This window comes from Candidatus Ruminimicrobiellum ovillum (assembly GCF_002392975.1).
GTDB lineage: Bacteria > Elusimicrobiota > Endomicrobiia > Endomicrobiales > Endomicrobiaceae > Ruminimicrobiellum > Ruminimicrobiellum ovillum.
This window is the reverse complement of record NZ_DGIC01000010.1, coordinates 49803-107473: the sequence shown is the minus strand read 5'-3', so window position 1 is coordinate 107473 and position 57671 is coordinate 49803. Positions and strand designations below refer to the sequence as shown.

Genomic DNA, 57671 nt, shown 5'->3' with positions numbered 1-57671 from the left:
GATTTTCTTTGGACTCGGATTTGGAACCGAGAAAGGCATACAACAAATGTAATCTTTTTCTGTTTGAAAACAATATTCAAACAAACTTTAAAAGCGACAAAAAAATGTATGTTGTTGCCAGCAAATTTACTTTGATATATGAATATACATTGGATTCCACGGAAGTTGCATTTTTTGTTTATGAAGCAGATGATAATAAATCTAAAATAGATGTGGTTTCAAACAATTCAAGACTTGCCAAATTTGTATATGATAAGTTAGTTGTTTATATGCAAAAATAATTAAATCTTTTCGATTGTAATTTCTTTATCTTTCAATAATTCAACAATTTTTTTTATAATTTCTGTTCTGGGTAACAGATTGTTTTGTTTATAAAACAAGTGTTGCCCGTTATCTGCCGTTCCTACAACAAAATTTATTTCATTTTCTTTTATTATCAGTTTTGCAATTTCAATTGCCGATATGTTATCGGAATTATTACCGGACAATATTTTATAACATTCATTTAAAGTTATAACACCTTCGTTTGCGAAATCTATTCCGTTAATAAAATATTGGGGGGACTGAGTTGCGGAATTTATTTTAATTTTTGGCTCTATGTTAAGTTCTCTGCAATACATTTTCATTGTTGAAGAACCTAAAATAATTTTATAACCGATACTGTTTGCAAAGTTTTTGCATACAGTATTATCATCTTTTTTGTTTTTTGGTAATCCGGTTAAAATGTTTAACATTTTTTTATTATACAAAATAATACATAAATAAAAATAACCTGACACATTTGCCGTATCAGGTTATTTTCTTTATTTAAAAGAAATTATTTCAAATTCTTTTCTATTTCTTTTGCTACTTTTTCTGGTGTAGCTTGTTCTATTACCGTAGAACCTACACTTACTACAGGTCCTCTTGAACATCTTTCAAAACAGAAAGAAGCTTTAACTTCAACTTTATCTGAAATCTTCTTTGATTCAACAAAATCAAGTATGGATTTTAATATTTTTTGAGAACCTCTCAACATACAACCTGTTCCGAAACAAACATTTACATTAATACTGTTTGCATCAGTTGCAGCTTGAATTAAGAAAGGTTTTTCTGTTATTCTTCTTCTGTTTGTGTGGAAAGTATGCAATATTTCGTGAGCTTTTTCACCGCCGACTGCACCCAAAATTTCTTTGTAAACCTGTTGAACATAAGGGTTATCTTGCGGTTTGTGAAGTTCAAGAACACTATCGTTTTCATAGAGACATTTTGTTCTCTTGTTTCTTACTTCAAGTTTGTCATATACAGGTTGTCCTGCTCCGCCGATACATCCGCCGGGGCAAGCCATAACTTCGATTAAATCATATTCTTTTTCTTTGTTCTTAATTTGTTTTATGACTTTTCTTGCATTACCTAATCCGTAAACAACAGCAAGTCTTAAATCTTTATCACCGACTTTCAAGTTAGCTTCTCTTATACCTTCTTCGCCTCTGATAAATGCAAATTCGTCTGTATCGTTGGAATTTTCTTTGGATAATACGTTTCTTAATACAGCTTCCGCAACACCGCCGGAATTACCGAATATAACACCGCCGCCGGTCTTAAATCCTAACGGCATATCAAATGCAGATTGTTCAAGGTTTGCAAAAGAAAGTCCCGATTCTTCTATCATTCTTGCAAGTTCTTGTGTTGTTAAAACTATATCCGTATCGGGAATGCCGTCTTTTGAAAGTTCCGGTCTTGTAGCTTCAAACTTCTTTGCCGTACAAGGCATAACCGAAACTACTACCAAATCTTCTCTCTTTATTCCATACATTTTAGGCAACATTTCTTTTGCGAGTGAACCGAACATTCCTTGAGGAGACATACAACTTGAAAGGTTCTTTATCATATCAGGATAATACTGTTCCGTGAATTTTATCCATGCAGGACAGCATGATGTAAATTGCGGTAACTTTTCACCTTTTGTAAATCTTTCAACAAATTCGTTTGCTTCTTCAACGATTGTTAAATCTGCAGCAAAAGAAATATCAAATACTTTGAAAAATCCCATGTTTTTTAGTGCAGTTACCATTTTACCTGCAGCTTCCGTTCCCGATTCCTTTGCTATACCGAAAGCTTCACCGATTGCAGCTCTTACCGCGGGAGCAATTGCTACTATAACTTTCTTATCTTTATTTCCTAAAGCATTCCAAACTCTTGTTACATCGGATTTTATCGTTAATGCACCGGTAGGACATACTCTTGTGCATTGACCGCAATAAATACATTCCGAAGATGCAAGACTCTTTCCAAAACTCGGACTTACTGTTGCATGTGAACCTCTGAATGAAAAATCTATTGCACCTACTGTTTGAATTTCTTCGCAGAATCTTACACAATCACCGCAGAGAACACATTTGTTTGGATCTCTGACTAATGATGGTGTTGAAAAATCTTTAGGTGTATCTTTTACTATTTTTTTGTATCTTATTGATTGTATTCCCAATCTTCTTGCAAGAGTTTGAAGTTGACAACTTTCGCTCTTATGGCAGGAAGTACATTCTCTGTCGTGGTTTGCAAGTAACAATTCAACGATTATTTTTCTTAACTCTCTTATTTCGTTACTGTTTGTTACAACTACCATACCGTCTTCTGCAGGAGTTGAACATGCAGGAACAAGACCTCTTTTTTCTACATTTACCAAACACAATCTGCATGCACCGTAAGTGCTAAGTTCTGAATGATAACAAAATGTAGGTAATTCTATATTTGCTTTTCTTATAACTTCCAAAAGATTTTTCTCTTTATCAAAAGAAACTTTTTTACCGTTAATAGTTAATGTTTTTTCCATATATTATCCTCTCTTCACAGCACCAAATTTACATGTTGCAACACAAGCACCGCATTTTACACATAAGCTTTGGTCTATAGAATGTTTTTGTTTTACAGCACCTTTAATAGCTCCTACAGGGCACTTTCTTGCACAAGCCGTACAACCGATACATTTTGTTTGATCGATTGTGATTTGTGTTAAGCTTGAACATACTCCCGCAGGACATCTCTTTTCTTTAACGTGTGCATCATATTCGTCTCTGAAATATTTCAAAGTAGATAATACCGGATTTGGTGCCGTTTTACCTAAAGCACAAAGGGAACCTACTCTAACGGCATTTGCCAACTGTTCAAGTAAAGGAATTGTTTTTTCGTCGGCTCTGCCTTCTGTTATATCTTCAAGCATCATCAACATTTGTTTTGTTCCTTCTCTGCAAAGAACACATTTACCGCAAGATTCACTTTGTGTAAATTGCATGAAGAATTTTGCCGTGTTTACCATACAAGTTGTTTGGTTCATAACAACAAGTCCGCCCGAACCTACCATTGCACCTGCTTTTCTTAATGAATCGAAATCCAATGGCAAATCAAGATGTTCTCTTGTTAAGCAAGCACCGGAAGGTCCGCCGATTTGAACAGCTTTAAATGCATCTTCTGAAACATTGCCTTTATCATCGGTAACTCCGCCTGCTATATCAAACAAGATTTCTCTTAATGTTGTTCCGAAAGGAACTTCTATAAGACCTGTGTTTTTAACATAACCGGTAATAGCAAATGTTTTTGTTCCGGTAGATGTGGGAACACCGATCTTCTTATAATAATCCGCACCGTCTCTTATTACCAAAGGAACGGTGGATAATGTTTCAACGTTGTTAATTACTGTAGGTTTCCCGTATAAACCGTGTTGTGCGGGGAACGGAGGTTTTGGATTTGGCATACCTCTTTTACCTTCAACGGAAGCGATTAATGCTGTTTCTTCACCGCATACAAATGCTCCCGCACCTTCCATAACATGAAGTGTAAAACTGAAATCGGAACCGAAAAGATTTTTGCCTAATACTCCGATTTCTTCTGCTTTTTTAATAGCGTTTTTCATTCTTTCTACAGCCAAATGATATTCTGTTCTGACGTAAACATAACCTTCATCGGCACCTATAGCTTTTGCGGCTATAATCATACCTTCTATAACACTGTGAGGATTTCCTTCAAGAACACTTCTGTCCATAAATGCTCCCGGATCTCCTTCATCTCCATTACATATAACATATTTTTTAGGACCGGGTTGAACTCTTGTAAGTTCCCATTTTCTGCCTGTAGGAAAACCCGCTCCGCCTCTGCCTCTGAGCCCGGAATCCAACATTTCTTTACAAATCTGCTCGGGTGTCATTTCCAAACAAGCTTTTTTTGCTGAAGCATATCCGCCTTTACTTATATATTCTTCAATATCTTCCGCACCTATGAAACCGCAATTTTTAAGAACATATCTTTTTTGTTTTGCATAGAAAGGAATTTCGGCATGACCTTTATAAAATTTATCATTAATTTTGTAGCATAATCTTTCAACAACTTCATCTTTAATAATACTTTTTTCGATAATTTCTTTTACATCTTCAACTTTAACTTTTGTGTAAAGAATATCGTCTTCACCTTTTATAACGGAAACCAAAGGTCCCATTTGACAAAAACCCTGACAACCGCTTTTTGAAACGAGTGTTCCTTTACTTTCATCGTTTAACTCTATACAAAGTTCAACATTCATTTCTTTTGCCAATCTTAAAAACTCGGCATAAACTTTTAAGGAACCGTTTGCTACACAACCGGTACCTGCACAGATTATTATTCTTTTGGAAATCTGTTTAAATGCTTTTTGTACTTTAGCGGAAATTTTATCTAAATCTACAGACATTATTTTTCCTCCTGTTTAATCATATCGTCAATAATTTTTGTTACTTTTTCAGGTGTAACCTGGCCGTAAACTTCGTTATCTATAACCATTGCAGGAGCAAGACCGCAAGCACCTAAACAAGATACTGTTTCCAACGTGAACAACATATCTTTTGTTGTGTTTTCGGCTGCCGTAAGATTAAGTTTTGCTCTTATTGCATCAATAATTGTCGTAGATCTTTTAACGTGGCATGCCGTTCCGTCGCAAACTTTTATTATGTGTTTGCCTTTTGCTTTTAAAGTGAAATGTGCAAAAAATGTTGCAACTCCGTAAACTCTTGCAGGGGATATATCCAATGCAGAAGCTATGAATGTCAAAATTTCTTCAGGAAGATAATTGTATACTTCCTGTACTGCCTGCAAAATTGGGATTAATCTTGCTTTGTCTCTGCCGTTTTCGTCAAGAATTTGGCAGACTTTGTCAAATTTCCCTTGATTTTCCATGTAAGTTCTCCTTGTTATGTTAACAACTGTTACTTAATTATTTTAAATTCTTTATTTTTTGAGACAAAACCGCTAAACTTGAAGCCAAATTTTCATGTTGAACGACAACATCTTTCGGAACATTTATTTTTATAGGTGCAAAATTCCAAATAGCTTTTATTCCTACTCTTACCATTCTGTCCGCCAACTCTTGTGCAACTGCCGAAGGAACCGTAAGAATTCCTATTTTTATTTGCATTCTGCTTATTATATCTTCAAGTTTATCTATACTGAAAACTTTTTTGTAATTTATAAATTTATCAACTCTTTCCGGATTATTATCAAAAGCGGCAATTATATCCAATCCGTATTCTTTAAAACCGTGATAACCCAAAAGAGCATATCCTAAATGTCCGGCACCGATTAAAACAGCCTCATTTTTAGTATAAAATCCCAAAAATTTTTCTATTGCCGATATTAACTTCTTAAGGTTGTAACCTCTTTTGGGTTTACCTTCGATTTTGGTGGCTTCTATATCTTTTCTCACTTGTATAGTATTAAATCCAAGGATCTTTGCTATTTGTGCCGATGAAATTTCTTTAACACCTTCGCTTTCCAACTCTTTCAAATAATGATGATAAAAAGGAAATCTTCTTAAAGTTGCTTCCGAAATTTCCTTCTTATTATATACAACACTTTTTTTCTTCATTTGTTTATATGTTTTTAATGAAAAATTTTATTTATCTGTTCGTGCTTTTAATCGGATATAGCTTATTATGGATAAAATTTTATCTATTTAAAAATAGTAAGTCAATGAATTTAGATTAGTAAAACTTTTATATGTTTTTCTAATATTTTCAGCGGTTTTTGTACAAATAAAAAAACAAGAAACGATATTAAATATGTTTCTTGTTTTATATGGTTATTTATGCTTTTTATTTTGCTTTTTTATAATATTCCAAAGCTTCCGGCATATGTTCCTGCAAATCTTTAATTCTTTTTTCATCGGAAGGATGAGTAGACAAAAAGTCTGAAAGTCCGCCTTGAGAACCCGAAGATGCAAATACCATTCTTTGCCAGAATTTTATAGCTTCGTTAGGGTCGTATCCGGCTTTTGCCATTAAAAGCAGTCCCATGTAATCCGCTTCGGATTCATGTTTTCTGCTGTAAGGTAAAATAATACCTACGTTTCCGGCAACATTTACACCCAACATTATTAATTCTTTATTAGGATTATTTGAAAGTGTCGCTCCTCCTATGGCAAGTCCGTATTGAAGTAAAGTGTTTTGTGCCGATCTTTCCGCACCGTGTCTTGCTATGGCATGTGCTATTTCGTGAGCCATAACGGTTGCAAGTCCCGCTTCATTTTGAGTATAAGGTAAAATTCCCGTATATACCGCAACTTTACCTCCGGACAAGCACCATGCATTAGCTTCGTTGCTTTCCAATAAATTAAATTCCCAATCGTAATCACAGTCTGAAACCGCGGCTATTTTTTGACCTACTTTTTTTACAAGTGCCGTATTTGTTTTATCCGTAGATATTTTTGCTTCAGACAAATATTGACCGTAACTTGTTGCACCTGCGGCAATTTCTTCCGCTTCGTCACTTAAAAGAAGTTGATATCTTCCCGTCATCGGAACGGATGTACAACCTGCAACCAAAAGTAATAAAGCCGATAATAAGAAATATTGTTTTTTCATAATGATAACTTTCTCCAAGAATTTTTAAAATCAATAAATATTTTTATTTTTTTATTTCCTTATATAATTTATCTAAATTAATAAATCTTTCGTCTTTTATGTTTTCAAGCCAATAATTTTTTATATTTTCGGAAACGTTTAATTTGCTGTTACCCCAAGCAAATTGTTCAAACATTGCTTGTTCGTCCCAGTTTGCATTAATATAACAAAGTGCTTTTATATCTTTACTTTGTATGAATTTAAACAATATCCTGTACCATTTTATTTTGTCCACTTCGGTTGCATTTGTTCCTATTGTGGGAGAACATTCCGCAAGCATAAGCGGTTTGTTGTGGGCTTTTGTAAATTGTATCATAGGAAACCACTGCGGATTTGCAAAATAAGATATTGCACACCAATCAACATATTCGTCTCCCGGATACCATTGCTCTATTCCTTTTGGAGCATACGAAGCATACGAATGCCAAACATAAGCAACATTTTTTACTTTTTGTTCGTCAAACTTTTCTACTATATATCTAAATGCTTGTTTGTAAAGTTCCGGATCATAATTATTTTCCGGAAAATCAAATTCGTAACCTATTCTTAAAAATACCGGAACGTTAGCTTTTGTTATCCATTCGCCTAATTTTTTTATGTTGTCATCTAAAGAACCGTCAATAACGGAATCTAATGAACCAACCAAAAATAAACCTATTTGAAGAGCTGCTTTTTTATAATTATTCAATATGAAATTTCCGGACATTTTGCCTGTTCCGTATTCAACATCTTCATCTAATGCTTCCAAATTTTGTAAAGATGTATAAATCATAAAACCTGCGGGAACTTTTCCGTTTATTTTTACAAATTCTTCACTGTCTGTATTGTTCTGACCGCAAAAAAGTAATGTATGGCTATCGGAAGGAACAAACTTTCCCGTAAGCCCTTCTTTTCTTTGAGCAAAAGCAAACGTTGTTACTAACAATAAACAAAATACTATACCGCAAAACTTCTTCATAAATCCTCCAAACTGTAAAACACTTGACAAACCTCACATTTTGTGCTATATTAGCACTCAGTAATAAAGAGTGCTAATTAAAAACAGTTAGCATAAAGGAGGTAGACAAAATGAATATATCAAAATTTACAATAAAATCGCAAGAGGCACTTGCGGATACACAGGATATCGCGGTACAGTACGGCAACCAGGAAATATCCGCAGAACATCTTTTGTATGCTTTGCTTAACCAGGAGCAAGGTATAGTAGGTACTATTATAAGTAAGTTGTCCGCAGTGGAACAAAATTTAAAACCGTTAATAGAAAACGATGTTTTAAAACTTATTGAAGCTAAACCGAAAGTTCAAGGAGCAACACCTTACTTATCAAGTGATTTAAACAAAATCTTAACCGTTTCGGAAAAAATAGCTAAAGATTTGAAAGATGAGTATGTTTCCACGGAACATATATTTCTTTCTATTATAAGTTTTCCGGACTTACAGGTAACAAAGATTTTGAATAAGTATGGAATAACTCAAGATAAAGTGCTAAAAGCTTTGGTGGATATAAGAGGTTCCAACAGGGTTACCGACCAAAACCCGGAAGATAAGTACCAGGCTTTGGAAAAGTACGGTAAAGATTTAACCGCACTTGCCAAAAAAGGGAAACTTGATCCTGTTATAGGCAGAGATGAAGAAATAAGAAGAAGTATTCAGGTTTTGTCCAGAAGAACAAAAAATAATCCTGTTTTAATAGGTGAACCCGGTGTAGGTAAAACTGCTATAGTCGAAGGCCTTGCACAAAGAATAGTTTCCGGAGATGTTCCCGAAACATTAAAAGATAAAAAAGTTATAGAACTCGATTTGGGCTCTTTAATTGCGGGTGCAAAATTCAGGGGCGAATTTGAAGACAGATTAAAAGCCGTTTTAAAAGAAATTCAGGCGGCACAAGGTAAAATAATACTTTTTATAGATGAAATTCATACTATCGTAGGTGCCGGTGCAACGGAAGGTGCAATGGATGCAGGTAACATGTTAAAACCGTTACTTGCAAGAGGTGAACTGAAACTTATCGGAGCAACTACACTTGATGAGTATAGAAAGTATATTGAAAAAGATAAAGCTTTGGAAAGAAGATTTCAAACCGTTTATACCGGCGAACCTTCGGTTGAAGACACAATCGCAATATTAAGAGGTATAAAAGAAAAATATGAAGTTCATCACGGTGTAAAAATAAAAGATTCCGCATTGGTTGCAGCGGCAACTTTAAGTTCAAGATATATTACCGACAGATTTTTACCGGATAAAGCTATAGATTTGGTGGATGAAGCTGCAAGTAAGTTGAGAATGGAAATAGATTCTATGCCTGTAGAACTTGATACTGTTGAAAGAAAAATAAGACAACTTGAAATAGAAAAACAGGCGGTAAAAAAAGATTCCGACCCTGCAGCAAAAGAAAGACTTGCTTCGATAGAATCCGAAATTGAAAAATTAAAAAATTCGTCCAACGAAATGAAAGTTCATTGGCAAAAAGAAAAAGAAACTATTTCGTCTATAAGAAAATTAAAAAAGGAAATAGAACAATTAAAAACAGACGAACAAAAAGCGGAAAGAAGCGGGGATTTGAACCTTGTTGCAGAAATTCGTTACGGTAAAATTCCTAAAGTTCAAACCGAATTAGGCAGTGAAAACAAAAAACTTGCCGTATTACAGAAAGATAAAAAAATGTTAAAAGAAGAAGTTGATGAAGACGATATAGCAACGGTTGTAGGTAAATGGACAGGTATTCCCGTATCAAAAATGATGGAAGGGGAAACACAAAAACTTCTTAAAATGGAAGAAAGGTTACACGAAAGAGTTATCGGCCAAAACGATGCCGTGGAAGCTATTGCTAATGCCGTTCGTCGTTCAAGATCCGGAATCTCGGATCCCAACAAACCTATGGGCTCGTTTATGTTTTTAGGCCCTACAGGTGTAGGTAAAACAGAACTTGCAAAAGCTTTGGCAGACTTTTTGTTCGACGATGAAAGAAACATTGTAAGAATTGATATGAGCGAATATATGGAAAAACATTCCGTATCAAAACTTATCGGTGCACCTCCGGGATATGTGGGTTTTGAAGACGGAGGTCAACTTACCGAAGCAGTCAGAAGAAGACCGTATTCCGTAGTATTGTTTGATGAAATAGAAAAAGCTCATCCGGATGTATTTAACATAATGTTGCAATTGTTGGATGACGGAAGACTTACAGACAGTAAAGGCAGAACCGTAGATTTCAAAAATACCGTTATTATTATGACATCTAACGTCGGTTCACAATACATTCAAGACAGTATCAATTTCGATAAAGATAAAATCGGTTTTGATAAAGATAAAAAGAAAAAAGAGCCTGTTAAAGAAAACTTTGATTACGAACAAATTAAAAAGAAAATAGACAGTGAATTGCATTTATACTTTAAACCTGAATTTTTAAACAGAATAGACGATATAATAATATTCAGAAGACTTGAAAAACAGGATATCGGCAAGATTATAGATATTCAATTAAAAACCATATTAAAAAGATTGGCGGATAAAAAAATATCTATAGAGCTCAGCGATAAAGCAAAAGATTTTCTTGCGGATAAAGGTTATGAACCTGCATTCGGTGCAAGACCTTTAAAAAGAGCACTGCAAACTTATTTGTTGAACCCGTTATCTACGGAACTTATTGCAGGAAAGTTTGGTGAAGGGGATAAAATCAAAATAGATTTGGACAAAGATAAATTGAAATTTAGTAAATAAATTTCTATAGCGACCGAAATATTTTAGCTACAACTTTGAAACGCAAGAGTTTATGTACCCCCTTACGGGTATGTACACCGCACTCTTGCGTTTCTTTGTTTCGCTAAAAATCTTTCTAGTCGCGTCAAGCATTGCAATATTTTGCAATTCTTGAAACGTATGCATTTGCGAGTTCCTTCATTCTAACCTAAAATCTTAAGGCCTTTAACAGCAAACGACCAATCTATAAAAAAACACCGCAATTCTAAAATACTTCAGTTCGTCTCAAACTATTCGTTCTTTTTTTAACAACGAACTGCAAAAATCTTAAAAATTTTAAAATGATTCAAATAAAATATTGTATAATATCAAATAGTAAATATTAACATAAACTAAACAACAAAATGAACGGAAAAATGGGAATTAAACTTTTTATAGACAGACAGACAGACAGACAGACAGATACTCTTACGTTAGTGGCAGTTTTTCATCATACAATTTCTATTTTTGTCATCTCGTACTTGATACGGGATCTCGCAGTTTAATAAACAGGAGTGTAAATTAACACGACCTGTTTTTTTATTTTGTTCTTTTTTTTGTCATTCCGTGCTTGACACGGAATCTCGTAGTTAGTTCTTTTAAAAATTCTCATTTACAAGCAAAAAAAACATTCAAACTCATAGACGGCTTTAATCATGCTTGTAAACGAAAATTTTAAAAGTGTTATTCCGAAATTACTAATTACTAATTTCTAATTAATAATTGAATAAAATTTACGAAGTAAATTTTTATAAAAGGAGGCAGTAAATGAAAAAAGTAGTTTTGGCAGTATTGTTGGCGGTAGCAATGGTAGTACCTGCATTTGCAGCAGAAAAAGGTGACATGGAAATAGTAGGTAAGTTAGGATTAAATTTAACACCGAAAGTTGATGCAAGCGGTAGTTTTGTGGATAAAGGAGGCTTTAGTCCTACCAGGGAAGGCGATAGTGATACAAATATGTCTGTTTTGGTAGGTGCTGAATTTTTTTACTACCTTAACAAAACAGTTGCTTTAGGTTTTGGTATAAATAATAACTTTAATGCCGATTTGAGAGATACAGAAGGTCATGGCATTGATTGCAAAGGTGAAGTAGGTTTTACAAATTTTTATTTTGCCGTAAAGCCGAAAATAGAGGTGGAATCCGAAATATTTAACAGTGTATATTTTTTAGGTCAAATAGGTTACGGATTATTTAGATTTGATGGTCATAGACACGGAGAATCTGATGGCAACGGACTTTATTGGGGAATCGGTGCAGGAACGGAAATTTACAAAAATTTTATAGTTGAATTGTTATATTCATTTAATTATGGATCTATTAAAGATAAATTCGGTTATGGAGACACAGCAGACTTAACATATAAAACACTTACATTAAATGTAGGTTATAAATTTGCAATATAATTTATAATAAAAACGATTAAAGCACGGGAAGAAATTTTCTTCCTGTGCTTCTTTGTTTTTCCCGTTTGCTAATTGCTAATTAATAATTGCCGTTCCGTCGTTGTCGTTTCCATACATCAATACCTCCATACATCCATACCTCCAATTCTTTGCCGTTCCGTCGTTGCCGTTTCCATACCTCCAAAAGCGCTTTGCATTTTTAAATAAAAATTGTATAATACAAAAGTAAGTATGTTTTGTTAAAGGTCGTGGTTTGCACACTGTTATATTTTTAGATATAATTTTACTTTAAATTTATTTAGGATTAGTTTATGATTTCATTTTTATATTCCGCATCCGTTCAGGGAATAGATGCTTGTTTAATAGATGTTGAAATAGATATTTCGTCGGGACTTCCCGTATTTTCAATAGTAGGTCTTCCCGATACTTCCGTAAAAGAATCAAGAGACAGGGTTGTTTCTGCAATAAAAAATTCCGGATTTGATTTTCCTACAAAAAAAATTACGGTAAACCTTGCACCGGCAGACATAAAAAAAGAGGGCGGCGCATTTGATTTGCCGATATCGCTTGGAATACTTGCATCAAGCGGAATAATTGAAAAAAAATCATTACAAAACTTTTGTGCCATAGGCGAACTTTCACTTGACGGTAAATTAAGACCCGTAAAAGGTATTTTGCCGATAGTTTTAAGTTTGCATAAGTTCGGCATAACACAAGTTATTGTCCCCGAAAAAAATAAAAACGAAGCTTGTGTTGCAAAAGATATAGAAATATATCCGTTTACGGATTTAAAAGATGTAATACAATTTTTAAAAAAAGAAACCGTTGTAGAACCATACAAACAAGACAGTATTTCTTTCCAAAACGGTTCAACAAAAACATCGATAGATTTTTCCGATATTAAAGGTCAGCTCTTTGCAAAACGAGCTGCTGAAGTTGCTTGTGCCGGCGGCCATAACATGATTATGGTAGGACCTCCGGGTTCAGGTAAAACGATGATAGCAAAAAGAATTCCTACAATACTTCCTTCAATGAGTTTTGAAGAGTCCGTGGAAACAACAAAAATATGGTCTGTATCAGGTCTTGTTCCTGCAGGCGAAAGTTTAATTACCGATAGGCCTTTCAGAAGTCCGCATCACACAACATCGTCTGTTGCTTTAATAGGCGGAGGTTCGTATCCTAAACCGGGCGAAGTAAGTTTGGCTCATAACGGAGTATTGTTTTTGGATGAATTAACGGAATTCAGAAGAGATGTTTTGGAAGTTTTAAGGCAACCTTTGGAAGATAAAATCGTTACGGTATCAAGAGCAAAAAACACGTTATCTTTTCCTGCATCGTTTATGTTGATAGCTTCAATGAATCCTTGTCCGTGCGGAAATTACGGTAGTGATAAAGAGTGTACTTGTAATCCGTATCAGGTTAAAAGATACAGATCAAAAATATCGGGTCCTTTGATGGATAGAATTGATATTCAGGTGGAAGTTCCGGCATTAAAAATAGATGAAATAACTTCAACACAAACGGTTACAAACGAAACTTCGCAACAGATTAAAGAAAGAGTAATAAAAGCAAGAAATATACAGTATGAAAGATTTAAAGGTAAAAACATTTATTGCAATGCACAAATGGGGCCGAAAGAAATAAAGAAGTATTGTGTGTTGGAAGAAAAAGCGGGACTTATGTTACACAATGCCATAGAAAAGTTGGGCTTTTCGGCAAGAGCATATGATAGAATATTAAAAGTTGCAAGAACCATTGCCGATTTGGCGGGCAGCCAAATAATACAGCAAAACCATATAGCCGAAGCAATAAAGTACAGAAATCTTGATAAATATAATTAGAGAACAAAAATGTCTTGGAGTACCGATAACAGATTTGCATATAATTTATTTGTTGAAAAACATAAAGTAATATTGATAATTCTTATCGTTTGCTTTGTTGTTTTATCAATGAAACTTTTTTATATGCAAATAATAAGAGGAAATTATTACAGAAATATATCCGAACATCAAAGAATAAATACGGCTCACGAAAGAGCTTTCAGAGGACTGATTTACGATACCAACGAAAAAGTTCTTGTAAACAATGTTACCAACTATGTTGCACTTTTTTATCCTTTTGAACAACAATACGAACCTACCGAAGAAAGCATAGAAAAGTTAAGCAAGATTTTGCAAAAAGATATAAAATCTTCAATCGAAAAAAGTTGGAGATACGGCAGAGTAATAAAACTTGCCGACAATTTAACAATAGATGAAGTGTTCAAAATACAGGAAAACAAACTTTTCTTACCGGGAATAACGGTAGTGGAAGAACCTAAAAGAGTTTGCCACGATTCAGTGGAAAATGCACATATTATAGGTTATGTTAATGAATTAAGACTTGAAGAACTCGACAATATGGATAACACCGAACTTAAAGTGGGAGACATTATAGGCAGGTGCGGAATAGAACAATCTTACGATAAATATTTAAGAGGAAAAGACGGCGGATATTCTTTTGAAGTTAATGCCAGAGGACAACATCAAAAAACGTTTGATTATGAAGCACCCGTTATAGGAAACAGTTTATATTTAACGGTAGATACGGAACTGCAAAAAACGGCTTATCAGGCATTAAAAAATTCTTCGTCGGGTAAAGGTGCCGCGGTTGCAATAGATGTAAAAACGGGTGCAATAAAAGCTTTTGTTTCCTGTCCGAGTTACGATTTGAATAAAGTATCGTCCGCAAAAGATTACAGACGATATTTGAAGAACAAAAATTTACCTTTTTTCAACAGATGTATTCAAGCTTTGTATCCTCCCGGCTCAACATTTAAAATTGTTACTTTTATAGCGGCACTCGAACACTTACATTTCGATCCTTATACAAAAGAAGATTGTACCGGAAAGTTTGAACTCGGCGACAGATTTTATGCATGCTCTTCAAGAGCCGGACACAGAAAACTTAATCTTATATCCGCCATGGCTTATTCATGCAATGTTTATTTTTATATTTTAGGCCTTGATTTAGGTGTCAGAGTTATCGATGAGTATGCCAAAATGTTCAGGTTGGGTGAAAAAACAGGTATAGATATTTATTCCGAAAAAAAAGGTTTTGTTCCTACACCGGAATGGAAAAAATCTAAAATGAAAATGCCGTGGCTTAAAGGAGATACCGTTATTTTATCCATAGGACAGGGAGCATTGTGGGTTACCCCGTTACAAATGGCAAATTTGATGGCAACGGTTGCAAATAAAGGTGTTTCTTATAAACCTTACCTTGTTGAAGAAATAAAAGATTCAATAACAAAAAAAACAGTTTATAAACATAAACCCGAAGAAAACGAAAAAATAGAATTAAATTCTAACACATGGAAACAATTGCATAAGGCGCTTGAAGCCGCGGTAGATTACGGAACCGCAAAAAGAACAAAGTTTAAAGATATAACCGTAGCTGCAAAAACGGGAACGGCCGAAAATCCGCAAGGCGAAGATCATGCTTGGGTGGTTGCTTATGCTCCCGCCGATGACCCTAAACTTGCGCTTGCCGTTATTGTTGAAAACGGCGGATTCGGAGGCAGTGTTTCTGTCCCTGTGGCAAGAGAAATTTTTAAAAAATATTTTAATATTACGGAAGAATATGACGAAGAGTTAATTAACGGGAACAAAAATGACACACACTAAATCAATATTTTCTAAAATTATCAAAAATATAGATATAACTTTTTATATAGCGATACTGTATCTGTTATTTATCGGTATTACGGCAATATATTCGGCAAGCTCCAATTTGGATAATCCTACAAAATATATAACTACACAATTTATAGCTTTAAGTATAGGTGCCGCAGGAATGCTTTTTCTTGCCGGGTTCAGTTATCAGTATTATAAACATTTCGGTAAGCTTATATATATTTTATCTTGTGTTTTGCTTGTTTCGGTATTGATATTCGGAACACAACATAAAGGAACAAAAGGTTGGTTCGATTTACCTTTCTTCTCGTTTCAACCTGTTGAAATAACAAAAATAATGTTGATTCTTTCTCTTGCCGCATTTATAGATAAACACTGGAACGAAATATCCAAACTTTCGATTTTTGTTAAAACGTTAGGTCTTACATTGGGACATTTTATACTGATAATGTTGCAACCGGACTTTTCTTCAACATTATCTTATTTTCCCGTAACACTTGTTTTGTTGTATGTCGCAGGTGCAAGACTTACACATCTTTTTGCTGTTATTTTGTATGGCTCGCTTGCTGTTTTTATACCGTTACTTGTAACATTTTTTAAGTTACAGCCGGAACTTTTGGAAACAAATAAACTGATAAACTTTTTTGTAACCGCCTCAACAAATTGGCATAAGGCCGCTATAATTTTGGGTGTAATAATTTTGATTATAATTTTAATAAAATGGTTTTTGAATAAGTTAAGAATACCTATCGGATGGGCATATCCCGTAATCTTTTTATCAATAATTTTGGCAGGCTCTTTTTCGTCCATAGCTGTAAACAAATATTTAAAAGAATATCAAAGAAAAAGACTTATAGTATTTTTAAAGCCGGAAATAGATTCAAGAGGCGCCGGATACAATATTATACAATCTAAAATCGCTATCGGCTCCGGAAAGTTTTCAGGTAAAAAATTCTTTAAAGGAACACAAACACAGCTCGGCTTTTTACCTGAACAAAGAACGGACTTTATTTTTTCCGTTATAGGTGAAGAAGGCGGATATGTTCTTGCACAACTTACAATCCTTTTTTACTTTTTGTTTATATGGCGAGCTTTGGTTGTTGCCAAACAAGCAAGAGACCGGTTCGGTTCTCTTGTTGCAATGGGTATAGCTACAATGTTTGCTTTTTATGCGATAATCAATTTAGGTATGGTTATGGGTTTAATGCCTGTTACGGGGCTTCCGTTACTTCTTTTATCTTACGGCGGTTCGAGCATGCTTTCATCCATGTTTGCCATAGGAATTCTTATTTCAATTCATATCAGAAGATTCTACTAATGTAAAATTTATAATTTCGGTAGAAAATTGCAAAGTAAATTTTTGATAAAATAACAAAAAGCAGGAAGTCTTTTCCTTCCTGCTTTTTACATTCATTGTACATTGTAAATTGTACATTATAAATTATTTTTTAACCGGCGGTTTCGGAACGATTTTATTATTGGATTTATGTTGATAAACTTGATATAATTACCTAGATGCAGCACAAAAGCAAACTTTTTATTATCTTATTTGTTTTAAATTTTTTCCTGCTTTCAAATATTTTTGCAAAAGAAACAATCAAAACCATTAGTTCGGATATTGATAATCAATATAAGAATAATCTTCGCCGATTTGAAATAGAAAATAGAACTAAAGCTTTTAAAAAAACGGAAGACACTTTTGAACCGAAGGGAACACAAACAGAACAGGGAAACTTACCGAAAAAAAATTTTTCAAATATTACGGTTGAATATAATAAAACCATTCCGTATATTTCAAAAAATAAAATAAATAAAATCATTAAAACATATAAAAATCTTCCTATAGGAATAAAAGAGATAAAAGAAATACAACATAATTTACAAAAACTTTTCATTGATAAAGGATATGTTTTTACAAAAGTTTACATAAATGCCGAATTATTGAAACAAAACATATTGGCTTTCATAATAGATGAAGGACACATAGAAAAAATACAATTCAAACACTCAAGCAATAAAGAATATTATAAACTTTCAAATGCTTTACACGGTTTTTCTTTTTTCCCGTTTAACAAAAACAGTTCCTTAAATATAAAAGATTTGGATCAGGGAACGGAACAACTTTCAAGATTATTTTCTTCCAATGCAAAGCTTAATATTATTCCTACACAAAAAGACGGTTATTATCTTATAGAAGTAATAAACGATATAACAAACAGGTTTAATTTATCTTTAGGTATAGATAATGCCGGTTTTGACAATACCGGCATTTACAGAGCAAATACTTCTTTTAGTTGCGATGATATTTTAATGTTAAACGATAACATGAGCTTTACCTACACAAAAAATTTCAACTATAATAAAGAAGCTGAAGATAATTACAGTTATTTTGCTTATTTAAGTATTCCGATAGGATTTTTTACCCTGTCGGCTTCTTACTTTAACAGTAATTATTTTATTCCTCCGGGTACAACTACCGGCTCTTATAAATCCGACGGCAGTACAAAAAATTATAATTTTTCAATTGAAACCGTAATATCAAGACACAAAAACCATAAATTTTCTGTAGGAAGTTCTTTAAGTTTAAAAGAATCGGAAAATTTTATTAACGGAAACAAAGTAGATGTTTCGGGACACAAACTTTCGGTTGCGGATATTTTTCTTGTAGGAATATATTATTTTGAAAATTCAATGTTGTACTCAAAACTTTCATATATAAAAGGATTAGACTGTTTTGATGCCGTAAAAAACTATGACGATATCTATTTAATGCCGAAAGGTCAGTTTTCTGCTCTGTCTTTATATACACAATATGCACAATCTTTTAAAATTCCCGTATTGAACTTATCTTCAAATTATTCCGCAAACTGTTCTTTACAGTACAGCCCGGATATTCTATATTCAACCGAACAAGTTTCAATCGGTGGACAAACTTCCGTTCGCGGATTTAAAGAAACAAATGTCAGCGGAGACAGCGGCGGATACATTCAAAACGATTTAAATATACACTTGTCGGAAATTTTTAAAAGAGACGGTTTTTTAAAAATATTGCTTAATACCAAACTGGATGTTTTTATGGACTACGGATATGTTCATCACAGTGCAAACAAAAAAAATTATCAAATGGCAGGAACCGGAGCGGGATTATCTTACAGAATAAAATATTTTGATATTTCCGGATATTGGAGCACAAATATATATAACACAACAAACTTGCAGGAAGAAAAAAACATTTTTTATTTTTCGGCAAATGCAAGAATTTATTTTTAAGTTTATGAAAAAAATTTTATTGATATTATCTTTAATTATTTTTTTATCTTTTTCATACATATTTGCAAACTCTTTTCCATACGAAGGAGACTTATCCGTAGGGACGGACATTACGGACAAATATTACAATTCCTACATGGATTTGCTTCTTCCCGTTTACGGAAACGAAACCTCTTTTTTATTTTTGTCGCCGAAAATGAATATGATGGGAAAATCTTTTTTGGAAAGTTCGTCAAACGGTAACAGTATAGGTATAGGTTACAGAAAATATCACGAAAATTTGTTTAATATGCAGGCAATTACGGGCATAAATGTTTATTACGATAATATCCGCACAAAAAACGGTAACAACTTTCAACAATTAGGTGCCGGACTTGAAGTTTTTACGGATAGTTTTGATTTTAAAATAAACGGTTATTTCCCTTTTTCATATACGGAAAAATTTTTAAAGAAATCTTTTGATTTGTTTGAAGAACATAAAATCGCCGCAACCGATTATTATGAATCCGCATTATGCGGGTTTGATACGGAAATAGGAATAAAACTCCCCATAACCGACAAACTCGGCATATTTCATATTTTCGGCGGATATTATATGTTCAATGCAAACAAGCTAAAAAAAGATTTGAAAGGTTTAAAAGCAACTTTTGAATATAAACCGATAAACCTATTAAAATTGAGTTTTACATTATTTGAAAATGAAAATTTACAAGAAACAAACTGGATGACAAACTTTTCTTTAAACATTCCGTTCAATTTTAAAAAACTCGTTCAAGCAAAAAACCCGTTAAATTTAAACAAAAGAAGTTCTTCTTTAAAACAAAGAATAGGCGAAACAGTTACAAGAGACACAATAAAAATTGTTTATCCGAAGATAGAACATTCTAACGAAATTTTAAAATTTGACGAAACAAACGACTGTTATTTTATTGTAACATCGGTAAACGGTAACGGCAACGGAACTTTTGAAGACCCGGCAAACCTCCAAGATGCATTAACTCTTGCAAAAGCTGTTACCGGAAACAATTGTATTCTTCTCTTTTTAGGAGGAAAATACGATATTCCTTCAACCTTGAACTTAAACGATTTCAATGCCGATAATATTTTAATTTCAGGCAAACAAGAAATAGAATATATGGGAGCAGACCTGTCAAAAATAACTAACGTTAACCCGATTCTTCATTCAACAAACGAAACAATATTCAGTATAGATAATTCTCAAAACGAAAGATTTGTAATTTCTTCAATGGAATTTTTACCGAAAACGGAAAACGGCAATAATGCCGTTGAAATAAAAAATATGGAAAAAACTTTTTCTTTACAAAACAACAGTTTCAAAAATTTTGAGTCTGCCGTTAATATTACAAACTCATCTTCAAATACTGTTGTATATAATAATATTTTTGAAAACAATTATACTGCCGTTAATTTGAAAAACACTTCTGCCGTAGTAACCGAAAACATATTTTCAAAAAACACAACAAATGCAATAAATGTTTATGACAGTGATGATGTTACAATATATTCAAATTTAATAAAAAATAATCTTTACGGTATAACCGTCAACTTATCTGCAAACACGCAAATTGTATATAATGAACTTTCAAACAACACTTTTGCCGTAAACTCATCAAGTTCAACTTATTCTTATATATCAAGTAATATAATGTATAAAAACGAAGAGGATGCTATCATTTCAAACTTTGATACGGAAAACACAATAACGGAAAACATATTGACAGAAAATAATAATGGTATAAATATAATAAACGGAAATAAAAACTTAATACTTGGTAACCGAATAACAAATAACAAAACAAACGGTATTTATGCAAAAAATATTGATTCTTGTCATATATCAAAAAACAATATCGGCAATAATATGGAAACAGGTATATTTTTGGAAGATTCTGTTTATACCGAAATATCTACAAATACCGTTTCGTATAATAAAACAGGAATTTCTTTAAACAAAGGTAACGATATTTGTGTTTCCGGTAATACCGCAATTTCCGGAGAAACCGCAATTTATGCTACAAACGTTTCAACATTAACCGTTGTTTTAAATACAATTTCATCTTCAACTGTTTGTGCAATGAATTTATCAAATATGGAAATAGGTTTAATAAAATCCAACTCCGTATCAAATATAACAGGAACAGCCGGATTATCCGCAAACAATTTAACGGATTTTTCTTTTGAAAACAACAATTTTTTCCAAAATTCGGGTAACGGATTAAATATAACGAACTCACAAGATATTTTCTTGGTTAACAATATGTTCAGTTATACTAACGGTAACGGCTTATCATTAGGAAATACAACTAATATATCTCTGTTTTACAATATATTCAACAACAATAATGCCGTTAGTACCGTTTTCGGATTATATTTTAAAAATGACATTAATTTTACATCTTCTTCCGGTAACAATATTTTTTATAACTCAAACTATTCGGGAGACAACGAAGCGGTTCAAGAATACGAGCAAAATGTTAAACCTAACGACATTTTTTATTAAACAACATGAAAAATATTGAAAAAAAGGCTATAATTAGTATATGTTTAGAAGGGTATTAAGTATAACTATAAGTATTGCATTAATTTGCTTACAAAGCAATACTTTACTATCCGAAATATTGCCACCTAATAGTAGTGTAACAAACAGACCTACGATAAATACATATCAAACTACACTTGGGACGGTTCCTGTTATAAATATAGTAAAACCGAATAATACCGGCTTATCACACAATAAATACAATAAATTCAATATAGATAAACAAGGAGCGGTACTAAACAATTCACAAAAAAATGCTTACAGCCAAATAATAGGGGAAACAATAAGTGCCAACCCGAACTTAACAACAACAGCAAAAGTAATATTAAATGAAGTGTTAACCGCAAGAAGCAACATCTTCGGAACACTTGAAATACTTGGACAGAAAGCCGATATAATAATAGCAAATGCTTACGGGATAAGTGTAAACGGAGGAAATTTTATAAATGCAGGGAAAGTAAGTTTGATAACGGGAACACCTATGGAAAACAACTTAAACAAATATACCATGGGAACTGGCAACCTTGAAATAGGGCAAGAAGGATTAATAAACAGCGAAGATATAAATTTGGTATCTTCTCAAATGGAAATATCCGGAGCAGTAACTGCCAAAGAGTTACAAATAGTAACCGGAAACAACGAGTACGACATAGAACAAAACAAAATAAATTCTCAAGGTAACGAAGAAGTAACGGCAATAGATATAAGTGCAAGTATGTATGCCGACAAAATAAAAATAATTAGCAGTAAACAAGACAACAAAATAGAAATCAAAAAAAATGCAAACTTAATAAGTAATGTAGAAGACATAGAAATAGATGCACAAGGAAACATCAATATAAAAGGGACATTGCAATCAAACAAAGATATAAAACTTAACGGAGAAACAATAACCAATAACGGTAAAATAAATGCCCAAAATAATATAACAATAGAAGCAGATGTTTTGGAAAATAAATACTTAACGGACAACCTGGAATACACAAAAGAAACCGTCATTACAAATGCCGAAGCACCAAAAATATTTGTGAGCGAAGTATTAAAAGAATATGAAAAAATAAAAGAAATAAGTTACGGTAAAACAGCAGAAATAGAAGCCGGTAACAAACTCAGTATAAACAGCAACGAGTTAAAAAATATCGGTGGTACAATAAAAGCAGACAAAATAGAAATAAACTCAAATAAAATAATAAACGAAATATTGATTGATACGGCAAAAATACCGGTATTATACACATACGATGTATATAAATGGACTTTGACTCCAATATACGACAAAACATACTCAACAGAAAAAGAAGAAGAAATATTGTTACAAAAACAAGCCGAAATAATAGGAAACGATATAAAAATTACCGGTACCGAACTATCCAACACAAGTAGCAAAATACAGGCAACGGGAACAATTGATATTAATGTACAAAAACAGACAAACAAAGCGGCAGACAACATAGATTATACAACCGAAGAAGCTATTGAAAAAATAAAAAAAGAAACGGATGAAAAAATAAAAGTAGGCAGTTTAAGATTAATATCTTATGAAGAAGCAAAGATAAATCATAGTTTGTTGCCCGGTGAAATTATCGGTAAAGAAATAAATTTACAAGCAGAAGAAATAATAAACGACAGTTCCATAATACAAGCAGAACAAAAGTTAACCGTTGCGGGAACGAACTTAACAAACACATCTACTATTTTTGAAGATTTTTTAGATAAAAAATATCAATATATCTTTTCTGCTAATGCATCAACCCCATATCTTTTTTCAAGTAATACCGCAGGGAAAATATCGGGAAACGAAATAGAAATAAACTTAAACGGAACATTAAAACAGGAAAACTACGATAATGACAAGTTTTTAATAAGAGCATATGATGAAGAAACCGACAAAAAAGTAATAAGCAATATATCAGGAACAAAAGTAAATATAACCGCACAAGGAATAGAAAATTCAGGAAAATTTGAAAGTTCAAACGAGTTAAACATAAAAACCGAACAGGATTTTATAAACAATAACGGAATAATAATAGCAAAAAACATAGATATTGTTGCAGGACATGATTTTATTAACAATATTTCACTGGTAACATACGAAAATAAGTTATCATCTTTGTTCTTATCTGCAAAAATAAAAGAATCAAAAATAGATACATCCGGAATAATAGTATCAACACAAGATAATTTAAACATAAAAGCCGGTAACGATATAATAATAAAAGGTTTAACTTTAATATCAAACAAAGATATAAATTTGGAAGCAAAAAACAATTTAAATTTGTTATCCCAAGAATATGAAAACTCGTACATCAGCGGAAGTTATAAAGATATATATAACGGAACAATAATCGGTTCGGTTTTGGCATATGGCAATTTAAAAATAAAAGGTAAAAACGAACTTATACAACATAATATTTTTTCAAACAAAAAAACAGAAATAGAAGCCGAAGAAGATATAGAAATAAGAAATTCACAAACGAAGAAATATTTGGAAAAGATAGTAAGAAACAGCGGAGGAACATTCGGAACAAGCAGTACGGACATATACAGGAAAAAAACAATAGAAAACATAAAAACAAAACTTGAAGCAGGTGAAGATATAACAATAAAAGCAGGAAACAAAATTACTTTACAAGGTACGAACATAACAAGTGACGGAACAATAAACTTAATATCCGAAAAGGACGACATAAACATAGTTGGAGTATTGGATTATGAAGCAACCGAACATTCAAAGAAAGAAAGCGGGACATTAGGTTTAACAGGAATGTCAAAAACTGATATAAAAGAAAAAATGACATTGAACGAAAGTGTATTGAATGCAAAAGGCGGTATAAACATATCTGGCGGTAACGATACAAACATATTCGGTTCAAACATGTATAGTGATAGAGATACAATAATACAAGCATTAAACTATATAAATATCGGTTCAATTAAAGAACAAAATTACAGTTATTATCGTAAAGAAACAAAAGATTTTAATTTCGTTGAGTCCATAACGGATTTATATTCAAGTATACTCTCAACTCCGTTTAAATTCTGTTCCGAAATGGCAACAGAGGGAAAATATACATTTTTTGAAGCCAGCTACGATATAGAAGAAAACAAGAAAGGAAAAACAAAAGTAACAAACAAGGCAAGCAACATAGAAAGTAAAGAAAAATTAACTTTAAAATCCGGTAAAGAAGCAACCATATTAGCAAGTAACATAACGGCAAACGAAATTGAAAATGATACTTCAAAAACAAATGTAATAAGTGAGCAGGATAAGGAAACGGTTATTACCGAAAAGAAGGAAACAAGATTAAAAGTTGGATTTGAAATATCAAATGCTTATGTGAATGCATATAAAGCGGTAGATAATGTGGTAAAAGCAGCCGAAGCCCAAGCAAGAGCTGAAGAAGAGCTTTCAAGAATAGAAGAGTTGCACAAACAAGGTAAAGCAAGTGATAAAGCATTAAAACAGGCAAAAGATAATGTAGCAATAGCAAGGGCAAACATAGTATTTTTAACGGCAATGGCAGCGGGCTCTGCGGCAGGAGCAGCAGCCAGTTACGAAACCCTTGGTTTCGGGGTAGGCGGAACTGCAACCTATGAAACGAAAGAAACGAAAACTACACAAGAAACAATAACAAATATTGCCTCAAACTTGATAGCAAACAAAAACATACTTATAAATACCGGCGAATATAACCAAATAGGATCAAATTTATTTAGTTTATCCGGCGACATATTTATAAATGCAAACAATGCAAATATTTCGGCAAGCAAAGATACTTTTAATTTAACAACGGAAAGTAAAAGTTATACTATGTCGGCAACCTACGGGACAAACGGAGGTTACGGTTCGGTAGGATACAATCAATCAAGCCAGGAACAGTATGCCGAAAAGCATAACAATTCACAAATACAAGCAGGCGGAAAGGTAGAAATAAACACAACCAACAACACAACACTTAAAGGAGCAAATGTTAAAGGAAAAGATGTTTCAATTACCGCTGAAAATCTTACAATAGAAAGTTTACAGGATAAAAGTAACACAACCGGTTCAAGTTTCGGGGCAAATATCGGAGCAGGAGTATCAAAAGGCGGAGCAAGCGGTACGGTAGGTTTTGAAAGCGGAAGTATTGATAACAAAAGTGCATGGGTAAACAACCAAAGCAGTATAATAGGACAAAATGAAGTAAACATAAAAGTAAAAGATACAACCGATGTTAAAGGAGCGGTAATAGCAAGTGAAACGGATAATTTAACCTTAGATACCGGTAAACTAAAATACAGCGACATAAAAGATTACGACACACAAAACAGTTCAAACATCGGTTTTACGGTATCAGCGGGGCAGTACGATAACGAATCAATTTTAAGAACGGGTAACGAACATGATACATTAACAACGAAAGTAACCTTAAAAGACCAAGGACAAGAAAAGGAACAAATTACAAAAGCAACAATCGGTAACGGAAAAATAATCGTTGGCGGGCAGGAACAAACCGAAGAAGACCTACAAGGATTAAACAGGGATGTAAATAACAGCCAAACAATAACCAAAGACCAAATCACAGCAGCATTGGATGCGGAACTTAATGTTGATGTTAAACTTTTAGTAAGTTTGGTAGATGCAATATATAATGGTGACCCAAGCAAAATATCGGTAGTGAAAGATTTTAACAAAGCAAAAAAAAGTATAAACGAAATAAAACAAAAGATACAGGAAAAACTTACCGAGAAAAGAAGAACGGAAATAGAAAAGAATATAAAGAAAATAAAGTTCAGCAAAGATAAAGAAAAACAAAAAGAAATAGAAAACAAATTATTATTAGATGAAGAAATACAAAAGCTACAAGCGGCAAACGATAACAAAAAGATATTAAAAGAATATTTAAAGAAGAATAAATTAAGTAACGAAGTAAAAGAACAAATAGAAAAAATAGGAGCGACAGGCGAATATTCTTATGGAATAAATGGTGAAGGAAAGCTATATGCAGTAAAAACAAGCGAAGCGGATAGTGCAAGAAATAATATATTTTTATCAACGGATTATTTGTATAACGATATAACAACGAATGAGAAATTTTTAAGTATATTTTTGCCCGGAAGTTACGAAGAAATATACGCAGGCACGATGAGAGAAGCAAGTAAATCAATGGCAGAGATATTACTTGAAACAAGTCCACAATTAAGGAATATAAGTAACGATACAAACCAAATAGTAAAAGATACCGGCAATTTAATATTGGAAATGGCAAAAAGCAGTGGAGACAAACAAACATATAAAACGGCATTAAAAGCAATAAAGGAAATACCCAACAACATCAAAGAAACATACACTGCAACAACAAAAGCAAGTAATGTAGAAAATTTACAACAAATAGGATATAGCATCGGTGACAGGGTTTACGATTACAAAGAAAACCCAATGCTTTTTGTAAAAGATTCTGCAAGAATAATAACAAGTTATGACATGTACGAAGCAGGATTTAACAATGATAATATGTTCTATGCCACAGGGTTAATAGTTGGTGGACTTGCCTTAGATATTGCAGGGGCTCCTATAAAGGCAGGAAAAGGGATTGTTAAAACGGCAAAAGCAACAGAAAAGATTGCTAATGCAACAAAAGAATTAAAAATTGCTGAGAATTTAGCAAAAGATTCTTCAAAATATTTAGGGAAGGATGTTGCAAATAATCAATTAGCAATAAGAGGAGTAACTTTTGAAGGAACTATTTATAGGAATATTGGAAACAATTATAATCCTTTATCTATAGATGTTCACAATATCAATAGACCTTATAGATATTCTCCTGAAGGAATACCTGGATTATATTTTGCGAGTTCTGAAAGGATAGTTAAATCTGAACTTGCAAATTATGATGTATTCGACATAACAAGGAAAAGAACAACATATTCATACTCAGTCAAACTAACAAATATGCTTGATGTGACAAATTCTACAACAAGATTACAATTGGGTGTTAACTTAAATGATATTATAGGAAATTCTTATGAAACTACCCATAAGATTGGAAATTATGCATATACAAATGGATATAACGGAATTATTGCTCCATCGGCAAGAGGAGATGGTGGTGTTAATATAATTTTATTTAATACAGAGGAGTTGGGATATGCAGGAAACAAAATCAAATAATCAAAATGAAACAAATTTAATAGATATTTTAGTAAAAGAATATAAGGACGAAACTTGGGAAAAAATTGCAAACTCTATCAAAAAGACAAAACTTAAAATAGAAGGTATTCCTCAAGATATAATTGATGTATTAGTTTTTACATTAGACTCAGAAATTGAAGCTTCTGAATGGCTAAAAAGAAACTTGACTGCTTTTGATGGAAAAACAGCTAAAGATTTATTATCTACAGAAAAAGGAACTAAAGCATTAAAACAATTTATTTTAAGAATACCTATGTAATAAATGCAAAAACTTTTATCAACACTATTAACAATAATCTTTTTTCAAACAAGCATTTTTGCTTTTCCTGTTTCTTTTCCGTTTTTGTGTTTTCCAAATACAACAACAAAAGCAACAATCGGTAACGGAAAAATAATCGTTGGCGGGCAAGAACAAACCGAAGAAGACCTACAAGGATTAAACAGGGATGTAAATAACAGCCAAACAATAACCAAAGACCAAATAACAGCAGCATTGGATGCGGAACTTAATGTTGATATTAAACTTTTAGCAAGTTTGGCAGATGCAATATATAATGGCGACCCAAGCAAAATATCGGTAGTGAAAGATTTTAACAAAGCCAAAGAAAAGATAAACGAAATTAAACAAAAGATACAGGAAAAACTTACCGAGAAAAGAAGAACGGAAATAGAAAAGAATATAAAGAAAATAAAGTTCAGCAAAGATAAAGAAAAACAAAAAGAAATAGAAACAAAATTACTATTAGATGAAGAAATTCAAAAGCTACAAGCTGCAAATGATAACAAAAAGATATTAAAAGAATATTTAAAGAAGAATAAATTAAGTAACGAAGTAACAGAACAAATAGAAAAGATAGGAGCGACAGGCGAATATTATTTTGAAATAAATAGTGAAGGAAAGCTATATGCAGTAAAAACAAGCGAAGCGGATAGTGCAAGAAATAATATATTTTTATCAACGGATTATTTGTATAACGATATAACAACGAATGAGAAATTTTTAAGTATATTTTTGCCCGGAAGTTACGAAGAAATATACGCAGGCACGATGAGAGAAGCAAGTAAATCAATGGCAGAGATATTACTTGAAACAAGTCCGCAATTAAGAAATATAAGTAACGATACAACTCAAATAGTAAAAGATACCGGCAATTTAATATTGGAAATGGCAAAAAGCAGTGGAGACAAACAAACATATAAAACGGCATTAAAAGCAATAAAGGAAATACCCAACAACATCAAAGAAACATACTATGCAACGGTAAATGCAAGTAATGTAGAAAATTTACAACAAATAGGATATAGCATTGGCGACAGAGCTTACGATTACAAAGAAAACCCTATGCTTTTTGTAAAAGATTCTGCAAGAATAATAACAAGTTATGACATGTACGAAGCAGGATTTAACAATGATAATATGTTCTATGCCACAGGGTTAATACTTGGTGGACTTGCTTTAGATATTGCAGGTGCTCCGATTAAGGCAGGGAAAGGAATTGTTAAAACGGCAAAAGCAACAGAAAAGATTGCTAATGCCGGGAAAGGAATGACAAAGGAATTTAAATATTCAGCTTTGGGAGTAATGAACGAAGCTGAAGGAGTAAGATATACAAATTGGAATTTTGATAAAATATATAAATTATCGCTGCATAATACAAATTCAAATTATATGACATTAGGCAAATATATGGATGGAACAATGTCTTCTAATTCATATATAGCAAGAGCAAAATTAACAGGAGATACATATTTTGATTTAGGAACAAATTGGAATGAAATAAAAAAATCTTATGGATTAACAGATGCAGGAATGTTTAACAAATTCAACACAAGAGCATTAGATTATGCTGTTTCTGAAAATAAAGTAATAAGATTTACACATGATCCTAGAGCATATGAAAACTCTGCTTTGTTTGACGAATGGAACTATTTAAAACAAAAACATGGTTTTGAAGACATAATTTTTAAAGGAGATTATTGGTATGCAAGATAAAACAGTTGATGAGATGATAAAGATTATAAAAGATGCTTTGAAAAGGCATTTTGGAAATAAAATATCAAATGATTTTGGTATAGAAATAATAAACGAAGATATAAACCATAGAGAGTTTACACTTTCTTTAAATGCTTACAGATATTATTGGGTTAGAATCGGATGCAGTCAATGTCACATAGGTGCTTGTATATTATATTCTCAAAACACACCTGTTTTTTTAGACCTCTCTCAGAAATATTGGGAAGATGATTTTGATATAGATTTATTCATGGAAGAAATGAAAAAAGAAATAGAGTTAAGAATTCCGGATAAATACTTAAAAGCTAAAGGTTGGCTATAGTTTATCATTAATGCAAAAACTACTATCAACATTACTAACAATAATATTTTTTCAAACAAGCATTTTTGCTTTTCCTGTTTCTTTTCCGTTTTTGTGTTTTCCAAATACAACAACAAAAGCAACAATCGGTAACGGAAAAATAATCGTTGGCGGGCAAGAACAAACCGAAGAAGACCTACAAGGATTAAACAGGGATGTAAATAACAGCCAAACAATAACCAAAGACCAAATCACAGCAGCATTGGATGCGGAACTTAATGTTGATATTACATTTTTAGTAAGTTTGGCAGATGCAATATATAATGGTGACCCTAACAAACTTTCTTTAGTAAAAGATTATAACAAAGCAAAAAAAAGTATAAACGAAATAAAACAAAAGATACAGGAAAAACTTACTGAGAAAAGAAGAACGGAATTAGAAAAGAATATAAAGAAAATAAAATTCAGCAAAGATAAAGAAAAGCAAAAAGAAATAGAAAACAAATTATTATTAGATGAAGAAATACAAAAGCTACAAGCGGCAAATGATAACAAAAAGATATTAAAAGAATATTTAAAGAAGAATAAAATAAGTAACGAAGTAACAGAAAAATTAGAAAAAATAGGAGCGACAGGCGAATATTCTTATGGAATAAATGGTGAAGGAAAGCTATATGCAGTAAAAACAAGCGAAGCGGATAGTGCAAGAAATAATATATTTTTATCAACGGATTATTTGTATAACGATATAACAACGAATGAGAAATTTTTAAGTATATTTTTGCCCGGAAGTTACGAAGAAATATACGCAGGCACAATGAGAGAAGCAAGTAAATCAATGGCAGAGATATTACTTGAAACAAGTCCGCAATTAAGGAATATAAGTGACGATACAACTCAAATAGTAAAAGATACCGGCAATTTAATATTGGAAATGGCAAAAAGCAGTGGAGACAAACAAACATATAAAACGGCATTAAAAGCAATAAAGGAAATACCTAACAGCTTAAAAGAAACATACTATGCAACAACAAATGTAAGCAATGTAGAAAATTTACAAAGCTTAGGATATAACATCGGGGACAGGGTTTACGACTACAAAGAAAACCCAATGCTTTTTGTAAAAGATTCTGCAAGAATAATAACAAGTTATGACATGTACGAAGCAGGATTTAACAATGATAATATGTTTTATGGTTCTGCATTGGTGCTTGGTGGACTTGCTTTGGATATTGCAGGTGCTCCGATAAAAGCAGGGAAAGGGTTTGTTAAAACGGCAAAAGCAACAGAAAAGATTGCTAATGCAACAAAAGAATTAAAAGTCGCTGAAAATTTAGCAAAGGATTCTTCAAAATATTTAAGAAATGATGCCACAGAAACAGCATTAGTATATGGTAGCGAAAAAGGATTTACAACAATAGGTGAAAGTGTAAAATTTTCAATTTTAGGAAAAACAGCAACTCAAAAAGAAATATCAAATTATTTAATTATTAATAATTTAAATAAAGAGAATCTCTTTAGATATATATCAAAAGAAGAATTTGCTTTTATTAAAGAAAACAATTTAATATCTAGTTTTAGTGGTGAAAATTATTTTACAAATAAATATTATAGCAATGCTATTGATGCTCAACAAAAATTGGCATTACCAACAACACCTGATTTTGGCATAAACTTTAAAATTATAAACAATCCTAATATAACAAAACAATATAATATTGTCGAACCTAAATTTTCTATGCCTGGAGGGGGTATAGAATTTATGAGTCAAGATAAAATAGAAATTAAAATTATTGATTCTTTTGAATTAAAGAAGCAATAAATTGAGAGATTAAAATGGATAAAAAACTTATTTTATGTGTTGGAGAACCATGGAATTTTAAAAGTTCTAATGGTACAAATGAAATTGAAGGAGAAGTCATTTATGAAATTTCTCCAACAGCTGTAATTTTTAAATCTTTTAAAAATCAAATTTTTGGAAATAGAGAGGGAAATTTATTTCTTTGTTCTGCACGATATAAAGGAGATATTATAGTCCATAAACATAATAATACTGAAAATAAATATTTAGGAACTGTTGGAGTGGGAATATTAAAAGATACAAATTATATGAATAAATCTTATGAGGTTTTAGAAAAAAATAGCACATATGTATTAATAGGAAACTTTAAATATATTTAATGCTTTCTTTTTAAAAAATATTTTAATTTAAAATATTTTTTCTATTATTTGTTAAATGAGAAAACTTTTATCAATATTATTAACAATAATATTTTTCCAAACAAGCATTTTTGCTTTTCCTGTTTCTTTTCCGTTTTTGTGTTTTCCAAATACAACAACAAAAGCAACAATCGGTAACGGAAAAATAATCGTTGGCGGGCAGGAACAAACCGAAGAAACACTTTCCGATTTAAACAGGGATGTTCCCAAATCACAAGAATTAACCAAAGACCAAATCACAGCAGCATTGGATGCGGAACTTAATGTTGATATTACATTTTTAGTAAGTTTGGCAGATGCAATATATAATGGTGACCCTAACAAACTTTCTTTAGTAAAAGATTATAACAAAGCAAAAAAAAGTATAAACGAAATAAAACAAAAGATACAGGAAATATTAAAAAATTAGATGATAGGATAATGTTGGAATTTTGTGAAAAGTAGCATTGATTTCTTTTGGAATTTTGTGAAAAACGCTTGTTGATTTTGTGAGAATTTTGTGATATACTTATTAAAAATAACACTTTAACAGGTGGTAAATATGGAACTTTTAAAAAGAAAAATAGATAATTTTCTTATACAATGGAAACAAGATACAGACAGATTGCCTTTAATAGTTAAAGGTGCAAGGCAAATCGGTAAAACAGAATCTATAAGAAACTTTGCAAATAAAAATTATAAAAAAGTAATAGAAATAAATTTTGTTATACAAAAACAATTTAAGGATATTTTTGATGATGGTTTTGAAGTTAATACAATAATAAAAAATATTTCTTTTAAGAATCCTAATTTAGAATTTATTCCTAACGAAACATTAATATTTTTTGATGAAATGCAGGAATGCATTAATTGTGCAACAAGTTTAAAATTTTTTAAACAAGACGGCAGGTTTGATGTTATATGTTCCGGCTCATTAATGGGAATAAATTATAACGAAATAGAATCTAACAGTGTAGGTTATAAACAAGATTATCAAATGTATTCTATGGACTTTGAAGAATTTTTATGGGCAAAAGGATATAAAAAATCTCAAATAGAAGATATGTTTGAAAAAATGATAAAGCTTGTTCCTTTATCAAAAATAGAATTGGATGTAATGTTTGAAAATTTTAATGAATATATGACAGTCGGCGGAATGCCTGCAATTGTTAATACTTTTGTGAAAAATAAAAATTATAGCGGTATTTTAAATTTGCAAAAACAAATACTTTTGGATTACGAAGAAGATATAACTAAATATGCGGGTGGACTTGATAAAGGTAAAATATTGAATGTATATAGAAAAATACCGGTATTTCTTGGTGAAGATAATAAAAAATTTAAAATATCTCAAATTTCAAAAGGTGCAAGGTCAAGAGAATATGTCGGTGTAGTTGATTGGCTTAGCAATGCAGGAATAATAAATATTTGTTACTGTATGCAACAATTAAATTTGCCGTTAAAGGGTAACTATAATCCCGATAATTTTAAAATATATTTTTCAGATACAAGCTTACTTATTGCTTCATTAGATGATGAAGCACAAGACGATTTACGACAAAATAAAAATTTTAATACTTATAAAGGTGCAATATACGAAAATATTATCGGTGATATGTTAGTTAAAGAAGGTTACTCATTGTATTTTTATAAAAATGAAAAAGGAACTATAGAAATGGATTTCTTAGTTAGAGATAAATCTTCTTTAATTCCTGTTGAAGTTAAAGCAATTGATGGCTCAACAAATTCTTTAAATAATCTTATAGAAAAAGAACAATATACAGATATAAAATATGGTATAAAATTAGGCAGAAAAAATATCGGCTTTAATAATAAATTTTATACATTTCCATATTTTTTAGCATTTTTATTAAAGAGATTTTTAAAAGAAAAATAAGTCGGTTCAAAATAAATTTGGTTTTTAACAGGCGAAATTATAAAAATATTACATAATAATAATCGTGGGGCATTCGAGAAATAAAAGATATGACAAAACAATGTATTAATAATGGTTTGTATAAAAAGTTTATTGGGTATTTTAAAAAATTAGATGATAGAATAATGCCGGTTACAGACAATAAATGAGAATATTTTTATCCACACTATTAACAATACTATTTTTTCAAACAAGCATTTTTGCTTTCTCTTTTTGTTTTTTACATTCATTGTACATTGTAAATTATTTTTTAATCGGTGGTTTCGGAATAATTCTTGATATCGGATTTATCGGCCTTGGTATTACTCCGGGTCTTCTTATAGGGTTTATCGGAATTCTCGGTAACACTCTGTTAGGTAACTTCTTTTCTATGTTTTCCAACTTTTTGTTTATGCTGTCCAATGTGTTAAAAAAATTGTCTGCCAAACTTATCTTTTCGCTTACAACGGAAACTTTATTATAAAATTCTTCGATTTTTGTTAACTGTTTTTCTATATCGAGTTTTTCCAATTCTTCAAATTTTTGTTGCATCTTTTCAAAGTTGGCAATATTCTTTTTTACACCTTGAATTGTAGTGTTTATTGAATCTACCGTTTTCCTTATATTTTCCAACGGTTCAACCGACTTTTTGGCAGTTTCAACTTTTTGTAATATAGCAACAATTTGTTCATAATTGTTCTTCAACTCAACAGTTTTTTTGTTTAGTTCGTTAATGGTTTCTATGGTTAAATTAAGTTCTTCAAACCTGTTAAGAGCTTGAGAAATTTCCGCAGCATATTTTTTAAGTTCGTTTACTTTGTTTATAAAATCACTCATCGGTTAACTCCTTTACTATTTTTGTTGTTGAATTTTCTATTTTTGTGTATATGTTTTTTAGTTCATAAATTTTGTAGTCGAAATATTTGTCTATTTCCTGTTTTGCAAAATCATATTTATCGTAAAGTTGTTCGATGTTTAATTTTTTTGCAAACAAAACTTTTTCAAAATCTTCAAAATTGTTCTGATACAAACTCATAATAGAATATAGCTCAAAATTATAATCTTTTTCATAATATTTTTTTGCAAGGCCGTATTGTTTATAAGAAAACAATAAATCTGCTTTTTCGTTATAGTTCATGTTCGGTTCCAACAAAAATTTGTTGCAAATTTCTATCATGCTTTTTGTTTCATCAATATTATATTTTGTTACTTTTTCAAAATGTTCTTTTGCTTTTTCAAATTCTTCGTTGTTAAAAAAGTTCAATGCTTTCAAATAATATCTTTCGTCGGTCGCTTCATTCAAACTTAACGAAATTTCGTTTATGTTGTTTATGGTATCGATTAAAGTATATTTAATTTCGTATTTATTCATTTTCGAAACAATATCGTTTATCAGTTCAATATCGTTTTTTTCTTCCAATAAATAAATGTTGTGTTCTCCTCTTGTGATGGCAACATAAAACTGGTTAAAATAAAAGTCATAATTTCTGTCTTTTTTCCAATCATAATTATAAAAATTTTGGAATATTGAAAAATAGTCCGACAACACATTGTAAGTTATAATGTTGGGATATTCTCTGCCTTTAATTTCCGATACGGTAAAAATGTTTGCAAGGTGCGGAAACTCTTTTTTCAGCGACTCTTTTTTTTGTTCGTCGGAAACTATTATTGCAACATCAAGGTCTTTGTTCTCAAGTCCGTTAAAAAGTATTTTTTTGTTGCTGTCGCTGTATTTTATTATTCCGAACTTTCCCGCATTATTGTTTCTTGTAATTTCGGGCACTTTATCTTCGTGGTGCCTTGCAGGCAACTTTTCGTCTCTTATTTCGTTAACCAAATTTATAAGTTTTGTTATGTCGGTGGAATTTCTGAAATTTTCGTTTAATCTTGTTTTAAATGCTTTTACCGCGTTATCGTTAAACAATTTTTCAAGTCGACCGATTTTAAAAAATGTCGGGTTTATTACCTGGTTCGGATCACCTGTAAAAATAAGACCTTTCTTGTCGGACAATAAGAAAAGCATGTAAATTTGAACTTCGGTTAAATCTTGAATTTCGTCAACTATAATGTAATCGTATTTTATGTTTTTTGTTTCTATGGTAGTGCAAAGATCGAATGCAATATCGTTCATGTCGAACATGTTTCTGTTTTGCAACCATTTATTATATTCCAATGTAAGGTTATACAATGTTTCTCTGTCTTCTTTGTTGAATGCTTTATAATCGTCCGGAATTTTTTCGTCACTGTTAATATAAGAATTTTTATTGATAATATTGTTTATTAGTCCGTTTTGTTTTTTTAGTTTTCTGTCCCAATTAACATACATAGAACCTTTCAATATTCCGCAAATTTCACTGTAAATTAAATTTTTATTTTCTCTTATAAACTTTTGATATTTTTTGTTTCTTGTATCCAAAAATTCTTTTTCAAAACGGGCGGCACTTTGAATAATGTTTGTATCTAAAATTTTTTTGTTTTCGTATTTATTTTCAAGCAATAAACAAAGATCTTTAAAAATTTTTATGTCTACGGATGAATCGTTAACCTTTTCTTCGACAAAATTTCTTAACCCTTCCGAATATGTAACATAAAGAATCTTTTTTTCGTTGTTATATTTTTTTTGCAACTCTTTTATTACTTGAATAGAAATAACAGTTTTACCGCTGCCTGCAATTCCCGAAAGAATGCTTGGAAGTTTAAGTTGCATATCTTTACTGTGCAACGAAAAATTTTGTTTTATGGTTAACACTTCCTGTCTGTTTAAATCTTTAAAAGTTGTTTGTGTATCTTCAACAATTGTGTCAACCTGTTTATCGTTTGTATCAATGAAATCTTGTTGAATATAGTTGTTCTTATCCAGGAAAAAAGCTTTATCTTGTTGTTGGTCATGCTTTGCTATAAAAAATAAAAGCAGTGTATTATAAATGTCTTGATTGGAATAATATTGATTAAAACAGTAATCGTTTTGTAAAGGATAATCGGAAAGCATCATACAAATAATTCTGTCGCTGCCCAAATCTATCGCACCGACTTTATTTGTTCCTTTAAACTTTTTGAATCCGAAACTGTTGAAAGCGTAAAGTTCGTTAACCGAAACCTGTTGAAGTTTTTGTATTAACGAGTTAAATCTGTCGATATCGTTATACTTTTTTAATTGTTTTTCCAGTTTGGTTGTAATAAATATGTTCATTCGGTTACCTGAATATTTATAATTAAACATTATATTAAATATTATCGGTTTTTTTAATAATTTGATATACTTATAAAAAATATTTTAATTAAAGAAGGAAAAAATAAAAATGAAAAAGTATTATATTACAACACCGATTTATTATGTTAACGACAGACCTCATATAGGTCATGCTTATACTACAATAGCCGCAGATATCGCTGCCCGTTGGAAAAGACTTCAAAATAACGAAGTTTATTTTTTAACCGGAACGGATGAACACGGTGCAAAAATTTGTCAGTCCGCACAAGCTAAAGGAGTTACACCGAAACAACTTTGTGATGAAATGAGCGGATACTTTCAAGAGGCCTGGAAACTTTTAAATATATCTAACGACGGTTTTATAAGAACGACAGACAAATTTCACGAAGAAACAGTTCAAATGATAATGCAAAAACTTTACGATAAAGGTCTTATATACAAAAAACAATATGAAGGTTTATATTGTGTAGGTTGCGAAAAGTTTATTGCGGAAAAAGATTTGGACGAAAACGGTTGTTGCCCGGATCACAAGAAAAAACCCGTGGTTCAATCCGAAGAAAATTATTTTTTCAAACTTTCACAATTTAACGAACAACTTATAGACATGATAGAAAATCCCGCAAATCCTAACCATATAGATGTTTTACCGGAACAAAGAAGAAACGAAATATTGGGAAAATTAAGATTGGGGCTTGAAGATATAAGTATTTCGAGAGCCGCTCTTGATTGGGGTATTCCGTTACCTTTCGATAACAGTCAAACTGTATATGTTTGGGTGGATGCTTTAATCAACTATGTTTCTGCTATCGGATACAAAGATAACAAAGAAATGTTTTCTAAATACTGGCCTGCGGATATACATTTAATGGCAAAAGATATTTTGTGGTTCCACAGTGTAATTTGGCCTGCACTTTTAATGGGTGCGGATATTCCGGTACACAAAAGAGTTTATGCTCACGGATTTTTTACAATTAACGGAGACAAAATGTCTAAAACGTTGGGAAATGTTATTACACCTGCTCAACTTGTAGAAAAGTTCGGTGTGGATCCTGCAAGATATTTGGCGGTATCTTTAATACCGTTCGGTCCCGACGGCGACATTTCCATGGAAGCGCTTACAAAAAAATATAATGTTGATTTGGCAAACAATTTGGGTAACCTTGTTTCAAGAACAAACAAAATGGCGGAAAAATATTTTGAAGGTAAAGTTCCTAAAACCGATATTGAAGATAACTTAACAAAAGAAGTAGCAAAAATTTTAAATAACGGTTACGGACTGTCAATCGAAAATATGCAGTTCCATAAAGCATCGGAAACTTTACAGCAGGCAATAACATTAATTAACCAGCAAATAGAACAGGATGCTCCTTGGAAACTTGCAAAAACAGATACTAAAAAACTTGCGGATTGCATGTATTGCTATTTTCAGGCAACGGATTTAATAGCATTACATTTAATACCGTTTATGCCTACACTTTCCGAAAAGATTTGGCAATTAAACGGCGGAAACGGTAACATTATTGATGTTGCAAAAAAATATTTTGAAGATAAAGTGTTACCGAAAGAAGGTTTTTCACCGAGCGATACGAAACTCGGGAAATTCGAAATTCTGTTCCCGAGAATACAAACAGAAAATGTATAATTTATAATGTACAATGAACAATGTACATAAATAAAAATAAAAGGAGAAAAAAAGAAAAAATGAAAAAAAGTTTGTTGGCATTGCTTTTGGCGGTAGCACTTGCAGCACCTGTTTTTGCAGCAGAAAAGAACATGTGGGTAGGCGGAAGTTTCGGTTATGCATCCGTTAATAATGATTTATATGATGGAGCTATCACTACATCTTCAACAGCATGGTCTGTTGAACCGGAATTTGGTTGGACCATAGTTGACAGATGGGATATCGGTTTGGACTTTGAATATTCTTCTGGAAGAGTTACTCAATTTTATGGTTTAGATATCGGTAAAACATTGTCTCCTTCCCTACCGTTCTCAGGATTTTTCTCTGCTGATGCTAAAACAACGGCAATAGCACCTTTTGTAAGATATTATTTAGCAAAGATAGCAGGTGTCGATATTATTTTGAAAGGTTCTTTTTTCTATGCAAAAACAGATCTTGATGTTATAGAAAATGGTGATGTACCTACCATAGGAGTTACCGGTTATGGAATTAGTATTGCACCTATAATTTCTTACAGTATAAACGAAACATGGTCAATCGGTGCTAAACTTAACTTTGCTGAACTTACTTTTGTTCATGTAGATGTGGATGAAGATTTTATAAAGGTTAAAGCAGATGAATTCGGTTTTAATTTGAACAACGGTTCTTTAATAAGTGTAGGTATAGTATACCACTTCTAATACCACAATTAGAATATATAAAAGAGCAGAGATTTTTTTCTCTGCTCTTTTTTTTGTCATTAAACCTTTCAACTATTCACCCATTCACCTCTTCACCTGCCTTTCCGTCGTTGTCGTTTCCATCCCTCCATCCTTCTATACCTCCATACCTCAAAAATGGTATAATATTAAACCATAAAATAATAATCGGAGAAAAAAGATGTTAATAGATTCTCATGCACATACTACCGATGCACATTTTGATGCCGACAGACAAGAAGTGTTAAACAGAGCATTCAGCAGCGGACTAAAATATATTTTGGAAGTAGGTTGCGAACCGCCGTTATGGGATAAGGTAGCCGAACTTTCCAAACAGGAAAAAATTTATTCCATGTTCGGTTTACATCCTCAAGATGCAGACAAATTTAACGAAGAGTTATTTAATAAATTAAAATCTTTGTTAAGTGACAAAAAATGTGTTGCTGTCGGTGAAATCGGTCTTGATTATCATTACGAAGGTTACGATAAACAGTTACAAAAAGAACTTTTTGTTAAACAAATAAATTTGGCACTTGAAATAAATAAACCTATATGTGTACATTGCAGAGATGCTTACGATGATATGGTGGAAATATTTAAAACATTTAAACAGTTGCCTAAGGGTGTAATACATTGTTTTTCTGGCAGTTACGAACAGGCAAAAGTTGTTGTTGATATGGGCTTTTTAATCGGTATAGACGGACCGTGCACTTATCCGAAAAGCAATAAACTAAAAAGAGTTATAGAAAATGTTTCGTTAGACAAAATTTTGGTTGAAACCGATTGTCCGTATCTTGCACCGCAACTTTACAGGGGAACAAGAAACGAACCTTCTTATGTAGTTGAAGTTGCAAAAAAAATAGCGGAAGTAAAATGTGTTCCGTTTGAAGATGTTTGTAATATAACGACAAACAACACAATAAAGTTGTATAATTTAGAAAATAGTTGAAAGGGTGAAGGGGTTAAAGGTTGAAAGGTTTGTTGTAAAAATCGCGGAGCGATTTTTAAGGAGTTTAGTATGGCACAGTATTCTTATGTATATGCAAATAATTTGTATCTTAATATAACCAATCGTTGTATGATGGCATGTCCTTACTGCATAAAACACAAATGGGCAGGAAAATTCAGGGGAAATTCTTTAAGATTGGATAAAGAACCTACTGTTGAACAGGTAATAGAATCTATAGGCGACCCCACAAAATACGGTGAAATAATATTTTGCGGTTACGGGGATGCTCTAATAAGGTTACCGGAAGTTATAGAAATATCCAAATGGTTAAAAAGTAAAAATGTAACCGTAAGAATAAACACTGCCGGTCTTGCCAACAGATATTACGGTAAAAACATATTACCGCAACTTAAAGGTTTAATAGATGTTATTTCAATAAGTCTTAACGGTTCAAACCCGCAGGAACATAACAAAATAAATAATCCTATGTTTAAAGAAGAATCGTTTAACGAAATTTTAAAGTTTGCGCAAGCCGCAAAAGAATATATTCCTACCGTAGTTGTTACGGCGGTGGAACTTCCCGGGCTTGATGTATCGAAAGTTAAAGAAGTAGTAAAACCGTTAGGGGTACACTTTAGAGTAAGACCGTATTTAGACGAGTATGAAGAATATTGAGATAAAAAAGTTTGTCAGACTTTTATATATTCCGATAATAATTTTATTAATAACTTTTATATTAAATACAAACTCTGTACTATCTAAAAAAAGTTGTATTATGGTTGACGGTAAAATCATACCGATACAGTACGACAAAAATAAAATATTAAAAGATATTTTACAGGATAACAACATAGTATTAGGTGAAAACGATATTGTATATTCTCCTTTGGATAAACCTGTAAAACCGAACTCAAAAATAAAAATAGTAAGAGTGAACAAAGTAAAATCGAAAACGGCAAGCAAAACGGATTTCAGACCTACATGGCACAAAATATACAATTCTAACTTAAGAAAAGTTGAGTTGCAAAAAGGTATAGTAAAATATACCGATTCGGACATAACACAAGTTTTTCACGACTCGAAACTGGAAAGTATTGTATACGATAAACAGTTGTCATATTCAATAAGTTTTTACAGATTGTTGTTGTTGGATAAAAATAATAACATAGAAAAAATATACGATTTATCCAAAGCCAAAAGAATGAAAATGGTGGCAACGGCATATTATCCGGGAGATCCTTTAGCCTGGAAAGACGGAACAATAACTTTTTTGGGACAAAAAATGCAAAGAGGTATAGTTGCCGTTGATCCGAAAGTTATACCGTTAAGAACAAGACTGTATATTTCCGGTTACGGTTACGGATACGCAGGTGATACTGGTTCTGCGATAAAAGGTGACAGAATAGATTTGGGCGTAAATAATGCCGAAGAAGAAAAGTCGTGGATGTTTAGAGAAGTTACGGTATATATTCTTGAAAAATCCAATACTTGGTAAGGTGAAAAAATGATAAAAGATATGATATTGTTCGGTAAAATTTTGTATGAACAAGGGCTAAACCATTCTCATTCCGGTAACATAAGTATAAGAGACGGTAATGAAATACTGATAAAAAGGCACGGTGCGATGTTGGGCTATCTTACAAAAAAAGATATTGTCAGAATAAATTTAAACAATGACAAAAAAGATAAACTTGCATCGCTTGAAGCTAAAGTTCACAGAGCAATATATTTGAAAAATTCCGAAATTAAAGCTATTGCTCACGGTCACACAATATATGCTACGGTGTTATCGTTGCATAATAAAGTTATAAAACCTATAGACAGCGAAGGTCGGCTTTATTTACCGCAAATTCCCGTACTTGATTGTAAAGAAACTATAGGTTCGGATGAAGTGGCAAAAAAGATTCCCGAACTTATATCAAAATACAAATGTGCAATTATAAAAGGGCACGGTGCTTTTGCCGCAGGTAAAAATTTGGAACAGGCAAGCATGTATCTTTCCGTAATAGAAAATGCATCGAAAATTTTATATTTGAGTAAAGTATATAAACAATTCAGCCGATAAAATTAACATTATGAAAAGTATGTAAAATTTTATATAATGCATATTGAAAATATTTGGTAAAGTGCGATTAAAATGCAGATAACATTAAAACCCGTAAAATCTTCGACAAAAGTATTTAAATATTTAGAAAAAAAAGGCTTGATTTCCGTACTGAAACCTACGGATAAAGCTCTTAAAACAAGAACAAAAACAGGAACGGTTGATATATTATATACATCAAATAAAAGGTTCGGTTCGCACAGATTGATGTGTATAGGTAAAAGAACAAAAAAAGTTCAACTGTGTTACCATTTTGATAACGAAGATTTTATATTTATAAATCCGGGAAATATTGATTATCAAAAACTTTATTTGGTATTTGCTTTAGATAAAATAGATGTTTTCAGTAAAAAATTGTCTAAAAATTTGTTAAGCAGTAAAGATTTTGTTGCCGTTGAAATTGTTTATAATGATCCGAATTTAAGTTTTTTTACAATGTTGAAAAAGACAGTTCATTGTGAAGTTGTAAAGGATGAAGACAAACAACATCCGGTATTTTTTGTTACCGAATCTTCTGACTTAAAAAATAACAAAATTAAACATAAAGATTTAACTATAACGGTGGGAGATTAAAATGCAGGAAATGTTAGTTAATTTATTAGTGCCTATAATAACGGGTATTGTGTATTTCGTTATGGCAATTGAAGTTATAAGAGTAAGCAGAATAAGAAAGTTTATGTTCGGTGAAATAGGATACCAAAAATTGTTTGCCGCATTTGTAATGTTCGGTATATATTTTATTACAAGACCGTTACAAAATATTATAGGTCCGCACCCTTGGCCGATGATTATAAATTCTGCAAGACAATTCTTTATTATGGGAATAATCGCACCTTCGATTTTTGTAGGAATTTTGCATTGGGTTCCGGGAAAAAGCGGTGCGCCGAAATCTTCTGTTGTTGCAGCTTACGGAATAGGAATTTTGATGGGTATAATGTTTGCTCTTATAAATTCAATTGCGGTTGACGGTTCAAAAATTATTGCAACTGTTGGAAATATTCATTTGTACGATGCAACATGGTTTTCCGGTGATTCCAAAATACAGTTGATAATGGTTCACCTTATTTGTCAGTTGGTTTCTCCTGTAGGACTTATTCTTCTTGCCGCCGCATTTGTAAGGCACAGAAGACACAACTACATGTTAGGACACATTTACACTAAAATGAAAACGAAATGGAGATACCTTGAAACAGGTCTTATAATATTGCCCGGATCGTTTTTGTTATCTGGCTTTTTTGCAATGTTCGGAAGATATTACACTTATTTGTGGTGTATATATTTTGTCGGAGCAATTATAGCGGGTTTTTTTGTATTGTACAGCATAAAGTTGGCACCGAGAGAAAAACCTGCCGACCTTATATAAATAAAATCATAAAGTGATTTTATTTATGTTGAATAGGTGAAAGGGTTAAAGGGTGAAAGGCTTGTTGTAAAAATTAGATTTTTGCAAAGCAAAAATACATTAAACTATTCACCCATTCACCGGAGCGAAGCTCGTTCAACCTTTCAACTAAAAATTATAAAATAATTTTTATAAATTGGAGTATAGCATGTCATATTTAGTTTTAGCAAGAAAATTTAGGCCTACGACTTTTGATGAAGTTATCGGTCAGGACCATATATCACAAACTTTAAAAAATGCAATTAAAGAAGATAAAGTTGCTCATGCTTATTTATTCAGCGGTCCCAGAGGTACGGGTAAAACAACTATGGCAAGAATTTTTGCCAAAGCTCTTAACTGTAAAGAAGGTCCTACCCCGGAACCGTGCGGAAAATGTCAAAATTGTATTGAAATAGCAAAGAACCAAAGTATAGATGTTATGGAAATAGATGCCGCATCAAATACGGGCGTAGATAATATAAGAGAAATAAGAGAAAATGTTAAGTTCGGTGCGACATCTTCGAAATATAAAATTTATATTATAGACGAAGTTCACCAGCTGTCTACAGGTGCATTTAATGCCTTACTTAAAACATTGGAAGAACCGCCTGAACATGTAATTTTTATTTTGGCTACAACGGAGCAACATAAAGTTCCTATAACAATTCTTTCAAGATGCCAAAAGTACAGATTCAGACTTTTATCTACAAACGAAATAGCAAAAGCAATAAAAAATATTGCTCAAAAAGATAACTTTGAAATCGAAGATGAAGCACTTAAAATAATAATAAATGCTTCCGGTGGTTCAATGAGAGATGCTTTAAGTTTGTTAGATCAGGCAATATCTGCAACTACCGGTAAAATAACCGAAGAATATATAAGAAATTTGATAGGACTTTTGCCGAAAGAAATAATATCCAAAACAATAGACTATATTGCACAAAACGATGTTGAATCGATAATGAAAATATGTAAACAGGTTTATGAAGACGGTTATAATGTTTTACAATTTGCAAGGGATTTAAGAGATCATTTAAGGCAACTTATGATATTTTCCGTAAACCCTGATCTTTCCGATGTTTCAACGGAAGATAAAAAATTGTACGACAGACAAAAAGTGTTGTTTCCGATATCAAGATTTATAAGAATGGGTAACTTAATATCCAAAGCTTTGGAAGAAATGAAATGGCACGATCAACCCAGAATGTTGTTGGAACTTTATCTTTTAAAAATGGCGGAACCGTACTACAATGTTGCCGAACTTATCAGCAAAATAAACGAGTTAGGTAAACACAATCTTGCAAGTATGCCTGAACTAAAAGAAGTGAAAGTTGAAAAAATTGTTACAAATAATGAAATATCACAACCTGCTGCAATAAACGAGCCGGTTGAAGAAGATACTGTTGTAACAATGGCGGACTCTTTTGACTACGATTTAATGGGATTATGGAAAGAAATAGTTGCCGAATTTTCAAGGAAACATCCTATGTCTGCCCAAACTTTAAAAGATGCTACGGTTAAAGAATTAAATGCAAACACATTTCAAATTGCAGTTCCGAGTCCTTTATCTTTAAATATGATAAAAATGCATCAGGAAACTATACAAAAACTTATGACAAGAAAAAGCGGAAGAGAAATAAAAGTTTCTATGGTGCTTGATGAAATTGCACAAAAAGGCGGAGTTATAAAAGAAGATATAAAAATCGAAACCGAAGAAGAACAACCGGCACGGGAAAAATTTGTTGTAGTTGAAGATTTTAAAGAAACGGCAAAAACCGCCGTTCCTTCAAAAATAGAAAGTATCGCAAAAAAGTTCGGCGGAATTGCAGTAAAAAAAGCTAAAGACAGCGCCAAATCGGGCGATAACGAAAAATCTGACGGAAGTTCCGATACGGAAACGGAAGAATAATAAATGAACAGACCTCAAACAGTTGAAAAAATGATAGAAGTTGTAAAAAAATTGCCCGGCGTAGGCCCGAAAATGGCTGAAAGGTTATGTTATCACATATTAAAAATGTCCGATGTGGAAGCAAAATCTTTTGTTGAGGCAATACAAAATGCAAGGCAAAAGGTTAAAGTATGCTCTATATGTTACAATTTAAGCGAATCCGATCCTTGCCCGATATGTTCCGATAATACAAGGAATAAAGAACTTTTATGTGTTGTTGAAAGTCCGCAGGATTTAATAGCCGTAAGTAAAGTAAAAAACGAAGATTATAACGGATTGTATTTCGTGTTGGGCGGTGCATTATCTCCGCTTGATGCCATAGGTCCCAAAGATATAAGAATTAACCAACTTATTACCAGATTAAAACAAGACAGTATAAAAGAAGTTATACTTGCCACGGATATGGATTCCAAGGGGGAAACAACTGCGGTTTATCTTGCCCAGTTAATAAAACCGTTGGGTATAAAAGTTTCAAGGCTCGGTTACGGTATGCCTGTAGGCGGCGATATCGAATATGCCGATGAAGTTACCATTTCAAAAGCTATTGCCGGCCGAAAAGAAATGTAAGTAAAAAACTAAAAAAGTTATACTAATCTAAATTCATTGACATATAATTTATAAACAGATAAAATTTTATCTATAAAAATTGTCGAAATTGTGCAGTTTGCCGATAAGAGAGTTTTATATATGAAAATGGTATAAAATTCTTCTTATCAGTGTTCTTTTTTGTATATAAAATCGCAAACAAAATATTAAATTTCGCAAAAGGAGTAGAAGATGTCAAAGATGATTGAAGTTCGTTGGCATGGTAGAGGCGGACAAGGTGCAAAAACCGCAGCTCTATTATTTGCACAAGCTGTTTTATCAACCGGAAAGTATATCCAAGCTTTTCCGGAATACGGTCCTGAAAGAATGGGTGCACCTGTTCAATCTTTCAACAGAGTTAGTGATGAACCTATTACAGTTCATTGCTCTGTTACGGAACCGAACTATGTTGTTATTTTGGATCCTTCATTGATAGAAGCCGTAGATGTTACCGAAGGTGTGGGAACACAAGGTAAAGTTATTGTTAATACCTCTTTTTCAGCAGAAGAAATGGCAAAAAAACTCGGTATTGCAAAAGAGCAGGTTTATGTTGTAGATGCATCAAAAATTTCAAATGAAACAATAGGTCAAAACAGACCTAATACTCCGATGTTAGGTGCTTTGGTAAAAGTTATCGGCACACTCGATATCGAAGGTGTTTTGAAAGATACAAGAGCAAAACTCGAAGTTAAATTCAGAAGCAAACCAGAAGTTATTGACGGAAACATTACTTCAATACAAAGAGCATATGACGAAGTAAAAAATTCATAATTTGTAAAAAAACAGATTCAAATATATGGAGAATAAAATGAAAAACGAAGAAAAAAAACCTACAGCTGCAGAACTTCCTGCAGGTGGAATAGTAGAAGCTGGAACAGCAGCTCAGTTTAAAACAGGTCCTTGGAGATCCATTAAGCCTGTATGGAGCAAAGAAAAATGTAAAGCTTGTATGATTTGCTGGATATATTGCCCGGATGCATCAATACAAGTAGCAGACGGTAAAGTTACCGGTATAGATTATGACCATTGCAAAGGTTGCGGTATTTGTTCTAAAGAATGTAAGTTCGGCGCAATAACAATGGAAGCGGAAAAGAAATAATTTAAAGAAAATTTTAAAGGGGTAAATAATAATGGTAAAGCCAATATTTTCTAAAGGAAAAATAGTTGCCAAAACTGGTAACGAAATGATGGCAGAAGCTATGAGACAAATAGCTCCTGATGTTGTTGCTGCTTATCCTATAACGCCGGCAACAGAAATAGTTCAAATATTTTCACAATTTGTAGCAGACGGTAAAGTTCCTACGGAATTTGTTGCGGTGGAAAGTGAACATTCCGCAATGTCAGCAACAATTGCAGCATCTGTTGCAGGTGCAAGAGCAATGACGGGAACATCATCACAAGGTTTTGCTTTAATGTGGGAAATGCTTTATATCGCAGCAGGTTTAAGACTTCCTATCGTTATGGCAGAAGTTAACAGAGCATTGTCTGCTCCTATTAACATTCACGGTGATCAATCGGATACAATGGGTGCAAGAGATGCAGGTTGGATACAAATTTATTCGGAAGATCCTCAAGAAGCTTATGATAATATGATTCAATCGGTAAGAATCGCAGAAACCGCAAAGTTACCTACAATGGTAACAACAGACGGATTCATTATTTCTCACTGTATGGCAGCTGCGGAAGTATATCCTGATGAAGACGTAAAAGAATTTGTAGGTACATATAAACCTGAAAGATATTTGTTGGATTATAAGAGACCTTTCACATTGGGTTCAATCGAAATGCAGGATTATTATTTCGAACACAGATATCAGTTGGCACAAGCACAAAGAGATGCCAAGAAGATTATTCTTGATGTAGCAAAAGATTTCAAAAACAAATTCGGCAGAGAATACGGATTTTATGAAAAATATAAAATGGACGATGCTGAAGTTGCTATCGTTACAATCGGTTCCGCGGCAGGAACAACAAAAGCAGTTATTAACGAATTAAGAGAAAAGGGAATAAAAGCAGGTCTTATAAAAATAAGAATTTTCAGACCTTTCCCTGCAGACGAAATTGCAAAAGATTTAGCTAATGTTAAAGCATTGGCAGTGTTGGACAGAGCAGATTCTTGCTCAGGCACATTTGCACCGGTATATTCAGATGTTGTAGCAGCTATGTATGCTAACGGCGTAACCGGTCCTAAAACAGAAAACTATGTATACGGTTTGGGCGGAAGAGAAATCGATATGACCCACATTGCAGATGTTTTCAAACATTTGGACGAAGTTGCAAAAGGTAAAGCTCAAGCTTCAAAAACAGTTGAATATATTAATGTAAGAATAAAATAATAAATTAGGAGAATATAAAAATGGCAAATTTAAAAGAATTAAGTAAAAATGCCGAAAGAGTTACAGGCGGTCACAGACTTTGTGCCGGTTGTGGTGCAGGTGTTGTTGCAAGACAAACTCTTATAGCAGCTGAAAATATGCCTGTTGTTGTTGTAAGTGCAACGGGTTGTTTGGAAGTTTCAACTTCAGTATTTCCTTACACAGCTTGGAAAACTCCGTTTTTCCACAGTGCATTCGAAAACTCCGCAGCTACATGTTCCGGAGTAGAAGCAGCATACAAAAGTTTAATAAGACAAGGCAAAATAAAAGATGAACCTATCAGATTTATAGCATTCGGCGGTGACGGCGGAACCTATGATATCGGTTTACAATCATTGTCGGGAGCTATGGAAAGAGGTCACAGAATGCTTTATGTTTGCTATAACAACGAAGCATACATGAACACAGGTATTCAAAGAAGCAGTGCTACACCTCAAGGTGCAAGTGCAACTACATCACCTGTAGGTAAAGTTAAACAAGGTAAAGAACAACCTAAAAAAGATTTGACTGCAATAATTGCAGCTCACAATGTTCCTTATGCAGCACAAGCTATAATCGGTGATTTCAACGATTATATTACAAAAGTTCAAAAAGCTTTGAACACAGACGGTCCTACATTTATCAATGTATTAACACCTTGCAGACTCGGTTGGGGATGCAAACCTGAAGATTCAATGGAAATGGTAAGACTTGCTGTTGATACATGCATTTGGCCTGTTTATGAAGTAGTAAACGGTAAATACAAAATGACAAAGAAACCAAGAGGCGGAAAGAAACTTCCTGTTGGCGAATTCTTCAAATATCAGTCAAGATTCAAACATTTGTTAAAACCTCAAAATGCTGAATTGTTGGCTAATATTCAAGCAGATGTTGATGCAAAGTGGGAGAAGATTTGCAACCTCTGCGGCGAAGAAGTTATAAAATAAATAAGGCTACAATATAACAAAAAAACTGCATATTTTTGATTACACTTTTGTGTTTTAAAATCTTATGTACCGCTTCGCTAATGTACACCGCAATTTTAAAACACTTCAGTTCACCGACAAACTATGCAGTTTTTTTATGCCCTTATATTTTATTGGTAAAGTTAAAAATATATTTTTGAAATGCAAGAGTTTATGTGCTATTCACGCACATGGCGCTCTTGCATTTCTTCATTTCATCTCAAAATCTAAACTATTTTCCTGCCCTTACATTTTATTGGTAAATTTAAAAATATGATATAAAATCTACATATTGCCTAAAAATTTATTTCATAAATTTTTAAAAGGTATAATCTTCAGTCGGCAAATATTTCGTTATAGCTTAAAATTTTAAAATCCTTTGATTGCTAAGAATAATGTATAAAAATATTTTGTCATTGCGAGCCGACTTGTCGGTGTGGCAATCCATCCGTTTTGTCATCCCGCACTTGATGCGGGATCTCGTTGTTTGTTGTCATTCCGGACTCCGATCCGGAATCTATAAAAAATTGTGCCGCAGGCACTCCGAAAACTTTTCACCCTTTCACCCATTCACCTCTTCACCTGTCTTTCCGTCGTTGTCGTTTCCATACCTCTATACATCCATTCCTCCATCTCTCCATCCCTCCATTTTTCCGTCGTTGACAATAAACACAATAAATAATAAAATAAATAAACATCGTGGTAAAACAAAAAAAGGAGGCAGTAAATGAAAAAGTTGTTAGCAGTAGTATTGTTGGCAGCAGCAATGGTAGCACCTGCATTTGCAGCAAAAGGAGATATGTCCGTAAATGCAAAGTTGGGTTTGGGAGTAAACAATAATGTTTTTGCAGATATTAGTGCAATTGGTGGACCTGGTTTTGATTACAAATTTGATATGGAAATGCCGGTTTCGTTAGGCGCAGAATTTTTTTACGGATTAATGGACAACTTGTCTGTAGGTTTAGGTGTAAATTATGGTCTTGATTCAAAATCAAAAAGTAAAGATTTTATGCCTTTGAAAGTTGGAACAACAAACATTTATGCAGCAATAAAACCCGAGGCAAAAATAGATTCAAATATTTTCTCAAGCATATATTTAATCGGTCAAATCGGTTTGGCTATGGGAAGAGCAGAAATTGATGCTTCCGGTGCACCGTCATTAGATATTAAGAGCGGCTTATATTTAGGTTTCGGTATAGGAACAACGATAATGGATTGTATAATTGTAGAACTTGTATGTTCATCTGCTAACTTAACATTGGAAAAAGGTTCTATGTTCCCCCCTGTAGATATGGATGTACAATATACTGCAACAACAATTAATGTAGGTTACAAATTTGCATTGTAAGCAGTTTGTGGCTTGTAGTTTAATATAAATTTTATGAAACAAAATTTTACCGAAAACTATAAACTGTAAGCTCTAAGCTATAAGCAAAAAATTATGAAATAATTTTTTATATAAGGAGAAAAAAATAATGAAAAAAAGTTTATTGGCTTTAATATTAGCAGTAGCACTTGTAGCACCTGTATTTGCACAAAAAGGAGATAAATCCATAAATGCAAAATTAGGTTTAGGTGTAAATAATGATTTAAGTACAAGTTATGATGATATGCCGGATGGTATGGGAATGAGCATCAAAACGGAAATACCTGCCATTTCTTTAGGAGCAGAATTCTTTTACGGATTAATGGACAATTTGTCTGTAGGTGCAGGTATAAGTTACGGCCTTAAAGCAAATGCTAAAGAGATAGAAGGTGAAAAGCCTGAAATTGGAGTAACAAATTTTTATGTAGCGGTAAAACCTGAAGCAAAAATAGAATCTGATATTTTTACAAGCATATATTTAATAGGACAAATCGGAGGAAGCAGTGTATCTATGGAAGCAGCAGGCGAGTCCAGAACTGCTGATATGGGTATATATTTAGGTTTCGGTGCAGGAACAATAATAAAAGATAATTTTATAGTTGAATTATTAATATCTTCATCTAACGGCAGTGTGAGTGAAGACGGAATGTCAGGAGATATACAATATACTGCAACGACTATTAACATTGGTTATAAATTCGCTCTATAATAAACAAACAGAAATATTTTAGTTACAACTTCAAATTCCCGAGCTTCATGTACCGTTTCACTTTCGTACACTACAGCTCGGGAATTTTTTGTTTCACTCACAAATATTTTTTTTCTCTCTCTCTATCCTTACATTTTGTTAGTAAAGTTAAAATTTTAAAAAGCAGTTGTTTGTCATTGCGAGGCAACTTGTTGCCGTGGCAATCCATCCGTTTTGTCATCCCGCACTTGATGCGGGATCTCGTTGTTTATTGTCATTCCGGACTCCGATCCGGAATCTATAAAAAATAAAAAATCTTTATAACTTCTAATCATCCAATCTTCTAAATTCGTTGTTCCGTCGTTGACAATAAACATGTAAAATATATAGAATAAAACAAAGTTGTAGTAACTTTAAAAAAGGAGGCAGTAAATGAGAAAGTTGTTAGCAGTAGTATTGTTGGCAGCAGCAATGGTAGCACCTGCATTTGCAGCAGAAAAAGGCAGTATGGAAATTGACGGAAAATTGGGAGTTCTTTTTAGCCCTACAATTAACGGTGAAGCAAGTTTTATGGGAGAAACTAGGGATCAAGATGTTGATTTAAAATCCACAGTTTCTTTGGGAGCAGATTTCTTCTATTATGTTGATCCTCAAATTGCATTAGGTTTCGGTTTGGAATATGTTATTCCAAGTGAAGTGGATGAAGATGGAGCAGTCGGATCTTCAAAAGTAGGAACAACAAATCTTTTTGTTCAGGCAAAATATGATATTGCCTTGAATAATGATGTGTTCAACAATATTTATCCTATAGCTCAAGTAGGTTACGGTATAAATAGTGTAGATATTGATACTGATGAAGGTTCTATAGATACAAAGAACGGATTATATTGGGGAATAGGTTTGGGAACAACAATAAAAGAAAACTTTTTAGTTGAATTATTCTATTCTTTCACTTATGGAAAATGGGAACCTGAAGGAGCTCCTTTTACAATTGATACAACATATAAAGCTCTTAAATTGAAAGTAGGTTATAAATTTAGTATTTAATTCATTACAATAAAAAACAATTAAAGCACAGGAAGAATTTTTCTTTCTGTGCTTCTTTTTTTTGTTTTAGCGAAGCGACTTTATCTTTTGAATTATAACTTTGTATTTGGCTCAATCGAGTACCAATCGCTATACGTACACTTCATTTGCCAAATACTTCGTTCTAATTCAAAATATTGAAAGTCTTTGAACACCAAGAATAAGGTACAAAAATATTTTGTCATTGCGAGCCGACTTGTCGGTGTGGCAATCCATCCGTTTTGTCATCCCGCACTTGATGCGGGATCTCGTTGTTTGTTGTCATTCCGGACTCCGATCCGGAATCTATAAAAAATTGTGCCGCAGGCACTCCGAAATTGCTAATTACTAATTTCTAATTACTAATTGTTTTAATAATAATGTATAATTTAAGAAATAATTTCAAGGAAATACAAAATGTTAAAATTTAATTTTGAAGAACAATTAAAAAATACAATAAACAATTTTGCAAAATCTAAAGGAATAGAAGAACAAATATCTTTTGTTGTGGAAATTCCTCCTAAAAATATCAATGCGGACTTGGCTTTGAATGCTGCAATGATAATTGCAAAAAAAGTAAGAACAAATCCGAGAATTATAGCAACAGAACTTATAGAAATTATTTCCAAAGAATTTTCCGGCACAATAAAATTTGCCGAAATAGCAGGTGCAGGTTTTATAAATTTACATTTTACCGACGAATTTTTACAGCAGGAACTAAACAAAATATTATCTAAAAAACAAGATTATGCAAAACAGGAAAATGTAAACAAAGATAAAATTATGGTGGAGTTCGTTTCGGCCAACCCTACAGGCCCTTTACATATCGGTCACGGAAGAGGTGCCGCAATAGGTGATTCCCTTTCAAGAATATTAAAACATTTGGGCTACAATGTCGTTAAAGAATATTATCTTAACGATGTAGGTAACCAAATGAATGTTTTGGGCGAATCCACAAAAACAAGATACAGACAACTTAAAGGCGAAGATATACCGTTTTTGGAAGACGGGTATAAAGGTGAATATATAAAAGATATAGCTCAAGATTTAATAAACGAAGGTAAAAAGTTTGAAGAAATAGATTTTAAAAAAGAGTCTCATACAAGAATATTGGAAACAATAAAAAAAGATTTGGAACAGTTCAGGGTAAATTTCGACAGTTGGTTTTCCGAATCTAAAATCGCTTCCGATAAAGATGAAAACGGTAAAACACAAGTAGATAATGTTTGCCAATACTTAAAAGAAAAAGGTGATGCTTTCGAACAAGACGGAGCATTGTGGTTAAAATCCACTTTGTACGGAGACGATAAAGACAGGGTTTTAAGAAGAACCGATGGAAGATACACTTATTTGGCATCCGATGTTGCATATCATAAAAACAAATACGAAAGAGAATTTGCTCAGGTTATAAATTTGTGGGGAGCGGATCATCACGGATATGTTGCAAGAATTATGGCGGCAATTCAAATGCTCGGTCAGAAAAAAGAGGCATTAAAAGTTATACTTTATCAGCTTGTAAGTTTGGTCAGGAACGGACAACCTGTTGCAATGTCTACAAGAAGCGGTGAATTTATAACACTTAAAGATGTCTTGGACGAAGTAGGAACGGATGCCTGCAGATTTTTCTTTTTGTTAAGAGCACCGGACTCACAACTTGAGTTTGATTTGGAACTTGCAAAAAAACAAACAAGCGAAAACCCCGTATTTTATGTTCAATATGTTAATGCAAGATGCCAATCTATTTTAAAAGATTATAAAGAAGATTCTTCAACCGCAAATTTAAGTTTGTTAAGCACAAAAGAAGAAAAAGATTTAATAAAAAAATTGATATCTTTCGAAGATACATTGCTTATATGCGACAAAACAAAAAGTCCGCACCATTTAACCACATACTTAATAGAAACTGCAGATATTTATCACAGATTCTATGAAAAGTGCAGAGTGTTGGGCGAAGATAAAGAACTTGAAAAAGCAAGAATACAACTGTTAAAAGCGGTATCGATTATAATTACTGTAGGGCTTGATTTGCTCGGTGTATCCGCACCGAATAAGATGTAAAAATTGCCGAATGCAATTTAGAAGAATAGAAGATTTGAAGTGAATAGGGAGAAAAAACATGAAAATAAAAAATGTATTAGCATTTTCGGTAGCGGTAGTGTTATTTTTTAGTATGTCCGTTTATGCAAAGAAGGCTCCTGAAGTTCAAACGATAAACAGAAATCCTATATTAAACAAATATCAAACCGATAAAAAAGTTCAAGAAGTAATATGTATAACTCCCGTAGAAAATACTAATGCAATTTTAAAAATGTATATAAAAGATAAAACCCAAGACAGCGGCTGGGACCTTATTTTAGCAACGGATGCTTTTATAGGAAAAAGAGGGTTAGGTAAAGAAAAAGAAGGGGATTTAAAGACTCCTATCGGAGAGTTTAACCCTACATTTGCTTTCGGTAAAAAAATGAATCCGGGAACAACTTTGAAATATATTGATATAACTAACGATATGTATGCATGTGACGAAGATTGTAAATATTATAACCAAATTATAGATGCAAGAAAAGCAAAACACGAATGTAAAGGTGAACACTTAATGGATTATATTCCTCAATATAATTATGCATTATGTATAGATTTTAATCCTAAAAATGTTTTTCCTAACGGTTCAAATATTTTTATTCATGTAAAAGGAAACAAAGATTATACCGCAGGTTGCATAGCCGTTGATGAAGAAAGCATGATGAAAATTCTTCAGAATACAACAAAGAAAACAAAGATAGTTATTTACGAATACGAACATCAATTCGGAGATTAAAATTTATTTTCCCACGCAGAATTTTGAAAATACGGTATGCAAAATATCTTCTTTTGCATCAATACCTAAAATTTCGTTTAAAGAATTTAATGCATTTTGTGTTTCAAAAGAAACGATTTCATCACTGTCACCTTTATTAATAAGTTCCAAAATTTTGTTTAAATGCTCCTGAACTTTACAAATCAGGTTGTATTGCCTTGTGTTTAGCAATACATTAGTGTTTTCTTCAATATCCGTTAAATTCATTAACTCAAAAATTTTGTTTAAGATAGTTTCTATAGGAGTTTTTGTTACCGTTGAAAAGTTTATAACCGTGTTTATGTTTGCAACTTTTTTAAGTTCGGTTAAAGAAATTTTTTGTTGTAAATCGGATTTATTTAAAACGACAATAGTTTTAGCTTGTTTGTCTTTTAATAAATTCGCGATTTGTTTATCGTTATCATCAAAGTCTATACTTGAATCTGTAATCCACAAAATTATGTCCGCAACTTCTATTGAAGATTTCGATCTTTCCTGTCCGATTTTTTCTATAGTGTTTGTTGTATGATATCTTATTCCGGCAGTATCTATAATCGTAATGGAAATTCCGTTATATTCTACCGTTTCTTCTATAGTATCAGTGGTTGTTCCGGCAATATCGGTAACTATTGCTCTTTGATATCCCAATATTGAATTAAGTATTGAAGATTTACCTGCATTGGGTTTTCCTACAATTGCGATTTTTATACCATTTGTTATAAGTTTACTTAAAGAATAAGAAGATATTAAATCGTTTAATTGAGAAATAATTTTTTGCATACTTTCTTTTTTCTGATCTCTTGTTAAAAAGTCTATATCTTCCTGCGGATAATCGAGCGATACTTCCAAATATGCAAACAATGTAGTTAAATCCTGTTTAATATTTTTTATTTTGTTAGATAGTGAACCTTGCAACGAATTCAGCGCAAGTTCCACCGATTTGGAATTTGAACTGTTTATAAGTTCGTTCACCGCTTCGGCTTCGGATAAGTCCATTTTATTATTTATAAAAGCTCTGTAAGTAAATTCTCCTTTATCTGCAGGCCTTATACCTTTCGATAATAACAAATTTACTATTTTTTGAACTATTAAAGGATTACCGTGTGTAGATATTTCAACGGTATCTTCACCCGTATATGTGTGAGGAGCTTTTAAATAATATAAAATTACTTCATCAAGTTTTTTATCGTTATCGTAAATGTAACCGTGGTAAACTTTTCTGTCTTCTATTGTTACGGGGTTACGATTTTTTGTAAAAAAAACGGAAGATACTACCGTTTTTGCAATACTACCACTTATTCTTATGATAGCCAAAGCGGATTTTATATTGCCTGTAGCAAGAGCTACTATAGTATCTTCCTGTTTAAATAAGTTCATTAATTTTTATCTATCGATAACTTTACACCGACTTTTCTCATTGCACCTTCTCCTTCGGAAAAAGTGTCAAAACCGCCGATTTCTTTAAAATATTGGTGAATAAATTTTCTGTCTTTTGCGGACATCGGATCGAATCTGTATATTTTTTTTGTTCTCTTAACATATTCTATTGCTTTATTTATAATTGCTTTCAATCTTTCCTGTTGTTTTTGTCTGTAATTTTCGGTATCAATAGTAACTTTGGCTCTTGTTGAAGGATTTGTGTTTAACATAAGCTGAACAACATATTCCAAAGCATTTAAAGACTGTCCGCTTCT

At 32.4% G+C, this 57671-nt stretch carries 46 protein-coding genes (1 of these 46 only partly in view); 35 read left to right on the top strand and 11 right to left on the bottom strand.

Features of this window, described 5'->3' with window-relative positions; genetic code table 11:
- On the top strand, positions 1-281 hold the 3' portion of the coding sequence (locus B2Y85_RS05155; protein ID WP_372519408.1) for a hypothetical protein. 118 nt of this gene lie to the left of the window's left edge; the window shows 281 of its 399 coding nt (coding positions 119-399); the start codon falls outside the window, past its left edge; the stop codon is at positions 279-281.
- On the opposite strand, the gene B2Y85_RS05150 is transcribed toward B2Y85_RS05155, so the two are convergent.
- From B2Y85_RS05150 to B2Y85_RS05120, 7 genes are all read right to left on the bottom strand, one after another.
- On the bottom strand, positions 282-734 hold the full coding sequence (locus B2Y85_RS05150; RefSeq protein WP_372519407.1) for a hypothetical protein: 453 nt from the start codon (positions 732-734) through the stop codon (positions 282-284).
- 83 nt (positions 735-817) lie between these two features.
- Entirely contained in the window at positions 818-2812 is a 1995-nt protein-coding gene (locus B2Y85_RS05145) for a [FeFe] hydrogenase, group A (protein ID WP_372519406.1), read from the bottom strand.
- A 3-nt stretch (positions 2813-2815) separates the two neighbouring features.
- The gene (locus B2Y85_RS05140) at positions 2816-4699 is read right to left on the bottom strand and encodes an NADH-ubiquinone oxidoreductase-F iron-sulfur binding region domain-containing protein (protein ID WP_372519405.1); all 1884 of its coding nucleotides are present in this window, start codon (positions 4697-4699) and stop codon (positions 2816-2818) included.
- Positions 4699-5181 carry an NADH-quinone oxidoreductase subunit NuoE gene (nuoE, locus tag B2Y85_RS05135; protein ID WP_372519404.1) on the bottom strand — a complete coding sequence of 161 codons (483 nt, stop codon included), beginning with the start codon at positions 5179-5181 and terminating at the stop codon, positions 4699-4701. Before nuoE ends, B2Y85_RS05140 begins: the two co-directional genes overlap by 1 nt.
- A 37-nt stretch (positions 5182-5218) precedes the next feature.
- Positions 5219-5869, bottom strand: a complete 651-nt coding sequence (locus B2Y85_RS05130; protein WP_372519403.1) for a redox-sensing transcriptional repressor Rex — start codon at positions 5867-5869, stop codon at positions 5219-5221.
- A gap of 226 nt (positions 5870-6095) precedes the next feature.
- The gene (locus B2Y85_RS05125; protein ID WP_372519402.1) at positions 6096-6863 is read right to left on the bottom strand and encodes a M48 family metallopeptidase; all 768 of its coding nucleotides are present in this window, start codon (positions 6861-6863) and stop codon (positions 6096-6098) included.
- A 43-nt stretch (positions 6864-6906) separates the two neighbouring features.
- Positions 6907-7860, bottom strand: coding sequence for a glycoside hydrolase family 26 protein (locus B2Y85_RS05120; protein ID WP_372519401.1), 954 nt, complete (start codon positions 7858-7860; stop codon positions 6907-6909).
- A gap of 110 nt (positions 7861-7970) precedes the next feature.
- Here B2Y85_RS05120 and clpB point away from each other — a divergent pair, with 110 nt between their 5' ends.
- The 15 genes from clpB to B2Y85_RS05045 all read left to right on the top strand — a co-directional run bounded on the left by clpB (position 7971) and on the right by B2Y85_RS05045 (position 34131).
- Positions 7971-10622, top strand: a complete 2652-nt coding sequence (clpB, locus tag B2Y85_RS05115) for an ATP-dependent chaperone ClpB (RefSeq protein WP_372519400.1) — start codon at positions 7971-7973, stop codon at positions 10620-10622.
- 786 nt (positions 10623-11408) lie between these two features.
- A complete protein-coding gene (locus tag B2Y85_RS05110; RefSeq protein ID WP_372519399.1) occupies positions 11409-12044 on the top strand; it encodes an outer membrane beta-barrel protein in 636 nt (211 codons plus the stop codon).
- A gap of 311 nt (positions 12045-12355) precedes the next feature.
- Complete coding sequence (locus B2Y85_RS05105; RefSeq protein WP_372519398.1) at positions 12356-13885, top strand: YifB family Mg chelatase-like AAA ATPase; 1530 nt, start codon at positions 12356-12358, stop codon at positions 13883-13885.
- Between the two features lie 9 nt (positions 13886-13894).
- Positions 13895-15709 carry a penicillin-binding protein 2 gene (gene mrdA / locus B2Y85_RS05100; RefSeq protein WP_372519397.1) on the top strand — a complete coding sequence of 605 codons (1815 nt, stop codon included), beginning with the start codon at positions 13895-13897 and terminating at the stop codon, positions 15707-15709.
- Positions 15696-17036, top strand: a complete 1341-nt coding sequence (gene rodA, locus B2Y85_RS05095; RefSeq protein ID WP_372519396.1) for a rod shape-determining protein RodA — start codon at positions 15696-15698, stop codon at positions 17034-17036. The genes mrdA and rodA overlap by 14 nt, the downstream gene beginning before the upstream one ends.
- 197 nt (positions 17037-17233) lie before the next feature.
- On the top strand, positions 17234-18988 hold the full coding sequence (locus tag B2Y85_RS05090) for a ShlB/FhaC/HecB family hemolysin secretion/activation protein (RefSeq protein WP_372519395.1): 1755 nt from the start codon (positions 17234-17236) through the stop codon (positions 18986-18988).
- Positions 18989-18992: 4 nt separating this feature from the next.
- The gene (locus B2Y85_RS05085; protein WP_372519394.1) at positions 18993-21509 is read left to right on the top strand and encodes a right-handed parallel beta-helix repeat-containing protein; all 2517 of its coding nucleotides are present in this window, start codon (positions 18993-18995) and stop codon (positions 21507-21509) included.
- Positions 21510-21549: 40 nt separating this feature from the next.
- Complete coding sequence (locus tag B2Y85_RS05080) at positions 21550-27699, top strand: hemagglutinin repeat-containing protein (RefSeq protein WP_372519393.1); 6150 nt, start codon at positions 21550-21552, stop codon at positions 27697-27699.
- A complete protein-coding gene (locus B2Y85_RS05075; RefSeq protein WP_372519392.1) occupies positions 27677-27979 on the top strand; it encodes an antitoxin Xre/MbcA/ParS toxin-binding domain-containing protein in 303 nt (100 codons plus the stop codon). Before B2Y85_RS05080 ends, B2Y85_RS05075 begins: the two co-directional genes overlap by 23 nt.
- A 3-nt stretch (positions 27980-27982) precedes the next feature.
- A complete protein-coding gene (locus tag B2Y85_RS05070) occupies positions 27983-29713 on the top strand; it encodes a hypothetical protein (RefSeq protein ID WP_372519391.1) in 1731 nt (576 codons plus the stop codon).
- Positions 29703-30056, top strand: a complete 354-nt coding sequence (locus B2Y85_RS05065) for a hypothetical protein (protein WP_372519390.1) — start codon at positions 29703-29705, stop codon at positions 30054-30056. The genes B2Y85_RS05070 and B2Y85_RS05065 overlap by 11 nt, the downstream gene beginning before the upstream one ends.
- A gap of 10 nt (positions 30057-30066) precedes the next feature.
- A complete protein-coding gene (locus tag B2Y85_RS05060; protein ID WP_372519389.1) occupies positions 30067-31857 on the top strand; it encodes a hypothetical protein in 1791 nt (596 codons plus the stop codon).
- A 14-nt stretch (positions 31858-31871) separates the two neighbouring features.
- A complete protein-coding gene (locus B2Y85_RS05055; RefSeq protein ID WP_372519388.1) occupies positions 31872-32216 on the top strand; it encodes a hypothetical protein in 345 nt (114 codons plus the stop codon).
- Positions 32217-32271: 55 nt separating this feature from the next.
- Entirely contained in the window at positions 32272-32664 is a 393-nt protein-coding gene (locus B2Y85_RS05050; RefSeq protein WP_372519387.1) for a hypothetical protein, read from the top strand.
- 132 nt (positions 32665-32796) lie between these two features.
- Positions 32797-34131: an ATP-binding protein gene (locus B2Y85_RS05045; protein ID WP_372519386.1), complete on the top strand. Its 1335-nt coding sequence runs from the start codon at positions 32797-32799 to the stop codon at positions 34129-34131.
- A 282-nt stretch (positions 34132-34413) separates the two neighbouring features.
- Here B2Y85_RS05045 and B2Y85_RS05040 read toward each other — a convergent pair whose 3' ends face one another.
- Positions 34414-34986, bottom strand: coding sequence for a hypothetical protein (locus B2Y85_RS05040; RefSeq protein ID WP_372519385.1), 573 nt, complete (start codon positions 34984-34986; stop codon positions 34414-34416).
- Positions 34979-37339, bottom strand: a complete 2361-nt coding sequence (locus B2Y85_RS05035; protein WP_372519384.1) for a UvrD-helicase domain-containing protein — start codon at positions 37337-37339, stop codon at positions 34979-34981. Before B2Y85_RS05035 ends, B2Y85_RS05040 begins: the two co-directional genes overlap by 8 nt.
- Positions 37340-37448: 109 nt before the next feature.
- Here B2Y85_RS05035 and metG point away from each other — a divergent pair, with 109 nt between their 5' ends.
- The 19 genes from metG to B2Y85_RS04940 all read left to right on the top strand — a co-directional run bounded on the left by metG (position 37449) and on the right by B2Y85_RS04940 (position 55959).
- Positions 37449-39002 carry a methionine--tRNA ligase gene (metG, locus tag B2Y85_RS05030; protein ID WP_372519383.1) on the top strand — a complete coding sequence of 518 codons (1554 nt, stop codon included), beginning with the start codon at positions 37449-37451 and terminating at the stop codon, positions 39000-39002.
- Between the two features lie 59 nt (positions 39003-39061).
- Entirely contained in the window at positions 39062-39721 is a 660-nt protein-coding gene (locus tag B2Y85_RS05025) for an outer membrane beta-barrel protein (RefSeq protein WP_372519382.1), read from the top strand.
- A 199-nt stretch (positions 39722-39920) separates the two neighbouring features.
- On the top strand, positions 39921-40688 hold the full coding sequence (locus B2Y85_RS05020) for a TatD family hydrolase (protein WP_372519381.1): 768 nt from the start codon (positions 39921-39923) through the stop codon (positions 40686-40688).
- A 69-nt stretch (positions 40689-40757) separates the two neighbouring features.
- A complete protein-coding gene (locus tag B2Y85_RS05015; RefSeq protein ID WP_372519380.1) occupies positions 40758-41363 on the top strand; it encodes a TatD family nuclease-associated radical SAM protein in 606 nt (201 codons plus the stop codon).
- A complete protein-coding gene (locus B2Y85_RS05010; protein WP_372519379.1) occupies positions 41350-42183 on the top strand; it encodes a G5 and 3D domain-containing protein in 834 nt (277 codons plus the stop codon). The genes B2Y85_RS05015 and B2Y85_RS05010 overlap by 14 nt, the downstream gene beginning before the upstream one ends.
- A 9-nt stretch (positions 42184-42192) precedes the next feature.
- The gene (locus tag B2Y85_RS05005; protein WP_372519378.1) at positions 42193-42753 is read left to right on the top strand and encodes a class II aldolase/adducin family protein; all 561 of its coding nucleotides are present in this window, start codon (positions 42193-42195) and stop codon (positions 42751-42753) included.
- A 72-nt stretch (positions 42754-42825) separates the two neighbouring features.
- Entirely contained in the window at positions 42826-43365 is a 540-nt protein-coding gene (locus tag B2Y85_RS05000) for a hypothetical protein (protein ID WP_372519377.1), read from the top strand.
- A 1-nt stretch (position 43366) separates the two neighbouring features.
- Positions 43367-44155, top strand: a complete 789-nt coding sequence (locus B2Y85_RS04995; RefSeq protein WP_372519376.1) for a hypothetical protein — start codon at positions 43367-43369, stop codon at positions 44153-44155.
- A gap of 187 nt (positions 44156-44342) precedes the next feature.
- Positions 44343-46082, top strand: coding sequence for a DNA polymerase III subunit gamma/tau (dnaX, locus tag B2Y85_RS04990; protein WP_372519375.1), 1740 nt, complete (start codon positions 44343-44345; stop codon positions 46080-46082).
- 3 nt (positions 46083-46085) lie between these two features.
- Positions 46086-46688, top strand: coding sequence for a recombination mediator RecR (gene recR / locus B2Y85_RS04985; protein WP_372519374.1), 603 nt, complete (start codon positions 46086-46088; stop codon positions 46686-46688).
- A 210-nt stretch (positions 46689-46898) separates the two neighbouring features.
- Entirely contained in the window at positions 46899-47477 is a 579-nt protein-coding gene (locus tag B2Y85_RS04980; protein WP_372519373.1) for a 2-oxoacid:acceptor oxidoreductase family protein, read from the top strand.
- A 37-nt stretch (positions 47478-47514) separates the two neighbouring features.
- On the top strand, positions 47515-47805 hold the full coding sequence (locus B2Y85_RS04975; RefSeq protein ID WP_372519372.1) for a 4Fe-4S binding protein: 291 nt from the start codon (positions 47515-47517) through the stop codon (positions 47803-47805).
- 31 nt (positions 47806-47836) lie between these two features.
- Positions 47837-49042: a transketolase C-terminal domain-containing protein gene (locus B2Y85_RS04970; RefSeq protein ID WP_372519371.1), complete on the top strand. Its 1206-nt coding sequence runs from the start codon at positions 47837-47839 to the stop codon at positions 49040-49042.
- 20 nt (positions 49043-49062) lie between these two features.
- Positions 49063-50007, top strand: coding sequence for a thiamine pyrophosphate-dependent enzyme (locus tag B2Y85_RS04965; RefSeq protein WP_372519370.1), 945 nt, complete (start codon positions 49063-49065; stop codon positions 50005-50007).
- A 745-nt stretch (positions 50008-50752) separates the two neighbouring features.
- The gene (locus tag B2Y85_RS04960; RefSeq protein WP_372519369.1) at positions 50753-51373 is read left to right on the top strand and encodes an outer membrane beta-barrel protein; all 621 of its coding nucleotides are present in this window, start codon (positions 50753-50755) and stop codon (positions 51371-51373) included.
- Positions 51374-51500: 127 nt separating this feature from the next.
- The gene (locus tag B2Y85_RS04955) at positions 51501-52100 is read left to right on the top strand and encodes an outer membrane beta-barrel protein (protein WP_372519368.1); all 600 of its coding nucleotides are present in this window, start codon (positions 51501-51503) and stop codon (positions 52098-52100) included.
- 411 nt (positions 52101-52511) lie between these two features.
- Entirely contained in the window at positions 52512-53126 is a 615-nt protein-coding gene (locus tag B2Y85_RS04950) for an outer membrane beta-barrel protein (RefSeq protein WP_372519367.1), read from the top strand.
- A 435-nt stretch (positions 53127-53561) separates the two neighbouring features.
- Complete coding sequence (gene argS, locus B2Y85_RS04945) at positions 53562-55202, top strand: arginine--tRNA ligase (RefSeq protein WP_372519366.1); 1641 nt, start codon at positions 53562-53564, stop codon at positions 55200-55202.
- Positions 55203-55260: 58 nt separating this feature from the next.
- Positions 55261-55959 (top strand): L,D-transpeptidase family protein, encoded by a 699-nt coding sequence (locus tag B2Y85_RS04940; RefSeq protein WP_372519365.1) that lies wholly within the window; start codon positions 55261-55263, stop codon positions 55957-55959.
- Between the two features lie 3 nt (positions 55960-55962).
- Here B2Y85_RS04940 and mnmE read toward each other — a convergent pair whose 3' ends face one another.
- Both mnmE and B2Y85_RS04930 read right to left on the bottom strand, forming a co-directional pair.
- Positions 55963-57354, bottom strand: coding sequence for a tRNA uridine-5-carboxymethylaminomethyl(34) synthesis GTPase MnmE (gene mnmE, locus B2Y85_RS04935; RefSeq protein ID WP_372519364.1), 1392 nt, complete (start codon positions 57352-57354; stop codon positions 55963-55965).
- On the bottom strand, positions 57354-57671 hold a 318-nt coding region (locus tag B2Y85_RS04930; RefSeq protein ID WP_372519363.1), incomplete at its 5' end, for a protein jag. The genes mnmE and B2Y85_RS04930, both read right to left, overlap by 1 nt.

Bases quoted from the DNA above. Each gene is read 5' to 3' on its own strand.
- B2Y85_RS05040 (WP_372519385.1), bottom strand. From the start codon at position 34,986: ATGAGTGATTTTATAAACAAAGTAAACGAACTTAAAAAATATGCTGCG.
- metG (WP_372519383.1), top strand. From the start codon at position 37,449: ATGAAAAAGTATTATATTACAACACCGATTTATTATGTTAACGACAGA.
- B2Y85_RS05000 (WP_372519377.1), top strand. From the start codon at position 42,826: ATGCAGATAACATTAAAACCCGTAAAATCTTCGACAAAAGTATTTAAA.
- B2Y85_RS05035 (WP_372519384.1), bottom strand. From the start codon at position 37,339: ATGAACATATTTATTACAACCAAACTGGAAAAACAATTAAAAAAGTAT.
- B2Y85_RS05005 (WP_372519378.1), top strand. From the start codon at position 42,193: ATGATAAAAGATATGATATTGTTCGGTAAAATTTTGTATGAACAAGGG.
- B2Y85_RS05050 (WP_372519387.1), top strand. From the start codon at position 32,272: ATGAGAAAACTTTTATCAATATTATTAACAATAATATTTTTCCAAACA.
- B2Y85_RS04970 (WP_372519371.1), top strand. From the start codon at position 47,837: ATGGTAAAGCCAATATTTTCTAAAGGAAAAATAGTTGCCAAAACTGGT.
- nuoE (WP_372519404.1), bottom strand. From the start codon at position 5,181: ATGGAAAATCAAGGGAAATTTGACAAAGTCTGCCAAATTCTTGACGAA.
- rodA (WP_372519396.1), top strand. From the start codon at position 15,696: ATGACACACACTAAATCAATATTTTCTAAAATTATCAAAAATATAGAT.
- clpB (WP_372519400.1), top strand. From the start codon at position 7,971: ATGAATATATCAAAATTTACAATAAAATCGCAAGAGGCACTTGCGGAT.
- B2Y85_RS05145 (WP_372519406.1), bottom strand. From the start codon at position 2,812: ATGGAAAAAACATTAACTATTAACGGTAAAAAAGTTTCTTTTGATAAA.
- B2Y85_RS04955 (WP_372519368.1), top strand. From the start codon at position 51,501: ATGAAAAAAAGTTTATTGGCTTTAATATTAGCAGTAGCACTTGTAGCA.
- B2Y85_RS05025 (WP_372519382.1), top strand. From the start codon at position 39,062: ATGAAAAAAAGTTTGTTGGCATTGCTTTTGGCGGTAGCACTTGCAGCA.
- B2Y85_RS04980 (WP_372519373.1), top strand. From the start codon at position 46,899: ATGTCAAAGATGATTGAAGTTCGTTGGCATGGTAGAGGCGGACAAGGT.
- B2Y85_RS05075 (WP_372519392.1), top strand. From the start codon at position 27,677: ATGCAGGAAACAAAATCAAATAATCAAAATGAAACAAATTTAATAGAT.
- B2Y85_RS05130 (WP_372519403.1), bottom strand. From the start codon at position 5,869: ATGAAGAAAAAAAGTGTTGTATATAATAAGAAGGAAATTTCGGAAGCA.
- B2Y85_RS04950 (WP_372519367.1), top strand. From the start codon at position 52,512: ATGAGAAAGTTGTTAGCAGTAGTATTGTTGGCAGCAGCAATGGTAGCA.
- B2Y85_RS05090 (WP_372519395.1), top strand. From the start codon at position 17,234: ATGCAGCACAAAAGCAAACTTTTTATTATCTTATTTGTTTTAAATTTT.
- B2Y85_RS05085 (WP_372519394.1), top strand. From the start codon at position 18,993: ATGAAAAAAATTTTATTGATATTATCTTTAATTATTTTTTTATCTTTT.
- dnaX (WP_372519375.1), top strand. From the start codon at position 44,343: ATGTCATATTTAGTTTTAGCAAGAAAATTTAGGCCTACGACTTTTGAT.
- B2Y85_RS05140 (WP_372519405.1), bottom strand. From the start codon at position 4,699: ATGTCTGTAGATTTAGATAAAATTTCCGCTAAAGTACAAAAAGCATTT.
- mrdA (WP_372519397.1), top strand. From the start codon at position 13,895: ATGTCTTGGAGTACCGATAACAGATTTGCATATAATTTATTTGTTGAA.
- mnmE (WP_372519364.1), bottom strand. From the start codon at position 57,354: ATGAACTTATTTAAACAGGAAGATACTATAGTAGCTCTTGCTACAGGC.
- B2Y85_RS05105 (WP_372519398.1), top strand. From the start codon at position 12,356: ATGATTTCATTTTTATATTCCGCATCCGTTCAGGGAATAGATGCTTGT.
- B2Y85_RS04995 (WP_372519376.1), top strand. From the start codon at position 43,367: ATGCAGGAAATGTTAGTTAATTTATTAGTGCCTATAATAACGGGTATT.
- B2Y85_RS05120 (WP_372519401.1), bottom strand. From the start codon at position 7,860: ATGAAGAAGTTTTGCGGTATAGTATTTTGTTTATTGTTAGTAACAACG.
- B2Y85_RS04960 (WP_372519369.1), top strand. From the start codon at position 50,753: ATGAAAAAGTTGTTAGCAGTAGTATTGTTGGCAGCAGCAATGGTAGCA.
- B2Y85_RS05060 (WP_372519389.1), top strand. From the start codon at position 30,067: ATGCAAAAACTACTATCAACATTACTAACAATAATATTTTTTCAAACA.
- B2Y85_RS05070 (WP_372519391.1), top strand. From the start codon at position 27,983: ATGCAAAAACTTTTATCAACACTATTAACAATAATCTTTTTTCAAACA.
- B2Y85_RS05015 (WP_372519380.1), top strand. From the start codon at position 40,758: ATGGCACAGTATTCTTATGTATATGCAAATAATTTGTATCTTAATATA.
- B2Y85_RS05065 (WP_372519390.1), top strand. From the start codon at position 29,703: ATGCAAGATAAAACAGTTGATGAGATGATAAAGATTATAAAAGATGCT.
- B2Y85_RS04975 (WP_372519372.1), top strand. From the start codon at position 47,515: ATGAAAAACGAAGAAAAAAAACCTACAGCTGCAGAACTTCCTGCAGGT.
- argS (WP_372519366.1), top strand. From the start codon at position 53,562: ATGTTAAAATTTAATTTTGAAGAACAATTAAAAAATACAATAAACAAT.
- B2Y85_RS05010 (WP_372519379.1), top strand. From the start codon at position 41,350: ATGAAGAATATTGAGATAAAAAAGTTTGTCAGACTTTTATATATTCCG.
- B2Y85_RS04965 (WP_372519370.1), top strand. From the start codon at position 49,063: ATGGCAAATTTAAAAGAATTAAGTAAAAATGCCGAAAGAGTTACAGGC.
- B2Y85_RS05125 (WP_372519402.1), bottom strand. From the start codon at position 6,863: ATGAAAAAACAATATTTCTTATTATCGGCTTTATTACTTTTGGTTGCA.
- B2Y85_RS05110 (WP_372519399.1), top strand. From the start codon at position 11,409: ATGAAAAAAGTAGTTTTGGCAGTATTGTTGGCGGTAGCAATGGTAGTA.
- B2Y85_RS05150 (WP_372519407.1), bottom strand. From the start codon at position 734: ATGTTAAACATTTTAACCGGATTACCAAAAAACAAAAAAGATGATAAT.
- B2Y85_RS04940 (WP_372519365.1), top strand. From the start codon at position 55,261: ATGAAAATAAAAAATGTATTAGCATTTTCGGTAGCGGTAGTGTTATTT.
- B2Y85_RS05080 (WP_372519393.1), top strand. From the start codon at position 21,550: ATGTTTAGAAGGGTATTAAGTATAACTATAAGTATTGCATTAATTTGC.
- B2Y85_RS05045 (WP_372519386.1), top strand. From the start codon at position 32,797: ATGGAACTTTTAAAAAGAAAAATAGATAATTTTCTTATACAATGGAAA.
- B2Y85_RS05055 (WP_372519388.1), top strand. From the start codon at position 31,872: ATGGATAAAAAACTTATTTTATGTGTTGGAGAACCATGGAATTTTAAA.
- recR (WP_372519374.1), top strand. From the start codon at position 46,086: ATGAACAGACCTCAAACAGTTGAAAAAATGATAGAAGTTGTAAAAAAA.
- B2Y85_RS05020 (WP_372519381.1), top strand. From the start codon at position 39,921: ATGTTAATAGATTCTCATGCACATACTACCGATGCACATTTTGATGCC.